The 49,290-nt window shown below is 69.9% G+C and carries 46 protein-coding genes, 1 tRNA gene and 1 pseudogene (1 of these 48 only partly in view); 28 read left to right on the top strand and 20 right to left on the bottom strand.

Annotation, left to right across the window (positions count from 1 at the left end):
• Positions 1-55: 55 nt before the first annotated feature.
• Complete coding sequence (locus tag ACFVYE_RS11160) at positions 56-568, bottom strand: MarR family winged helix-turn-helix transcriptional regulator (RefSeq protein WP_189278370.1); 513 nt, start codon at positions 566-568, stop codon at positions 56-58.
• Positions 569-705: 137 nt separating this feature from the next.
• On the opposite strand from ACFVYE_RS11160, the gene ACFVYE_RS11155 reads away from it, so the two are divergent.
• On the top strand, positions 706-1,488 hold the full coding sequence (locus ACFVYE_RS11155; RefSeq protein ID WP_389605110.1) for a dioxygenase: 783 nt from the start codon (positions 706-708) through the stop codon (positions 1,486-1,488).
• Positions 1,489-1,506: 18 nt separating this feature from the next.
• On the opposite strand, the gene ACFVYE_RS11150 is transcribed toward ACFVYE_RS11155, so the two are convergent.
• Both ACFVYE_RS11150 and ACFVYE_RS11145 read right to left on the bottom strand, forming a co-directional pair.
• A complete protein-coding gene (locus tag ACFVYE_RS11150) occupies positions 1,507-2,589 on the bottom strand; it encodes a questin oxidase family protein (RefSeq protein WP_389605108.1) in 1,083 nt (360 codons plus the stop codon).
• Positions 2,590-2,661: 72 nt separating this feature from the next.
• Complete coding sequence (locus ACFVYE_RS11145) at positions 2,662-3,201, bottom strand: GNAT family N-acetyltransferase (protein WP_383978252.1); 540 nt, start codon at positions 3,199-3,201, stop codon at positions 2,662-2,664.
• Between the two features lie 148 nt (positions 3,202-3,349).
• Between ACFVYE_RS11145 and ACFVYE_RS11140 the strand changes: the two genes are divergently transcribed.
• Positions 3,350-4,348, top strand: coding sequence for an RNA polymerase sigma factor RpoD/SigA (locus tag ACFVYE_RS11140; protein WP_383978249.1), 999 nt, complete (start codon positions 3,350-3,352; stop codon positions 4,346-4,348).
• A 171-nt stretch (positions 4,349-4,519) separates the two neighbouring features.
• Here ACFVYE_RS11140 and ACFVYE_RS11135 read toward each other — a convergent pair whose 3' ends face one another.
• Positions 4,520-5,482, bottom strand: a complete 963-nt coding sequence (locus ACFVYE_RS11135; RefSeq protein WP_389605105.1) for a helix-turn-helix transcriptional regulator — start codon at positions 5,480-5,482, stop codon at positions 4,520-4,522.
• Between the two features lie 92 nt (positions 5,483-5,574).
• Between ACFVYE_RS11135 and ACFVYE_RS11130 the strand changes: the two genes are divergently transcribed.
• Positions 5,575-7,128 carry an MFS transporter gene (locus ACFVYE_RS11130; protein ID WP_389605103.1) on the top strand — a complete coding sequence of 518 codons (1,554 nt, stop codon included), beginning with the start codon at positions 5,575-5,577 and terminating at the stop codon, positions 7,126-7,128.
• Positions 7,129-7,217: 89 nt separating this feature from the next.
• Here ACFVYE_RS11130 and ACFVYE_RS11125 read toward each other — a convergent pair whose 3' ends face one another.
• From ACFVYE_RS11125 to ACFVYE_RS11115, 3 genes are all read right to left on the bottom strand, one after another.
• Positions 7,218-7,988, bottom strand: coding sequence for a DUF6227 family protein (locus ACFVYE_RS11125; RefSeq protein WP_383961547.1), 771 nt, complete (start codon positions 7,986-7,988; stop codon positions 7,218-7,220).
• Between the two features lie 134 nt (positions 7,989-8,122).
• Positions 8,123-9,226 (bottom strand): P1 family peptidase, encoded by a 1,104-nt coding sequence (locus ACFVYE_RS11120; protein WP_383961702.1) that lies wholly within the window; start codon positions 9,224-9,226, stop codon positions 8,123-8,125.
• 126 nt (positions 9,227-9,352) lie between these two features.
• Positions 9,353-10,501, bottom strand: a complete 1,149-nt coding sequence (locus ACFVYE_RS11115) for a low temperature requirement protein A (protein ID WP_383961550.1) — start codon at positions 10,499-10,501, stop codon at positions 9,353-9,355.
• A gap of 285 nt (positions 10,502-10,786) precedes the next feature.
• On the opposite strand from ACFVYE_RS11115, the pseudogene pflB reads away from it, so the two are divergent.
• The 8 genes and pseudogenes from pflB to ACFVYE_RS11075 all read left to right on the top strand — a co-directional run bounded on the left by pflB (position 10,787) and on the right by ACFVYE_RS11075 (position 19,467).
• A pseudogene (pflB, locus tag ACFVYE_RS11110) lies at positions 10,787-13,044 on the top strand (formate C-acetyltransferase).
• A gap of 133 nt (positions 13,045-13,177) precedes the next feature.
• Entirely contained in the window at positions 13,178-14,008 is an 831-nt protein-coding gene (gene pflA / locus ACFVYE_RS11105; RefSeq protein WP_389605100.1) for a pyruvate formate-lyase-activating protein, read from the top strand.
• Between the two features lie 106 nt (positions 14,009-14,114).
• Entirely contained in the window at positions 14,115-15,257 is a 1,143-nt protein-coding gene (locus ACFVYE_RS11100; protein ID WP_383961553.1) for an MFS transporter, read from the top strand.
• On the top strand, positions 15,254-17,578 hold the full coding sequence (locus ACFVYE_RS11095) for a molybdopterin oxidoreductase family protein (protein ID WP_383961556.1): 2,325 nt from the start codon (positions 15,254-15,256) through the stop codon (positions 17,576-17,578). The genes ACFVYE_RS11100 and ACFVYE_RS11095 overlap by 4 nt, the downstream gene beginning before the upstream one ends.
• Positions 17,579-17,585: 7 nt before the next feature.
• A complete protein-coding gene (locus tag ACFVYE_RS11090; RefSeq protein WP_383961559.1) occupies positions 17,586-18,188 on the top strand; it encodes a 4Fe-4S dicluster domain-containing protein in 603 nt (200 codons plus the stop codon).
• Complete coding sequence (locus ACFVYE_RS11085; RefSeq protein ID WP_383961562.1) at positions 18,185-18,853, top strand: Rieske (2Fe-2S) protein; 669 nt, start codon at positions 18,185-18,187, stop codon at positions 18,851-18,853. Before ACFVYE_RS11090 ends, ACFVYE_RS11085 begins: the two co-directional genes overlap by 4 nt.
• Positions 18,850-19,236 carry a hypothetical protein gene (locus tag ACFVYE_RS11080; RefSeq protein ID WP_383961564.1) on the top strand — a complete coding sequence of 129 codons (387 nt, stop codon included), beginning with the start codon at positions 18,850-18,852 and terminating at the stop codon, positions 19,234-19,236. Before ACFVYE_RS11085 ends, ACFVYE_RS11080 begins: the two co-directional genes overlap by 4 nt.
• Positions 19,237-19,257: 21 nt before the next feature.
• The gene (locus ACFVYE_RS11075) at positions 19,258-19,467 is read left to right on the top strand and encodes a hypothetical protein (RefSeq protein WP_383961567.1); all 210 of its coding nucleotides are present in this window, start codon (positions 19,258-19,260) and stop codon (positions 19,465-19,467) included.
• Positions 19,468-19,525: 58 nt separating this feature from the next.
• Here the strand turns inward: ACFVYE_RS11075 and ACFVYE_RS11070 are convergent, their stop codons facing one another.
• The 6 genes from ACFVYE_RS11070 to ACFVYE_RS11045 all read right to left on the bottom strand — a co-directional run bounded on the left by ACFVYE_RS11070 (position 19,526) and on the right by ACFVYE_RS11045 (position 25,440).
• Positions 19,526-20,038, bottom strand: a complete 513-nt coding sequence (locus ACFVYE_RS11070) for an MscL family protein (RefSeq protein WP_383961570.1) — start codon at positions 20,036-20,038, stop codon at positions 19,526-19,528.
• A 123-nt stretch (positions 20,039-20,161) separates the two neighbouring features.
• Entirely contained in the window at positions 20,162-20,695 is a 534-nt protein-coding gene (locus ACFVYE_RS11065) for a hypothetical protein (protein ID WP_383961573.1), read from the bottom strand.
• 250 nt (positions 20,696-20,945) lie between these two features.
• On the bottom strand, positions 20,946-21,779 hold the full coding sequence (locus tag ACFVYE_RS11060; RefSeq protein ID WP_383961576.1) for an S-methyl-5'-thioadenosine phosphorylase: 834 nt from the start codon (positions 21,777-21,779) through the stop codon (positions 20,946-20,948).
• A gap of 81 nt (positions 21,780-21,860) precedes the next feature.
• Positions 21,861-22,211 (bottom strand): FmdB family zinc ribbon protein, encoded by a 351-nt coding sequence (locus tag ACFVYE_RS11055; RefSeq protein ID WP_383961579.1) that lies wholly within the window; start codon positions 22,209-22,211, stop codon positions 21,861-21,863.
• A gap of 66 nt (positions 22,212-22,277) precedes the next feature.
• Positions 22,278-23,561 (bottom strand): MFS transporter, encoded by a 1,284-nt coding sequence (locus tag ACFVYE_RS11050; protein WP_383961582.1) that lies wholly within the window; start codon positions 23,559-23,561, stop codon positions 22,278-22,280.
• Between the two features lie 346 nt (positions 23,562-23,907).
• Positions 23,908-25,440 (bottom strand): potassium/proton antiporter, encoded by a 1,533-nt coding sequence (locus tag ACFVYE_RS11045; protein ID WP_389605095.1) that lies wholly within the window; start codon positions 25,438-25,440, stop codon positions 23,908-23,910.
• A 289-nt stretch (positions 25,441-25,729) separates the two neighbouring features.
• On the opposite strand from ACFVYE_RS11045, the gene ACFVYE_RS11040 reads away from it, so the two are divergent.
• Positions 25,730-28,477: a penicillin acylase family protein gene (locus ACFVYE_RS11040; RefSeq protein ID WP_383961588.1), complete on the top strand. Its 2,748-nt coding sequence runs from the start codon at positions 25,730-25,732 to the stop codon at positions 28,475-28,477.
• Here ACFVYE_RS11040 and ACFVYE_RS11035 read toward each other — a convergent pair.
• The gene (locus ACFVYE_RS11035; RefSeq protein WP_383961591.1) at positions 28,467-29,054 is read right to left on the bottom strand and encodes a 5-formyltetrahydrofolate cyclo-ligase; all 588 of its coding nucleotides are present in this window, start codon (positions 29,052-29,054) and stop codon (positions 28,467-28,469) included. The genes ACFVYE_RS11040 and ACFVYE_RS11035 overlap by 11 nt on opposite strands.
• Before the next feature lie 105 nt (positions 29,055-29,159).
• Here ACFVYE_RS11035 and galU point away from each other — a divergent pair, with 105 nt between their 5' ends.
• The 7 genes from galU (at position 29,160) to ACFVYE_RS11000 (ending at position 34,647) form a co-directional block, all read left to right on the top strand.
• Complete coding sequence (gene galU, locus ACFVYE_RS11030; RefSeq protein WP_383961593.1) at positions 29,160-30,062, top strand: UTP--glucose-1-phosphate uridylyltransferase GalU; 903 nt, start codon at positions 29,160-29,162, stop codon at positions 30,060-30,062.
• 4 nt (positions 30,063-30,066) lie between these two features.
• Positions 30,067-31,377, top strand: coding sequence for a gephyrin-like molybdotransferase Glp (gene glp / locus ACFVYE_RS11025; protein ID WP_383961596.1), 1,311 nt, complete (start codon positions 30,067-30,069; stop codon positions 31,375-31,377).
• 123 nt (positions 31,378-31,500) lie between these two features.
• Complete coding sequence (gene moaC, locus ACFVYE_RS11020; protein ID WP_383961599.1) at positions 31,501-32,001, top strand: cyclic pyranopterin monophosphate synthase MoaC; 501 nt, start codon at positions 31,501-31,503, stop codon at positions 31,999-32,001.
• A complete protein-coding gene (locus tag ACFVYE_RS11015) occupies positions 31,998-32,564 on the top strand; it encodes a molybdenum cofactor biosynthesis protein B (RefSeq protein WP_383961602.1) in 567 nt (188 codons plus the stop codon). The genes moaC and ACFVYE_RS11015 overlap by 4 nt, the downstream gene beginning before the upstream one ends.
• 17 nt (positions 32,565-32,581) lie before the next feature.
• Positions 32,582-33,193, top strand: coding sequence for a GNAT family N-acetyltransferase (locus ACFVYE_RS11010; protein ID WP_383961604.1), 612 nt, complete (start codon positions 32,582-32,584; stop codon positions 33,191-33,193).
• 158 nt (positions 33,194-33,351) lie between these two features.
• Complete coding sequence (gene glpR, locus ACFVYE_RS11005; protein WP_383961607.1) at positions 33,352-34,476, top strand: gephyrin-like molybdotransferase receptor GlpR; 1,125 nt, start codon at positions 33,352-33,354, stop codon at positions 34,474-34,476.
• Between the two features lie 97 nt (positions 34,477-34,573).
• Positions 34,574-34,647: transfer RNA gene (locus tag ACFVYE_RS11000), tRNA-Ala, on the top strand.
• A 104-nt stretch (positions 34,648-34,751) separates the two neighbouring features.
• Here ACFVYE_RS11000 and ACFVYE_RS10995 read toward each other — a convergent pair.
• The gene (locus ACFVYE_RS10995) at positions 34,752-35,024 is read right to left on the bottom strand and encodes a hypothetical protein (RefSeq protein WP_383961610.1); all 273 of its coding nucleotides are present in this window, start codon (positions 35,022-35,024) and stop codon (positions 34,752-34,754) included.
• 209 nt (positions 35,025-35,233) lie between these two features.
• Here ACFVYE_RS10995 and ACFVYE_RS10990 point away from each other — a divergent pair, with 209 nt between their 5' ends.
• The 3 genes from ACFVYE_RS10990 (at position 35,234) to ACFVYE_RS10980 (ending at position 38,040) form a co-directional block, all read left to right on the top strand.
• Positions 35,234-35,830 carry a helix-turn-helix domain-containing protein gene (locus ACFVYE_RS10990; protein WP_383961613.1) on the top strand — a complete coding sequence of 199 codons (597 nt, stop codon included), beginning with the start codon at positions 35,234-35,236 and terminating at the stop codon, positions 35,828-35,830.
• Positions 35,831-36,017: 187 nt separating this feature from the next.
• Complete coding sequence (locus tag ACFVYE_RS10985; protein WP_383961616.1) at positions 36,018-36,833, top strand: SAM-dependent methyltransferase; 816 nt, start codon at positions 36,018-36,020, stop codon at positions 36,831-36,833.
• A 55-nt stretch (positions 36,834-36,888) separates the two neighbouring features.
• Positions 36,889-38,040: a serine hydrolase domain-containing protein gene (locus ACFVYE_RS10980; protein ID WP_389605090.1), complete on the top strand. Its 1,152-nt coding sequence runs from the start codon at positions 36,889-36,891 to the stop codon at positions 38,038-38,040.
• Between the two features lie 21 nt (positions 38,041-38,061).
• Here ACFVYE_RS10980 and ACFVYE_RS10975 read toward each other — a convergent pair whose 3' ends face one another.
• Positions 38,062-38,541, bottom strand: coding sequence for a GNAT family N-acetyltransferase (locus tag ACFVYE_RS10975; protein ID WP_383961622.1), 480 nt, complete (start codon positions 38,539-38,541; stop codon positions 38,062-38,064).
• 49 nt (positions 38,542-38,590) lie between these two features.
• Between ACFVYE_RS10975 and ACFVYE_RS10970 the strand changes: the two genes are divergently transcribed.
• Positions 38,591-39,406: an exodeoxyribonuclease III gene (locus ACFVYE_RS10970; protein ID WP_383961624.1), complete on the top strand. Its 816-nt coding sequence runs from the start codon at positions 38,591-38,593 to the stop codon at positions 39,404-39,406.
• A gap of 86 nt (positions 39,407-39,492) precedes the next feature.
• Here ACFVYE_RS10970 and ACFVYE_RS10965 read toward each other — a convergent pair whose 3' ends face one another.
• Positions 39,493-40,143, bottom strand: a complete 651-nt coding sequence (locus ACFVYE_RS10965; RefSeq protein WP_383961708.1) for a MerR family transcriptional regulator — start codon at positions 40,141-40,143, stop codon at positions 39,493-39,495.
• 168 nt (positions 40,144-40,311) lie between these two features.
• Here ACFVYE_RS10965 and ACFVYE_RS10960 point away from each other — a divergent pair, with 168 nt between their 5' ends.
• From ACFVYE_RS10960 to ACFVYE_RS10945, 4 genes are all read left to right on the top strand, one after another.
• A complete protein-coding gene (locus ACFVYE_RS10960; RefSeq protein WP_383961627.1) occupies positions 40,312-41,835 on the top strand; it encodes a flavin-containing monooxygenase in 1,524 nt (507 codons plus the stop codon).
• On the top strand, positions 41,832-42,782 hold the full coding sequence (locus ACFVYE_RS10955; RefSeq protein WP_383961630.1) for an alpha/beta fold hydrolase: 951 nt from the start codon (positions 41,832-41,834) through the stop codon (positions 42,780-42,782). The genes ACFVYE_RS10960 and ACFVYE_RS10955 overlap by 4 nt, the downstream gene beginning before the upstream one ends.
• Entirely contained in the window at positions 42,779-43,672 is an 894-nt protein-coding gene (locus ACFVYE_RS10950) for an SDR family oxidoreductase (protein ID WP_383961633.1), read from the top strand. Before ACFVYE_RS10955 ends, ACFVYE_RS10950 begins: the two co-directional genes overlap by 4 nt.
• Before the next feature lie 84 nt (positions 43,673-43,756).
• On the top strand, positions 43,757-44,008 hold the full coding sequence (locus ACFVYE_RS10945) for a hypothetical protein (RefSeq protein WP_389605086.1): 252 nt from the start codon (positions 43,757-43,759) through the stop codon (positions 44,006-44,008).
• A gap of 380 nt (positions 44,009-44,388) precedes the next feature.
• On the opposite strand, the gene ACFVYE_RS10940 is transcribed toward ACFVYE_RS10945, so the two are convergent.
• Positions 44,389-45,420 carry a threonine/serine dehydratase gene (locus ACFVYE_RS10940; RefSeq protein WP_389605084.1) on the bottom strand — a complete coding sequence of 344 codons (1,032 nt, stop codon included), beginning with the start codon at positions 45,418-45,420 and terminating at the stop codon, positions 44,389-44,391.
• Between the two features lie 267 nt (positions 45,421-45,687).
• Positions 45,688-46,155 carry a MarR family winged helix-turn-helix transcriptional regulator gene (locus ACFVYE_RS10935; protein WP_389605082.1) on the bottom strand — a complete coding sequence of 156 codons (468 nt, stop codon included), beginning with the start codon at positions 46,153-46,155 and terminating at the stop codon, positions 45,688-45,690.
• A 57-nt stretch (positions 46,156-46,212) separates the two neighbouring features.
• Here ACFVYE_RS10935 and ACFVYE_RS10930 point away from each other — a divergent pair, with 57 nt between their 5' ends.
• Positions 46,213-46,989 carry an alpha/beta fold hydrolase gene (locus ACFVYE_RS10930; RefSeq protein WP_383961642.1) on the top strand — a complete coding sequence of 259 codons (777 nt, stop codon included), beginning with the start codon at positions 46,213-46,215 and terminating at the stop codon, positions 46,987-46,989.
• A gap of 385 nt (positions 46,990-47,374) precedes the next feature.
• On the opposite strand, the gene ACFVYE_RS10925 is transcribed toward ACFVYE_RS10930, so the two are convergent.
• On the bottom strand, positions 47,375-49,290 hold the 3' portion of the coding sequence (locus ACFVYE_RS10925) for a S41 family peptidase (protein WP_389605080.1). Its footprint extends 1,375 nt past the window's final position; only the last 1,916 of its 3,291 coding nucleotides appear in the window; its start codon lies beyond the right edge, outside the window — the gene reads right to left on this strand; its stop codon occupies positions 47,375-47,377.

Genomic DNA, 49,290 nt, shown 5'->3' with positions numbered 1-49,290 from the left:
GCTCTGCCCCGGTTCCGCTCGGCGGAACCGGGGCAGAGCCGCGTTCGGTGACTGCTCAGCGCAGCCAGGGCAGGTCTGCGTCCGTGCCTTCCGGCTGCAGTCCGGTGGCGACGACCTGCATGATCTCGCCGAGCGAGCGCATCTGCTCGGGTGTGAGCCGGTCGAACATCGCCTGGCGTACGGCGCTGACATGGCCCGGCGCGGACCGGCGGAGCATCTCGTAGCCCTCGTCGGTGAGGACCGCGTTCTGGCCGCGCTTGTCGGACGGGCAGTCCTCGCGGCGCACCCAGCCGCTCTTCTCCAGCCGCGCGACGGCATGCGAGAGCCGGGAGCGGGTGATCTTGGCGTCCTTGGCGAGCTCGGTCATCCGCTTTTGGCGGCGGGGTGCCTGGGAGAGCTGGACGAGCAGTCCGTAATAGATGTGCGGCATGCCGGCATCGCGCTGCAGCTGGCGGTCGAGGTGGTCCTCCATGAGCGTGGTGGCGTGGAGATACGCACGCCAGACGCTCTGCTCTTCGTCGGAGAGCCAGCGGGGCTCGCCGGGGGATGCCGTGGTCATGTACTCCACTGTACGACCTTTTCTTGAAAGTTTAACTAGATAGAGCTAAGGTCTCGGGAGGTGGGAGCTTGAAGATTAAAGAACCCTTCCTTCTCAAAGAGACCCAGTTAAAGACTTACCTCGATCAGCAGCGGATGGGGAGTGCCATGACTGTCACCGCGGAGCGCATGCCCGCCCTCTATCTCTCCCACGGCGCACCGCCGCTGGCCGACGACCCGGTCTGGCCCGGCCAACTGGCCGCCTGGTCCGCGCAGTTGCCCCGGCCCCGCGCGATCCTGATGGTCTCCGCGCACTGGGAGGAGGCCCCGCTCGCCCTGGGCGCGACGGAGACCGTCCCGCTCGTCTACGACTTCTGGGGCTTCCCCGAGCACTACTACCAGGTGCAGTACGCCGCCCCGGGCGCCCCGGCGCTGGCGGAGAACGTACGCAAACTGCTGCGCGGAGCCGGTATGCCGGTCCAGGACATCCCGGACCGCGGGCTCGACCACGGGGCGTACGTCCCGCTGGTCGAGATGTTCCCCGGTGCCGACATCCCCGTACTCCAGATCTCCATGCCGACGCTGGACCCGCAGAAGCTGATGGACATCGGGCGCAAGCTCGCGCCGCTGCGCGACGAGGGTGTCCTGATCGTCGGCAGCGGCTTCTTCACCCACAACCTGGCCGCCCTGCGGCATGCGGGCGGCGGCACCCCCGGCTGGTCGGCGGAGTTCGACGACTGGGGGAACCGGGCGCTCCAGGCGCAGGACATCGACGCGCTTGTGGACTTCGAGCACAAGTCCCCGGCCGGCCGGCTGGCCCACCCGCGCACCGAGCACTTCGCGCCGCTCTTCGTGACGCTCGGCGCCTCGGAGGGCGAAATGGACCGGGGCCGCAGCGTCATCGAGGGATTCTGGATGGGACTCGCGAAGCGGTCGGTGCAGTTCGGCTGAGCTCCGTCCAAGGTCCGGTCACAGGGCCGGCGGGTTCAGCTCGATCGAGCGGAGTGCGGCGGCGAGGGCCGTCGCATCGCCGATGTCCAGTGCGGTGTCCGTGAACTTGATGGTGTGATCGTCGCCGTGCGCCGCCGCCCGTGCGAAGAGCTCCTCGGCGGACGCTGTCGTCGGTGTGTACGGGGCCGGCTCGGCCGGGCCGTACGCGGCGGTGACCGCGGCGCTCGCCGCCCAGGCGGCCTCCAGGCTCGGCACCCACAGCGCGCGGGGGAGCGCGGGCAGCGTGCGCAGCACGGCATTGGGTGCGGTCGCGGCATGCACCAGCATGATCGGTTCGCCGTGCCCGTGCGTGGCATAGCGGTGGGTCGCGGCCCGCACCAGTTCCTCCAGCCGGGCCCGCGCCTCGTCCGGGGCGTCGGTGAACCGCTGCGGCCACACCGGGAGCGCGGTGAGCTGCGCCAGCCGGTCCCGGATGCCGCCGCTCTGCTCGGGCACCGGCGGTACGGCGTCCAGCGCGGCCGCGGCGCTCGGGGCGGGCGCCAGCGGTGTCGGCGTGGCAAGCGGCTGGTGGCGGGCGGCCCAGTAACCGAGGCCGTGGGCGAGCTCGGCGATCCGGGGCGCGCTCGCCTCGCCGGCGAGCAGCGTGCGTACGGAGTGGCCGACGCGGATCACGGGGTGGGTGGCGCCCGCCGCGATGCCGGGCAGCAGCCGCGGCCACCACTCGGTCAGGACGTCCCGCCAGGGGCGCTCGGCCGTCTCCTGCTCGAAGTACACAGTCCAGTCCGCGATCCGGCGCGGGTCGCCCAGGGCCTCGCGCCAGTTCTCCGCGGTCACCCGGGACGCGGTGTCCGGCATGTCCTCCAGCTTGTGGCTGTAGTGGTCGAGCCATCGGTGGACGGCCGGTGCCTGACCGTGCCGGACCAGCGCCTCGACGGCCATCGGGCCGTGATTGCTCAGCCAGCCGTTCCGTTCGGGGCCCGCGGTGTGGAGACGTTCCAGCGCCTCGTCGAGCGTGCCCGTGGTGTCGTCGGTGGCACCGGTGGTCGTGTCGGGTGCGCCGTTCCCGCCGGGAGTGCCGTGCCTGCTCGTCGTGTCATTCATACGGCAGCACGCTAGGCGCGGCGCCCGCGGTGCGTAACGGGCCGTGGACCTAGGCCGCGACCGGGCCGGGCCCTAGGACTGCGGCCCCAGCCGCTTCTCGTACCAGGCCACGTCCCAGTACGTGCCGAACTTCCGGCCCACCTCGGCGTACGTACCGACATGGCGGAAACCGAAGCGCTCGTGCAGCCGGGCCGAGGCGTCGTTGGGCTGGGTGATGCCCGCGTACGCGCGGTGCAGGTCCTCGTCGGCGAGCGCCTCGAAAAGGGATGAGTAGAGGAGCGTGCCGATGCCGCGGCCGGTGGCCCACGGGGCGCAGTACACGCTCACCTCGACCGAGGTCGCGTACGCCGCCTTGGGGCGGAAAGCGCTGCTGGTGGCGTACCCCAGGACCGAGGCGGGGCCGACAATGCGGACATCCTGAGCAACCAGAAGACGGTGCGGGCCGTCTTCAGGGTGGGAACGAAGCCACGGCAGCCGCTGTTCGGGCGTAAAGGGGGTCGTATCGAATGTGAGCGCGGTCTCACGTACGTAATGGTTGTAGATGTCCGTGAGCGCCACCAAATCGCCTTCGGTGCCTGGCCTGACCTGCACTTCTGTCTGGATGCTCGGCATGCGCACTCCCTTCGCGGCGGCACAGGGTACTGCATGATCGCGAAAATGAATGCCAGGCCTGGGAATTCTGTCCGGATTCCAGTCGTTGTTTCCATCGGATGCAGGGCACCCGAGAGGGTGTCGCGACCTACTCAGCAAGGGAGCACGCATGGCAACCCGTGCCGTCGCCCGTCGTTCGTCCGCCACCGGCGGGACCAGCCGGGCAAGCAGTGTTCGCGCCTCTGGCGGAGAGATCGCCGATCGCGACCTGGTCGGCATGTACCTGGACGAGATCGCGCGTACGCCGCTGCTCGATGCCGCAAAGGAGGTCGAGCTGTCGCAAACCGTCGAGGCGGGTGTCTACGCACGGCAGATTCTCGACGGTGCGGTGGAGGGTGAAGCCGGTGGAGCCACGCGTGAGGAGCTGGAGGCGCTGGTCGCCGAGGGCGAGCGTGCCAAGGACATATTCATCCGTTCCAACCTCCGGCTGGTCGTTGCCGTCGCCCGCCGCTATCCGCGGGCCGGGCTGCCCCTGCTCGACCTGATCCAGGAGGGCAACGCGGGCCTGGTGCGCGCGGTCGAGAAGTTCGACTACGCCAAGGGCTTCAAGTTCTCCACGTATGCGACGTGGTGGATCCGTCAGGCCATCACCCGTTCCATAGCCGACCAGTCCCGTACGATCCGGCTCCCCGTCCACCTGGTGGAGGAGCTCGGCCGGATCCGGCGGGTGCAGCGCGAGTTCAACCGTGAGCATGGGCGCGAGCCGGAGCACGCGGAGATAGCCGCCGAGCTGGACTCCACGCCGGAGCGCGTGGGTGACGTCCTGGACTGGGCCCGTGACCCGGTCAGCCTCAACATGTCCGTGGACGACGAGGGCGAGACGCAGTTCGGTGACCTGCTGGAGGACACCTCCGCGGTGTCGCCCGAGCAGTCGGTGATGACGCTGCTGCGCAGCGAGGAGCTGGAGGACCTGATCGGCAAGCTCGACAACCGCACCGCATCGATCATCCGTATGCGGTACGGCATCGAGGACGGCCGTGAGCGGACCCTCACCGAGGTGGGCAAGCAGCACGGGCTGACGCGGGAGCGGATCCGCCAGATCGAGAAGCACGCGCTGCTCGAACTGAAGCGAATGGCTCACGACACGGGTTTTGACGCTGCAGCTTGAGCCATCGTCCAGTAACCTCCGAAATAGGTCGCTTCGTGTGACCCCCTGAACTGAGTCCCGGCGCCCACCCCCCCTGGCGCCGGGGCTCATCCTTTTTTGCGCGCTTGGTGGAGGTCGGCCTTCCGTCTGTTCGGTGGCGGCCGGGGCGGTCGTCATTGGGGCGGCGGCGCGTCAGTGCGCTGTCGCGCGGGTCAGCCGGGCGCCCAGATGACTCAGGTACTCCACCAGCTGCGGTGGCTCGTGGGCGGTGAACTCGCAGTCCACCAGCGCCAGTCGGAGCGCCACCCACTCCAGCGAGTCCGACAGGACCGCCCGCAGCCGGCAACTGTTCTCGCCGGTCCGCTCCAACGGGCCGATCGAGGCCGGCAGCCGCGCGGACACGAAGCCCGCCGGGGCCGCGAAGCTCACATCGACCGCCAGCTCCGGCTGCCGCCGGGCGATGGAGCTGCTGAGGAAAGCCGCCGCATCACCCGTCGGCAGCTCGCGCGGTGTGAACCGGGCCCCGGTCGCGAACGGCTCGCTGACCCGGTCGACCCGGAACGTACGCCAGTCCTCGCGCCCCAGGTCGTACGCGACGAGATACCAGCGCCACCCCGTGCTCACCAGCCGGTACGGCTCGGCCTGCCGCTTCGTCTCGGCGCCGTCGCCCGCCCGGTAGGCGAACCGCAGCCGCTCCCGCCCGGTGACCGCCGCCGCCATCACCGTCAGCGTGTGCGGATCGATCGTCGAGCCGTCGCCGCGGGTCAGCGGCATCGTCGCGTTCTGCAGGGTCGAAACCCGGTGCCGCAACCGCGACGGCAGCACCTGCTCCAGTTTCGCCAGAGCCCGTACGGACGCCTCGTCGACCCCCTCGATGGCATGGCCGGCCCCTGCCCGCAGGCCCACCGCGATGGCCACCGCCTCCTCGTCGTCGAGGAGCAGCGGTGGCATGGCGGTGCCCGCGACGAGGCGGTAGCCGCCGACCGATCCGCGCGAGGCCTCGACCGGATAGCCGAGCTCGCGGAGCCGGTCGATGTCGCGGCGGATGGTGCGCGGGCTGACGTCGAGCCGCTCGGCGAGCTCGCTGCCCGGCCACTCACGGGGCGTCTGGAGGAGCGACAGCAGATTCAGCAGTCGTGCCGGGGTGTCGGTCATGGGCTCAGCCTCGTGCCGGTGTGTGGGTCATCTCATCAGGGTGCCCATTCATTGGGTCATGACCTGACCTAATGGCCGTTTAGCTTCTTCATATGCCTTCTTCCGCATCTCTGCCGTCCACGGCATCCGGGCCCACGGTGTCCTCGGACCCGTCGGACCGGCGACGCTGGTTCGCGCTCGCCATCGTGATGACCGCGGCCTTCATGGACCTGGTCGACGTCACGATCGTCAACATCGCCATCCCGAGCATCCAGCGCGACACCGGCGCCTCGTTCAGCTCGATCCAGTGGATCACCGCCGGATACGCCCTGGCCTTCGCGGCCGGGCTGATCACCGGCGGCCGGCTGGGCGACATCTACGGCCGTAAGCGGCTGTTCCTCATCGGTATCGGCGGCTTCACACTGGCCTCCGCGCTCTGCGGCTTCGCCGCGAACCCGGAGATGCTGGTCGCCTCCCGCATCCTCCAGGGTGGCACCGCCGCGCTGATGGTTCCGCAGGTGCTGTCGATCGTGCATGCCACCTTCCCGGCGCACGAGCGCGGAAAGGTCTTCGGCCTCTTCGGCGCGATAGTCGGTCTCGGCGCCGTCTCGGGACCGCTGCTGGGCGCGCTGCTCACCGAGTGGAACATCGCCGGTCTCGAGTGGCGTCCGATCTTCCTGATCAACCTGCCGGTCGGCATCGCGGGCCTGATCCTGGGACGGAAGTTCATCACCGAGTCCAAGGCCCCCAAGGCGCTCCGGCTCGACCTTGTCGGTGTCGCCCTGGTGACGCTGGGGCTGCTGATGCTGATCTACCCGCTCACCCGCGGGCGCGAGCTGGGCTGGCCTGTCTGGGGCTACGTGTCGATGGCCGGCAGCCTCCTGGTGTTCCTGGCCCTGGTGGTGTTCGAGCGGACGAAGGCGCGCAAGGACGGTTCGCCGCTGGTCGAGCTGTCGCTGTTCCGGGTAAAGAGCTTCGCGGCGGGCATCGCCGTGCAGCTGACCTTCGGCATCGGCCTCGGCATCTTCTTCCTGGTCTGGACGCTCTACATGCAGATGGGCCTCGGCTGGAGCGCGCTGCGGGCCGGCACCACCGGTGTCCCGTTCTCGATCGCCGTCTCGTTCGCCGCCGGGATCTCCGTACAGAAGCTGGTGCCCCGCTTCGGCCGCAAGGTCCTCCAGGCGGGCGCACTGCTGATGGTCGTCGGCCTGCTGCTCTACATCTGGGAGTCCGACCGGTACGGCATGGGCATCACGTCCTGGCAGATGGCCCTGCCGCTGGTGGTCATGGGCATCGGCATGGGTCTGATCGTGGCCCCGCTGACGGACGTGGTGCTGTCCGAGGTGCCGAAGGAGCACTCGGGTTCGGCCTCCGGGCTGATCAACACCGTGCAGCAGATGGGCAATGCGCTCGGGCTCGGACTGGTCTCGGTCGTCTTCTTCGGCTCGATCAGTGACCGGCCGGCGCCGCAGCAGGTGGGCCCGGCGTTCGCGGAGGCGTTCCAGCACTCACTGTGGTGGGTGGCCGGGGTGCTCGCAGTGATCTTCCTGGTGATGTTCGCGCTGCCCGCGCGGCCGCGGCAGCACGTGGAGGGTGGCGACGAGGGCATGGACACCATTGCCGAGCCCGGGGTCGAGCTCGGCAAGGAGCCCGCGCTGACGTCGTGATGCTCTGAAGCGCGCAGGTGCCCGCACCCCTCGGGGGTGCGGGCACCAGCGTGTGCGGGCGCGGGCGTGGGCCCCCGCCCTCCCCATGGTCAGCAGATGCGTGTGCGGCTCTCCATGGCTCCGCGCGCGGCGTCCTCGTCGCCGTACACCTCGCACATGTGGCGGCCGTCCGGCGTGGCCGTGTGCTCGACCTCCCACAGGCTCGTCTCGCTGCCGTCGAGGAGCAGGAAGGCGTGCTCGTAGAGCGTGAATCCGGCGTCCCGCCCGTCCACCTGGCACTGCCGGCCGAAGACCTGGGTGATGTGGTGGGCGAAGGCGGCGCGCAGCAGCCGGGCGGTCTCCTCGCCGGGGCCGTCGCTGTTCTCCGCGCGGCGCAGGACGCGGCGGGCGTGGTCGGCGGAATTGTCCGGGGCGTACATCCGGGGCAGCGGGACCGGGGGAGCCGCCATCAGAACCGTGAGTATCTCCAGGTCGGCATGGGGACCGTCGTCCCCGAACACCGGGACTTCACCGAAGCCGCCGGTCAGCCGGGCAGCGGCGATATGGATATCGGCCTCGTCGTCGTACAGCTCGTGGTGGCGGAGGTCGGGCTCCGTCCCCGGCCGCGGGTCCCTCGTGCTCCGCGGACCTCCGTGCACCAGCTCCCACAGGGTGAAAGGGGTGCCGTCGGACAGCAGATACGTATGCCGGTAGGTCTCGCGGTGAAGTACGGAACTGTGGTGCGAGGAGTGCAGGGAACTGCTGTGGGCGAGTGCGGTACCGAGTCTCTCGACCGTACTGTCGGGCAGGTCGAAAGAGTTGAGTGCCCGTCGCAGGAGTCGCTCGAGGTGCTGCTCGGTTGTCTCGTACGGATCGCTCAAGGTGCTGTCTCCAGGCCGTCGCCGCGTGTTACTTGGTGCGTGCTTAACGTAGTCCCTGGGTCCGACATCGCGACCGGGGTTCAGGAAAACGTATGACACACGCAGATGGTTCCTGGTGGTTCGTCCGAACTTCCTTACCCGGGAGGCGAGTCGGGGGCCGGGTGGCTGTGCGGCGACGGCCGTGAGGGGTGCCCGCGTGTGCCGTAGAGATCGCTGTACGCGGGATAGCTGCCACCGCCGGGGCGGCCGTTGACGCTCTGAGCTGCCCGGACGGCCTTCACGATGGCACGGGCCAGGGTGTCCGCACCGGCCGCCAGCAGGTCGTTGAGCGCGATCGGGTTCTGCGGATCCAGCGGCCGGGCGCCGGTGGCCAGCGCGAAAACGGTGTCCCCGTCGGTCAGCAGATGTACGGGGCGTACGGCGCGCGCCAGTCCGTCGTGCGCCGTACCCGCGAGCTTCTGCGCCTGGGCCCGGGTGAGATCGGCGTCCGTGGCGACGACGGCGAGCGTGGTGTTGAGCGGGGGGCGCGCGTTCACCTCCCGCGCCTCGGCCATGCGCTGCTGCGCCGCCCGGTGGACCTCGGGCGCGGGGTACACCGGCGGTTCCGCGGCGCCGTACTCCCCGTACAGCACTCCGGTATGCGGATCGACGACCGAGCCTGCCGCGTTCACCACTACGAGCGCGCCCACCGTGATTCCGGACGCCAGCCGCACGCTTGCCGTGCCCACCCCGCCCTTGAGCTGCCCGGCGACCGCGCCCGTACCGGCGCCGACACCTCCCTCGACGACCGGCGCGCCCGGCTCCGTACCCGCCGCGTCCTTCACCGCCGCGCAGCCGGTCGAGGCGTCCGGGCGGGCCCGCCAGTCACCACCCCGCCCCAGGTCGAAGATGCATGCGGCGGGGACCACCGGCACCACTTGCGCCGGATCGGGGCCGACCCGCACCCCGCGCCCCTGTTCCTCCAGCCAGGCCATCACGCCGGACGCCGCATCCAGGCCGTACGCGCTGCCGCCTGTCAGAACGACGGCATCCACGCGCTGCACCAGATTGCGCGGATCGAGCGCGTCCGTTTCCCGGGTGCCGGGGCCGCCGCCGCGTACGTCGACGGCCGCGATCGCACCGCCCTCGGGGGCGAGGACCACGGTGGTGCCGCTCAGCGCGCCCGCGCCCGCCACCTGCGCATGGCCCACGCGCAGCCCGGTGACATCGGTCAGCGCGTCGAGCGGCCTGGACGACATGGGCGATGTGCGCTGCGCTACGGAGTGGTCTGCCGGCTTCCGTGGGTCTTCCGTCATTGCGTGCTCCTCACTGGATTCACCACTTACGACCTGCCACTCGCGACTCGTCGTTCACCGCCCGTGTGCTCATCGCGTCACGGCGGGCCGTCGGGACAGCATCACCCCCACGGTCGCGGTCGCCGCCGCCACCAGGCCGGCCGCGAGCACCGCCCACCCCCCGGCGAACGTACAGGCCAGGATCGCCAGCACGGCCACAGGGAGCGGCAGTTGCTCCGCGAGATCGCGCTTGAAGTGGCGGGCGTGCAGCGCCCACACCATCAGCAGGAAGAGCGCGGAGGGCACGGTCACCGCGGCGGCGGCCACCGTGTCCGAGACATGGGCCTTGCCCACGGCCTCCTCCACCGCGACCTCGATGCCCGAGCCGATCGCGGCCGCGGAACCGAAGATCAGGTAGTGCCCGTATCCCCAGATGAACGCTTCCCTGCTGCCGCGGAGGTAGTCATGGATCGGCACGGCGAAATAGATCCACCAGGCGGAGAAGACGATCAGCAGCCCGCCCGCGGCGATCGGCAGCAGCTCGCCGAACGCCTGGTGCTCGGCCACCGCCCCCTGGACCGCGACCGTGGCCGCCGCGATCGTCTCGCCCAGCACGATGATCGTGAACAGGCCGTACCGCTCACCGATATGGTGCGGATGCCAGCTCGTCGGGCGGTCGCGCTCGGCGATCGCCGGAACGGACATCTCGGCGAGCGCGAGAACGACGAAGACGGTGGCACGCGCTCCGCCCGTGTTGTCGGTCAGCAGCAGCATGCCGATCCAGCCCAGCTGCACCACGGTGATCCCGACGGCGTACCGCAGCGCGACGCGCCGCTCGGTGCCCCGGGTGCAGTACGCGGCGCGCAGCCACTGGCTGGTGAGGGCGAGCCGCATCACGACGTAGCCGACGACGCCGACTGTCCAGTCGCCCGCGTCGAAGGCACGCGGCACCCCGGCGGCGAAGATGAGCACGCCGGTGATCTGGACGAACGTGACCACGCGGTACAGCGGGTCATCGGTGTCGTAGGCCGAGGCGAACCAGGTGAAGTTGACCCAGGCCCACCAGATCGCGAAGAAGACAGCCGCGTAGCTGACGATTCCGGTGGCGGCGTGGCCCTCGGCGACGGCATGCAGCAGCCGCCCGCCCGCCTGCGCCACGGCCACGACGAAGCAGAGGTCGAAGAAGAGTTCCAGCGGGGTCGAAGCGCGATGTCTCTCGGCGCGGCTGCGGGCAGTCATTCCATGCATGGGAACCAGCACACCAGACGAGGATCGGCGGCGCCCGGGGGGGGGACGCGCCCCGGACGCGGGACGAAAATCTTGTGAACGAATTCACAAGCGAACGAGGGTCCAAAGTCCTCGGAGAAACCACAGGTCGGCGCGGCGATGCCGGACCGGGTCCGGTATCCGACGGGACCTTGGGCCCTTCGGCAGGGACCATTGCGGGCCCGGGACTGCGGAAATCGGGAGTGCAATGGACGCAGCGGCAATGAGGCGCACGGACGATCTCGGAAGGTGCGGGCCATGACGGCGACTGCGGCAGAGGCGACGACGGACAGTGGGGCCTGGGACGGCTTCAGGGGCGGGCTGTGGCGCGACGCGATCGACATCCGTGACTTCGTCCAGCGGAACTACACCCCGTACGAGGGCGACAGTTCCTTCCTCGCCGGCCCCACCGAACGGACCACCGCCGTCTGGGGAAAGCTCCTTTCGATGTTCCCGGACGAGATCGCCCGCGGCATCCACGACGTGGACGTGAAGACCCCGTCCCGGATCGATGCCTTCGAACCGGGTTGCATCGACGCCGACCGCGATCTGATCGTCGGGCTCCAGACCGATGCCCCGCTCAAGCGCGCCATCATGCCGAACGGCGGCTGGCGGATGGTCGAGGGCGCTCTGAACGCGTACGGCTACGAGGCGGACCCCGAGGTCAGGGAGATCTACACCCGTCTCCGCAAGACCCACAACGAAGGTGTCTTCGATGCGTACACACCCGAAATCCGGGCCTGCCGCTCCTCCGGCATCATCACCGGACTGCCGGACGCCTACGGCCGAGGCCGCATCATCGGCGACTACCGCCGCGTCGCCCTCTACGGTGTCGACCGGCTGATCGCAGCCAAGGAGGCCGACAGGGCCGCCCTCGGCGAGCAGTGGCCGACCGAGCACGTCATCAGGGACCGTGAGGAGACCGCCGAGCAGATCAAGGCTCTGAACGAGCTCAAGGCGATGGCGATGTCGTACGGCCACGACATCTCCGGGCCCGCCCGCACCGGTCGTGAGGCCGTGCAGTGGCTGTACTTCGGCTACCTCGGTGCCGTGAAGGAGCAGAACGGCGCGGCCATGTCGATCGGCCGCATCGACAACTTCCTCGACATCTACCTCCAGCGCGACATCGAGCGCGGACTCATCACGGAGGAGCGGGCGCAGGAGTTGATCGACGACTTCGTCATCAAGCTCCGTATCGTCCGCTTCCTGCGCACCCCGGAGTACAACGAGCTGTACTCCGGCGACCCGACCTGGGTCACCTGGTCGATGGCCGGCATCGGTGAGGACGGCCGCCCGCTCGTCTCCCGTACGACCTTCCGGGCCCTGCAGACCCTCTACAACCTGGGCCCGGCCCCCGAGCCGAACCTCACGGTCTTCTGGTCGCAGCGACTTCCCGCAGGATTCAAGGAGTTCGCCTCGAAGGTCGCCATCGACACCTCGGCGCTCCAGTTCGAGTCGGACGAGCTGATGCGCCCGAAGTACGGCGACGACACGGCGATCGCCTGTTGCGTCTCCGCGATGGCGGTGGGCAAGCAGATGCAGTTCTTCGGCGCCCGTGTGAACGTCGCCAAGGCGCTGCTGTACGCGATCAACGGCGGCCGTGACGAGAGGACGGGCAAGCTCGTGGTGAGCGGCTTCGAGCCGGTCACCGACGAGTACCTCGACCATGCGACCGTCGCCGGGCGGTACGACGCGATGCTCGACTGGCTGGCCAGGACGTATGTGCACGCGCTCAATGTCATCCACTACATGCATGACAAGTACGCGTACGAGCGCCTGGAGATGGCCCTCCACGACCAGGAGATCCTGCGCACCATGGCCTGCGGCATCGCAGGTCTGTCGGTCGCCGCCGACTCGCTCTCCGCCATCAAGCACGCCCGGGTCAGGGTGATCCGGGACGAGACGGGTCTCGCGACGGACTACGAGATCGAGGGCGACTACCCTGCGTACGGCAACAACGACGACCGGGCCGACGCCATCGCCCGCGGCATCGTCCACGACTTCATGGAGAAGGTCCGCAAGCACCCGACGTACCGGGGCGCGGTGCACACCCAGTCGGTGCTGACCATCACCTCCAACGTCGTCTACGGCAGGAAGACCGGCAACACCCCGGACGCCGCCGCTCCGGCGCCCCGTTCGCCCCGGGCGCCAACCCGATGAACGGGCGCGACGAGCACGGCTACATCGCCTCCGCGCTGTCGGTCGCCAAGCTGCCGTACGACGATGCCGAGGACGGCATCTCGCTGACCAACACCATCACGCCGGACGCACTCGGCCGTACCCCCGAGGAGCGGATCCGGAACCTCGCCGGCGTGCTGGACGGATTCATGGCGAGCGACGGCTTCCACATGAACGTCAACGTGCTCGACAAGGCGACTCTCGAAGATGCCATGGAGCACCCGGAGCGCTACCCGCAGCTGACCATCCGGGTCTCCGGATACGCGGTCAACTTCGTGCGGCTGACCCGTGAGCAGCAGTACGACGTCATCAACCGCACCTTCCACGGCTCGCTCTGATCCTCCTCGATCGTTCCGAGTCCCCTGAACCGCGCGGCGTCGGGAGCCCATCCCCCGTAGGCCCCCGGCGCCGCGCGCTCCGCACCCGTCGCGCCCGGCCACCGAACGCTCCGCCCGCACAGGAGGCCCTGCCATGGCCACACTCCTCGACACCATCGACACCATCGACAACATCGACAACATCGGCGACAGCGGCACCTCCGTCACTGCGGCGGGTGCGGCCACCCGTCGGCCGGTCTCCGGAGCAGTCCATTCCTGGGACCTGTCGACGGGCGTCGACGGCCCCGGCACCCGCTTCGTCACCTTCCTGGCCGGCTGTCCACTGACCTGCCTCTACTGCCACAACGTCGACACCCTGCGGATGCGCAGCGGCACCCGGATGTCGGCGGACGACCTCGTCGCCGAAGCGGGCAAGTACACGACGTTCATCCGGGCTGCGGGCGGCGGCGCCACCATCAGCGGCGGCGAACCACTGCTGCAGCCGGTCTTCGCCGGTGAGCTCTTCCACCGCTTCAAGCACGGGCTGGGGCTGCACACCGCCCTGGACACCTCCGGCTTCCTGGGCGCCCGCGCCACCGACGCCCTGCTGCGCGACGTCGATCTGGTCCTGCTCGACATCAAGTCCTGGGACCGGGCCACGTACCGCAAGGTCACCGGCCGACCGCTGGAGCCGACCCTGGACTTCGCCCGCCGCCTCGTCGGCCTCGGCAAAGAGGTGCACGTCCGCTTCGTACTGGTGCCGGGACTGACCGATGACCCGGCCAACGTCGACGGTGTCGCCTCCTTCGCCGCCTCCCTCGGCAATGTCTCCCGTGTCGATGTCCTCCCCTTCCACAAGCTCGGCGAGGCGAAGTGGCAGGCGCTGGGCAAGCCCTTCACCCTGCACGACACCCCGTCACCCACCCCCGAGCAGGCCGCCTCGGCCCGCGAGATCTTCTCGTCCCACGGACTGCGGGCCGTCTGACGCACTGCGAGCCGTCCGACGGGCTTCGAGCCGGTCGGACGAACGGGCTCACCCCGCCGAGCCGCAAAACAGGACCAACCACCCCATACAACCCTACGGTGACGGGGTGACCGAGCCACCAGACGCCTCCGCCGCGCAGCCCGCCCCCGGTGCACGCACTGTCTCCGCCGGAGTGTCCGCCGTCCCGCCGCCCCCCGGGGCCACCGGGCCCCGGGCTGCCGCGCTCCGGTCCGCCACTGCCCGCGCGACCGCGGCCGGCGCCATCGTCTCCGCCCTGCTGATCCTCGCGATCGTGTTCGGCAGCCGGCTTCTGGAGAACTTCGACTCCGCCCTTATTCCGTACGCCGTCGCCACCGTCTTCCTCGCCTTCGGCGTCGCCTACCGCTACACGGTCTGGGTCTCCGCGCCCGGTGCCCGGCGCCTGTTCAAGCAGGGGTGGCGGAGCTTCTTCTCCGTGGCCAACTTCCGCCAGGCCCCCACCGCACTGCCCAGGATGATCGCCACCTATCTGGGCTTCCAGAAATTCCTCGGCGCCCGCTCCTACGCACGCTGGGCCGCCCATCAGCTGATCTTCTGGGGCTGCATCCTCGCCTCCCTGATCACCTTCCCGCTGACCTGGGGCTGGTTCACCTTCACCTCCGGTTCCGGCTCGGGCCCCGGCTACGAGATGCGCATCTGGGGCTTCAAGATCATCGGCTTCGATTCCCTGGACATCCTGGGCTGGCTGATGTTCCACGGCCTGGACATCGCCGCCGTGCTCGTCATCCCCGGCGCCTCGTACTTCCTCTGGCGGCGGATGAAGGACCGCGGCGCCATCACCGGCCAGCGCTTCGCCTACGACCTGGTGCCGCTGATCGCCCTGATCGTCATCTCCGTGACCGGTCTGCTGCTCACCTTCTCGTCGATCTTCCTGCACGGCGGCGGGTACGAATTCCTGGCGATCCTCCACATGGTGTCGGTGGTCTTCACCCTCATCTACATCCCGTTCGGGAAGTTCTTCCACATCGTCCAGCGCCCGGCCGCGGTCGGCATGCAGCTGTTCAAATACACCGCCCGCCAGGACCAGGAGGTCTTCGGCTGCCGCCGCTGCGAGGAGCCCATCGACACCGGGCCGTACGTCGAGAACCTCCGCGGCACCATGCGCGACCTCAGCCTCGGCTTCGACGAGTGGGCCGAATACTGCCCGCGCTGCAAGCGGGTGCTGCGCGGCAGCGCCTATCTCTCCCAGGTGAAGAAGGGCTTCAAGTGACCTCGGATCCGCGAGCAGCCGACCCCCGTACGGCCGTCCCTCTCGACCCCTCCCTCGCTCCGCCCGGCACGCGGGCCTTCCGGGACGCGGGAGGCATCCCCGCCGACCGGTGGCACGCCGACCAGGAGGGCGAGACGCTCGTCCCCACCCACTGCTGCTTCTGCGGGGTCCAGTGCGGGATGTATCTGCGCGTCGACCGCGGAGGCAAGGTCTTCGGCGTCGAACCCCGCAACCACGACATCAACCGGATGCGGCTGTGCCCCAAGGGCATCAACGCGTATCAGCAGGTCAACCACCCCGACCGGCTCACCGCCCCGCTCCTGCGCCGCTCCCGCGACGAGGACTTCCGCGAGGTCTCCTGGGACGAGGCACTCGACTTCACCGTCTCCGAGATCAAGCGCATCCAGCAGAGTTACGGGAACGATGCCTTCGGCCTCCTCGGCGGCGCCAGCCTCTTCTCCGAAAAGACCTATCTGGTCGGCAAATTCGCCCGGGTCGCCCTCAAGTCCCGGCATGTCGACTACAACGGCCGGCTCTGCATGGTCAGCGCCGCGGGCGCCAACAAACTCGCCTTCGGTATCGACCGGGCCGGCAACCCCTTCTCCGACATGCTGCTCACCGACTGCCTGCTGATCGCGGGCTCCAACGTCGGCGAGTGCTTCCCCGTGATGACCCAGTACGTGTGGGGAGCCCGGGACCGCGGCGCGAGCCTGATCGTCATCGACCCGCGCCAGACCGCGATCGCCCGCACCGCCGACATCCATGTCGCGCTCAAGCCCGGCACCGACTCGGCGTTCTTCAACTCCGTACTGAACGTGGTCATCGAGGAGGGCCTGACCGACGAGGCCTATCTCGCCGCCCACGCCACCGGCTGGAAGGAGGTGAAGGCCAAGGCCGGCGAGTACCCGCCGTCCCGGGCCGCCGAGATCTGCGGCATCCCCGCCCAGCAGATCGTCCAGGTCGCCCGCGCCGTCGCGCGCGCCCCCAAGGCCATGGCCTGGCACGCCCGTGGCATCGAGCACCATTCGCAGGGCGTCGAGAACTGCCTCAGCGTGATCAACCTCTGCACCGCCACCGGCCACATCGGCAAGCCCGGCGCCGGTTACGGCACCCTCACCGGCCAGGGCAACGGGCAGGGCGGCCGCGAGCACGGCCAGAAAGCCGACCTCCTTCCCGGCGGCCGCTCGATCATGAACGAGGAGCACCGCAGACAGATCTGCGAGATCTGGGGCATCGAGGAGTCCGAGCTCCCTCCCGCCGGCACCTCGATGATGGAAATGGTCTGGCAGATGCAGCGCCGCGAGATCCGCGGACTGATCGGCATCTGCAACAACCCCTTCGTCTCCCTTCCCAACTACAAGGTGGTCAAGGAGGGGTACGACGCCACAGAGTTCCATGCCCAATTCGACTTCTTCCTTTCCGAGACCGCTGCCAACGCACATGTCGTCTTCCCCGTGACCACCTGGGCCGAGGACGAAGGGGTGATGGCCAACGCCGAGGCCCGGGTGGTCAAGCACAACAAGGCCCAGGACCCGCCCCCCGGTGTGCGGACCGACACCTGGGTGATGTGCGAACTCGCCAAGCGTCTGGGGGAGGGCGACAAATTCGCCTTCGCCGACTCCCGCGAGGTCTTCGACGAACTGCGGACCGCCTCCGCCGGCACCGTCAACGACTACTACGGCATCACCTACGAACGGCTGGAGGAGACCGGCGGGATCGTCTGGCCCTGCCCCTCCACCGACCACCCCGGCACCCCCCGGCTCTTCGAGGACGGGAAGACCTACCACCCCGACGGCAAGATCCATCTGCAGGTCGTCGAGTGGCACCCGCCGATGGACCCGTACGACGACGAGCACCCCATGTCGCTGACCACCGGACGCACCGTCGCCCACTTCCTCTCCGGCAACCAGACCCGTCGGCTGGGCGGCCTCGTCGAACAGACCCCCCGGCCCTGGGCGGAGCTCCACCCCTCCCACGGCTTCCGCAACGGCGAACCGGTCCGCGTCGTCACCCGGCGCGGCAGCGAGGTCTTCCCCGCCCTGGTCACCGAGGCGATCCGCCCCGACACCGTCTTCATCCCGTACCACTGGCCCGTACCCGCCGCGGCCAACGCCCTGACCATCGACGCCCTCGACCCCCGCTCCAAGATCCCCGAGTACAAGGTGTGCGCCTGCCGTATCGAGCACGCCGAAACGATCGACGAGGTTCCCGCACCTCCTGTCGCGCCCGGCCATGTCGCCTACCCGGAGGCCCAGGTCTCCCGTACCGACCCGCTGCCGCCCACGTCCCCCCAGGGCCGTGGCACCTCGGAGAGGGGCTGATCGCCGCATGATGGGCAGAACGATCTTCATCGACCCGGGGCGCTGCATCGGCTGCCAGGCCTGTGTCTCCGCCTGCCGGGAATGCGACTCGCACCGCGGCAAGTCGATGATCCACCTCGACTACACCGACGAGGGCCGGTCCGTGGCCTCCCTTCCCACGGTCTGCATGCACTGTGAGGACCCGGTCGCTCCGTGCGCCGAGGTCTGCCCTGCCGACGCGATCCTGGTGACCGCCGACGGTGTGGTGCAGCAGGCCGACACCACCCGCTGCATCGGCTGCGCCAACTGCGTCAACGCCTGCCCTTTCGGCGTTCCGAAGATCGATCTGCAGGCGAAGCTGCAGATGAAATGCAACCTCTGCTACGACCGCACCGCCTACGGCCTCGCCCCCATGTGCGCGACCGTCTGCCCGACGGGAGCGCTGTTCTACGGGACGGTCGAGGAGCTCCAGGCCGAGCGCCCCGGCGTCCAGGTCGCCGACACCTTCGTCTTCGGCCGGAGCGAGGTCCGCACCGGCGTCGCCATGGTCGTACCCGCCGACAAGGTCCAGTGGCCGGTGCCCGGCGGCCTTCCTGTCGTCGAGATCAACGGGAAGGACGTCCGCCGATGAGCGTCACCGACCAGCCGCCCTCCGGCGATCCGCGCGAAGCCCTGCACGACCGGATCGCCGCCGACTCCCTCACCACCCGGCGGGACTACCTCCGGATCGTCGCGACCGTCTCGGGCGGACTCGCCGTCGGCGGCCTCGGCGTGGCCGGCGGAATCCTTCCGCGTCACGGCGACCTCGACGACGCCAAGGCACCCGCGCCGAAGAAGATCACCGCTCAGCTTCTGCCCGGTGAGTCCATCGCCTTCCGCTACCCGGACGAAGAGGACCGGGCGGTCGCCGTCCGGCTCGACGACGGCACCCTCGTCGGCTACTCCGCGATCTGTACCCATCTCGCCTGTGCCGTGCTCTGGCGCAAGGACAACGGCTCCGAGGGCGAGCTGTACTGCCCCTGCCACGAGGGCATCTTCGACGCCCGCACCGGCGAGGTCACCGCCGGGCCACCGCCCCGCGCACTGCCCAAGGTGGTGCTCACCGAGCAGACCGACGGCAGCGTCTGGGCGGTCGGCACGACCCGCTCGGGCGAGAGCATCGAGCACGGCCTGTGCCGCCAGCTCAGCACCGACCGTCCGGACCTCGCGTCCCGCATCGGCTGCCCCGCGGTCAGAGGCGCAGGCGCGGAGGCACCCCGGGCCGCCGCGGCCGAGACCCCCGGCAGACGGACATGACCGACGCCCGGCAGCCCCGTGACCAGGAGCCCCCCGACCATCCGGAGTACCGCCCGGGCAGCGCCCGCCCCGAACTGAACCGCCCCGTCCGCGAACGCTATCCGCAGATCCGTGCCACCAGCGGCTACGGCGACCCCCGGGTCCGCCACACCGGTCCCGGCCCGGGTGCCGGCACCGACCAGGAACCCGAACGAACCTCGAAACTGACGGCCCGGCTGGCCCTGGCGATGACCGTCGTCATCGGACAGCTCTGGGGCCTGACCGTCATCGTCGACGAGTGGATGGAGGGCAACACCGGCACGGCCTGGTGGGGTGCCGGCTTCCTCTGTCTGTCGTTCGTCGTCGTCCTCGGGTTGTGGGCGCTCGACCCGAAGGATCGCTGACCGCGGCCGTACCCTTGACATATGAGCACCGCCCCCGCCCCCGGCCCGCGCGATTCGAAGCCGACCCAGCCGGAAGAGACGAAACCCAAACCGGCTCTGATCTTCGACGATCCGCTGGACCAGCAGTCTGCGGACGATACGGACCGAGGGTGGGGCGAGCGGGCCCCGGCCGGCGGCAGCGCCGCCGATCTGGCGCGCTTTCTCGACGAGAAGCCGCCCCACCACATCTGAGACCCCGCTCCGTGGTGGTCCGACTGCGCTGCTGCCGGTCTTCCTGCCGCGCGTCCCGCTACTGGTCGTGACCTCGGCCGGGGTCCTGCCCGAGGGGCCCGCCTCCCGGGCCGCCGCGCTGTGAGACGAGGGCGTCGCGGATCTCCTTCAGCACCTCCAGCTCGCTGACCTCCAGCGTCTCCTGCACGCCCTCCTTCGCGGCCTGCATGGCCGCCCGCCTGGCAAGGTACTTGGCCATGGGCAGCACCATGAGGAAGTAGACGACGGCCGCTGTGATCACAAAGCCGAGAGTGGCGCTGAGCACCGAGCCCCACAGGATCCGGATGCCCTCGGTCGCCTCGCCCGTCTTCGGGTCCGTGACGCAGGGCCCCTTGAGACAGGAGCTGTAGCTCTCCAGGTCCTTGGTGCCGAACGCACCGACCAGTGGGTTGATGACGCCCTTGACGACAGCGTTCACGATCTGTGTGAACGCGGCGCCGATGACGACGGCGATCGCCAGGTCGATCACATTGCCGCGCAGCAGGAAGGCTTTGAACCCTTCCAGCAGACTGACCTTCTTCTTCTCGCTCACGGGTGAGCCTTCCTTCGCATGTGCCGTAGGCGGAGCAAACTCCTCCGCAACTTACGGCAGTAAGCGATGGAACCACCCGATCTGCGCCTTTGGGCAGGTGACTTGACGGGTCATCAGCACGAATCAGCACAGGGTCACCGCCAGCCTGGCCGAGATACCCGCACCGGCCAGCGATGCGGCCGTGCCCCGGGGGACTGACAGCACGATCAGCGCACCGTCCTCCGCGGGGCCTTCGGCCGTGGCCTGCGGTACATCTGCCACCCGCGCGCCCTTCGCCAGCACCCGGGCATCGGCTCCGGCCCCCTCGGCGGCGATCACGTCGACGCGGTCCCCCGGCCGTAACAGCCGCACCGTCCCCGCATCCGCGATCCTGACCGGCGCGGACACCAAGGGGACCGGCCGCCGCGCCCGCTCCGGCGCCGACCCGGCCGTACCCCCCGCCCCTGCTCCATGCGCCGCATCGCCGCCCGCGCCGCTCCCGCCCAGCCCCGTCGCGGCCAGTGCGGCAGCCGTCAGGGCCAGCCCGGCGGCCAGCGCGTGGCGCTGCCGCCACAGAGCTCGCCGCAGCCGGTGCCCACCACCTCCGCGCACCCGCAACGGCTCGAACGCGGGCACACCACAGGGCGGGGGAGCCGACGCCGGACGCCCCGGAGCCATGGCCGGAACGGATCGTTCAGAGGGCACACGCGGGGACGACGGGAACGACCGGGACGACGGGAACGACTGGGACGACGGGAATGACTGGGACGACGGGAACATGGCCAACACCACCTGCCGTGAGGAGTTTCGGACGAACACCCCTCACGATCCACCGTCCACGGGTTTCCCGCCGAAGCCTGTGGACCGCCCCGGCGTTGTGGACAACCCCGTCACCCACCCGCGCCGCGGCCGTCACCCACCCACCCGGCTAGGGAAGCGCGATCCCCGTCTCGAGCCCGTCCAGCGCATGCGAGCACGGGCAGTCGCGGTCCGCCTCCGCAGGCAGCGCGGCCACCACGTCGAAGAGCACCGCGCGCAGCCGGTCCACGTTGGCCGCGAACACCTTCAGCACCTCCCCGTGCGAGACGCCCTCCCCGGCCTCCGCGCCTGCGTCGAGGTCCGTCACGAGCGTCATCGTCGTGTAGCAGAGGCCCAGTTCACGGGCGAGGACCGCCTCCGGGTGCCCGGTCATCCCGACCACCGACCAGCCCATCGCCGCATGCCAGCGCGATTCGGCCCGGGTCGAGAAGCGCGGCCCCTCGACCACCACCAGCGTCCCGCCGTCCACCGGCTCCCAGCTCTTCGCGCGAGCCGCCGCCAGGGCGGCCCTGCGCCCATCGGGGCAGTACGGATCGGCGAAGCCCAGATGCAGGACGTTCGGCTCTGCGCCATCGGCCCGGATCTCTCCGTCGTAGTACGTCTGCGTCCGGGCCTTGGTGCGGTCCACCAGCTGGTCGGGCACGAGCAGGGTGCCCGGCCCGTACTCCGGACGCAGGCCTCCCACCGCGCACGGGCCGAGTACCTGACGTACGCCGACGGAACGCAGCGCCCACAGGTTGGCCCGGTAGTTGATGCGGTGCGGCGGCAGATGGTGGCCGCGTCCGTGGCGGGGCAGGAAGGCGACCCGGCGGCCGCCGACCTCGCCGAGGAACAGGGAGTCGCTCGGCTGTCCGTACGGGGTGTCCACACGCACCTCCGTGACGTCCTCCAGGAAGGAGTACAAGCCCGAGCCGCCGATGACACCGATCTCTGCGTTCGCCATGCGATCACACTAGCGGCGCGGGAAAACGCCGAGGACCCCGCCGAACAGATCGGTGGGGTCCTCGGGGAAGTGCGGTTCGGCTCAGGCGGCCGACGTGCCACTCGTCGAGGACGACGAGGAGGACGAAGAAGAAGACGCGGCGGACGAGGAGGAAGCGGACGACTTCGTGTCCGACCCCGTCGACGACGACGAATCGGACGAAGCGGAACCGGACGCCTTCGCCGAGGCCGACGCCGGCGTGCTGCTCGACGAGGAGCCACGGCTGTCGTTCCGGTAGAAACCGGAACCCTTGAAGACAATGCCGACCGCCGAGAACACCTTCTTCAGGCGTCCTTCACAGCTCGGGCACACGGTCAGGGCATCATCGGTGAACTTCTGCACCGCCTCGAGGCCCTCGCCACATTCGGTGCACTGGTACTGATAGGTCGGCACTTGCTCCTCCTGGCACTCTCACTCAATGAGTGCTAACGACGCTCCATACTGACGTATTCCGCTGGATCAGTCCACCGTGACCGGCTCCCGGTGACCGACACCACGTGCCACGGTCCGTCCCGAAGCGGCGGGTGCGAGCCTGGAGCGCAGCGACACCAGGGTGACCAGCGCCAGTACGGTCCCCACCAGCGGCACCACAAAACCGGTGCTCGCGCCGTGGGCGTCGGCGAGCCGCCCGGCGACCGTCACCGCGGCCGCCTGGCCGAGGGCGACCGAGCCCGTCAGCCAGGTGAACGCCTCGGTCCGGGCGGACCCCGGCACCAGCGCCTCGACCAGCGTGTAGCCGCTGATCAGGGCCGGGGCGATGGAGAGTCCGACCAGCAGTCCGAGCCCGGCCAGCAGGGGCACGGAGTGCACGGCCCACAGTCCGGACGCGGTCAGGGTCAGGGCCGCGTATCCGACGATCAGACGCCGCCGCGGCCCGCTCTTCCAGGCGATGGCGCCGCAGGCGATCCCGGCCAGCATGTTGCCGGCCGCGAAGACCCCGTACAGCAGACCGTTCGCCCCGGGCCGGCCGATCTCCTCGGCGAAGGCGGTCAGCGAGACCTGCATGCCGCCGAAGACCGCGCCGATGCCCAGGAAGGCCACCGCGAGCACCCGTACACCCGGTACGGACAGGGCGGACGCATGCCGCTGGGAGGCGCCGGACTCGGTGCTGCGCACTGCGGGCTGTGTGCGGCGCTGCGCGGCGAAGAGCAGTCCGCCGACCAGGGTCAGCCCGGCCTCCGTGATCAGACCGGCCGCCGGGTGCACTCCCGTGCACAGTGCGGTGGCGAGCACCGGGCCGATGACGAAGGTGAACTCGTCCGTCACCGATTCGAAGGCGGCCGCGGTGGACATCAGCGGTGAGGCATTGCGGCCCGGTGCCGCGCCCAGTACGGCCGCCCAGCGGGCCCGTACCATCGGACCGATCTGCGGAACGGACGCACCGGTCGGCACGGCCGCCGCGAACAGGGCCCACAGGGGCGCGTCCGCCAACGCCAGCGCCGTCAGCGCCGATACGGACGCCGTGTGCACCAGGACGCCGGGCAGCAGCACCGCGCGCTGGCCGAAACGGTCGGCGAGTTTGCCGGTCTGCGGTGCGAACAGGGCCATGGAGACACCGGTCACGGCGGCGACGGAACCCGCGCTGCCGTAGGAGCCGGTGGTGTGCTGAACCAGTAGCACGATGCCGATCGTCAGCATCGCGAAGGGCTGCCGTGCGGCGAAGCCCGGAAGGAGAAACGTCCACGCACCGGGGGTGCGCAGCAACTGCCCGTAACCGGGGCGGTCGGAGACCGTGGACGCCACGGTCCATGCCTTTCTGCCGCCTGGTGGCCGAGCTCCCGCAGGTCCGGGCCGGGCACAGGTGTGCGGGCTCGTGCGGGTGCTGCCGAGAGCTGTCCTCTTCGCGCGGAACTGCGGTAGATGCCGGGCGCTCAGCAGAGGCGGAGGACGCCACGACCGCCATACGGTCGCGCCAGCTCTGCATCAGGCAGAGTTGGTCGTTCAGGTTGGTCGATCGGGTTGGCCGACCCCACTGCGGAGGCCGATCAGGTTTCCTTCATGATACAGGTGGACGTCCTTGCACACCTCTGATTGTGTGCAAGGCCCCCGCCCCCGCCTCGGATCGACAGCGCGCGCCCCTGCGGCCCTCTCAGCGATGCGCTTTCGGCCCGTCGGTCTTCCCCAGCTTTTTCACGGCTTTCAGCGCGTGCGCCACATCATGTGCCGCATGAGGCCCGGCGAGGCTCTTGCCACCGCTCGTCCCCAGCCAGCCCGCGAGCTTGCCGCCCTCGCCGACCGCGCGCAGCCGTTCCTCCGCCGCGTCGCGCACCGGGTCGGTGGTGACCACCAGCAGTTCGTCGCCGCGGCGCAGTACGGTCGACGGCGCCGGCACGAAGCTCTTCTGGTCGCGTACGACCAGGGTGACCGCGGCCCCGGCGGGCAGCCGCAGCTCCCCGACCTCCACACCGTGCATCTTCGACTTCCCGGGGATCGCCACCGACAGCAGATGGCCGCGCAGCCGCTCCAGCGGCGCCGACTCGATGCCCAGGTCGGCGGCCTCGGCCGGATCGTCGGTGATCTTCAGGGCCTTCGCCATCCAGGGCAGGGTCGGTCCCTGGATGAGGGTGTACACGACGACGAGCACGAAGACGATGTTGAAGATCCGGGTGGAGCCTTCGACTCCGGACACCATCGGAATGGTCGCCAGGATGATGGGTACGGCGCCGCGCAGCCCCGCCCAGGACATGAACGCCTTCTCCTGCCAGGGCAGCCGGAACGGCGCCAGCGAGATGAAGACCTCCAGCGGACGCGCCACCACGGTCAGTACCAGTCCCACGATGACCGCGGGCCAGAAGTCGTCGTACAGATCGTGCGGGGTGACCAGGAGTCCGAGCAGCACGAACATGCCGATCTGGGCCAGCCAGCCGAGCCCGTCGGCGAAGCCGCGGGTGGCGGGCCAGTGCGGCAGTTTGGCGTTGCCGAGGATCATCGCGGCCAGATAGACGGCGAGGAAGCCACTGCCGTGGGCCAGGGCGCCCGCCGCGTACGCGGACACCGCGATCGCCATCACGGCGATCGGATACAGGCCGGACGCGGGCAGTGCCACATGACGCAGTCCGAACGAGCCGAGCCAGCCGACGGCGAGACCGACGGCCGCACCGATCGCGAGCTCCAGGGCTATCTCGCCGACCAGTACGTACCAGCTGTCCACCGGTCCCCTGGTCGAGAAGGCCACCACGAGGATCACGACGGGCGCGTCGTTGAAGCCGGACTCGGCCTCCAGTACCCCGGTGACCCTGGCGGGGAGCGGCACCTTGCGCAGCACGGAGAAGACCGCGGCGGCGTCCGTCGACGAGACGACCGCGCCGATGATCAGCGACTGCCGCCAGTCCAGGCCGACCAGGTAGTGCGCCCCGGCCGCGGTGACGCCGACGCTCACCGCGACGCCGACGATCGAGAGCATCGCGGCAGCCGGCAGTGCGGGTCTGATCTCTTTCCACTTCGTACCCAGGCCACCCTCGGCGAGGATCACGACAAGTGCGGCATAGCCGATCACCTGGGTCAGTTCCGCATTGCTGAACTTGACGTCGAAGATGCCGTCCTGCCCTATGGCGATCCCGATGCCGAGGTACAGGAGCAGGCTGGGGAGCCCGCTGCGGGACGAGATGCGTACCGCCGCCACGGCGACGAGCAGGACGAGTGAGCAGACGAGCAGGAGTTCGTTGAGCGTGTGGACAGTCAGTGGCCGTTCCTTCCCTGCGTACGCCTGCCGAATTCGATCCTCGGCATCGGCCGTTGACGGCCGGTACTTCGTTACCTTACCTAATCTTTAACGTTTTCTTGACGCGTTCGATCGTTCGTACGACCGCTGCGCAATTCGAACCATGCCGATGCCGCGTCAGAGCCGCCCGGGCGCTGCGCCTATGGTTGCTCCTGCACTCCCAGGACCACCTGCCCCTCGAAGGACAGCGATGCCCGCCAACACAACCGCCTCTTCCGGCACCACCGGTTCCGCCGGTGGGAAGACCGGCAGGAAGAAGGGGCGACGTGCCCGCCTGATCGTGATCGTTCTGGTGCTGGCGCTTGTCGCGGGTATCGGTTACGGCGCGTTCTGGTCCGTATCGACCGTGCGGGCCTCGTACCCGCAGACGACCGGTTCCATCAAGCTCGACGGCCTCGACGGCAACGTCGACGTCAAGCGCGACAGCTACGGAATCCCGCAGCTGTACGCGGACTCCGATGCCGACCTCTTCCGCGCCCAGGGCTTCGTGCAGGCGCAGGACCGCTTCTGGGAGATGGACGTCCGCCGCCATATGACGGCGGGCAGACTCTCCGAGATGTTCGGCTCCGGGCAGGTCGAGACGGACTCCTTCCTGCGCACGCTCGGCTGGCGCAAGGTCGCACAGGAGGAGTACGACAACGTCCTGTCCGCGGACACCAAGAAGAACCTCCAGGCGTACGCGGACGGCGTGAACGCCTATCTCAAGGGGCGCGACGGCAAGGACATCTCCGTCGAGTACGCCGCCCTCGGCCTCACCAACGACTACAAGCCGGCCGAGTGGACCCCGGTCGACTCGGTTGCCTGGCTCAAGGCGATGGCCTGGGACCTGCGCGGCAACATGCAGGACGAGATCGACCGCTCGCTGATGACCAGCAGGCTCGACGCGAAGCAGATCGAGGATCTCTACCCGGAGTACCCGTACAAAGAGCGCGATCCGATCGTCAGCCAGGGCGCGATCTCCCCGGTGACCGGAAAGTTCGACCCGGACGCGACACCGTCCGACAGCATCGGCTCGAACACCATGGCGGGCGCCACCGAGGGCCTGAACACCCAGCTCTCCTCGCTCTCCGACACCCTCGACCAGATCCCGGCGCTGCTCGGCCCGAACGGCAGCGGCATCGGGTCCAACTCCTGGGTGGTCTCCGGTGAATACACGACGACCGGCCAGCCGCTGCTCGCCAACGACCCGCACCTGGCACCGCAGCTGCCCTCGCTCTGGTACCAGATGGGGCTGCACTGCCGTGAGATCACGGCGAAGTGCCAGTACGACACCGCCGGCTACACCTTCTCCGGCATGCCCGGCGTGATAATCGGCCACAACCAGGACATCGCCTGGGGCTTCACCAACCTCGGCGCGGACGTCACCGACCTCTTCCTGGAGAAGGTCTCCGGCGACGGCTACCTGTACGACGGCAAGGTCAAGCCCTTCACCGTCCGCAAGGAGACCATCAAGGTCGCGGGCGGCAAGAGCCGGGAGATCACCGTCCGCGAGACCAACAACGGTCCGCTGGTCTCCGACCGCAGCAGCGAGCTGGAGAAGGTCGGCCAGAAGGCCCCCGTCACCAACGCGGCTCCGGACCGGGCCGACGGTTACGCGGTCGCCCTGAAGTGGACCGCGCTGGACCCCGGCCACTCCATGGACGCGGTCTTCGAGCTCAACCGCGCAAAGGACTTCCCGTCCTTCCGCAAGGCGGCCGAGCATTTCGAGGTTCCCTCGCAGAACCTCATCTACGCCGACAACAAGGGCCACATCGGCTACCAGGCACCCGGGAAGATCCCGGTCCGTCTCCAGGGCGACGGCACCCTGCCCAGCCCCGGCTGGTCCTCGGCGTACGGCTGGAAGGACAAGCCGGTCCCGTTCGACGAGCTGCCCTACGAGTACGACCCGAAGCGCGGCTACATCGTCACCGCCAACCAGGCCGTCATCGACGAGAAGTACCCCCACCTGCTGACCAAGGACTGGGGCTACGGCGCCCGCAGCCAGCGGATCAACGACCTCATCGAGTCGAAGATCAAGGATGGCGGGAAGATCTCGACCGAAGACATGCAGAAGATGCAGATGGACAACGCCAGCGCGATCGCCCCGAAGCTGGTGCCCGAGCTGCTGAAGATCAATGTCTCGGACAAGAGCGTCCGCGAGGCACAGAAGCTCCTTGAGGGCTGGGACTACACCCAGGAGTCCGACTCGGCCGCGGCCGCGTACTTCAACGCGGTCTGGCGCAACATCCTCAAGCTGGCCTTCGGCAACAAGCTGCCCAAGGAGCTGCGGGTCGAGGGCGAGTGCCTCAATGTGCCACGGGCCGACACCTCCGGCCCGGTCGACGAGCAGGACAAGCTGGTGCGCGAATGCGGCCGGCGCGACGCGGACACGGCACAGCCGGACGGCGGTGACCGCTGGTACCAGGTGGTCGCCAACCTGATGGACGACCAGAACAGCGACTGGTGGAAGTCGCCGAAGAGCGGCCGGGACGAGGCGACCGGGAACCGGGACGAACTCTTCGCCCGTGCCATGGAGGACGCCCGCTGGGAGCTGACCGCCAAGCTCGGCAAGGACATCACCACCTGGAGCTGGGGCCGGCTGCACCAGCTGACCCTGAAGAACCAGACCCTCGGCACCGAGGGCCCCGGTCTGCTCCAGCGGGTCCTCAACCGCGGCCCGTGGAACCTCGGCGGCGGCGAGGCCGCGGTGAACGCCACCGGCTGGAACGCGGCGGGCGGCTACGACGTCGTCTGGGTTCCGTCGATGCGGATGGTCGTCAACGTGGGGGACTGGGACAAGTCCCGCTGGATCAACCTCACCGGCGCCTCCGGGCACGCGTTCAGCGCGCACTACACCGATCAGACCGACAAATGGGTCAACGGTGAACTGCTCGACTGGTCCTTCGGGACGAATGCCGTCGCCCACTCGACGACCGACACCCTGACCCTCAAACCGTAGGGCCCATCCGGCGGATCACGGCCGGTGTCACCACCACGTCGACGGGGTGGTCGTGCGGTTCCTCAGGGACCTGCGCGACCACCTCGTTGTCGTACAGCAGGACGACCAGCGCCGGATGCGCCCCCGCCGCGGCGAGCCGGGCCAGCACCCGGTCGTAACTGCCGCCGCCACGACCGAGCCGCATGCCGCGCGCGTCCACCGCCAGGCCCGGCAGCAGGACCGCGTCGGCGTCCAGGACCGCGTCGGGACCGAGGCGCTCCCCGTCCGGCTCCAGCAGCCCGCGGCCGGCCCGGACCAGACGACCGGCCCCTTCGTACGGCGCCCAGTCCAGATCGTTGTCCGCGAGGAGTACCGGCAGCAGCACCCGTACGCCCCGCTCACGCAGCGCGTCCAGCAGGGCGCGGGTGCCCGGCTCGCTCCCCACCGAGACGTATGCGGCGACGGTGCGCGCCCCGGCGAGCTCCGGAAGACTCAATGCGCCCCGCGACAGAACCATTGCGGCGTTCTCCACGTCTTCCCTGGTCAGAAGGCGCCGCGCGGCCAGCAGTTCACGCCTGAGAAGTGACTTTTGAGACATGTTGGTGTTCAACGGGCACCCTGGATCTCTTGTATGTGTATATAGGCGTACAAAATTAACCGGAGCCTCATCTTCCGCCCATACGCACCGGTTATGGTTCTGCGCATGACTCAGTCGCACACCAGGATCAGCAAGGCTGTCATCCCGGCCGCAGGCCTCGGTACCCGCTTCCTGCCGGCCACCAAAGCCACTCCCAAGGAGATGCTGCCTGTCGTCGACAAGCCTGCGATCCAGTACGTCGTCGAGGAAGCGGTGGCCGCCGGTCTCTCCGACGTCCTGATGATCACCGGCCGCAACAAGCGCCCCCTTGAGGACCACTTCGACCGCAATTACGAACTGGAGTCCGCGCTCACCCGCAAGGGAGATGCCGAACGGCTCCAGAAGGTCCAGGAGTCGAGCGACCTGGCCACCATGCACTACGTCCGGCAGGGCGACCCGCGCGGCCTCGGCCACGCCGTGCTGTGCGCCGCACCGCACGTCGGCGACCAGCCGTTCGCGGTCCTCCTCGGCGACGACCTGATCGACCCGCGCGACCCGTTGCTGGCCCGCATGGTCGAGATCCAGGAGCGTGAGGGCGGCAGTGTCATCGCGCTGATGGAGGTCGCGCCGGAGCAGATCCACATGTACGGCTGCGCGGCCGTCGAGCCCACCGCCCAGGGCGATGTGGTGCGCATCACCGGCCTGGTCGAGAAGCCCGACACGGCCGAGGCGCCCAGCAACCTCGCCGTCATCGGCCGCTATGTCCTGGACCCGGCCGTTTTCGACATACTGCGTAAGACCGAGCCGGGCCGCGGCGGCGAGATCCAGCTCACCGACGCCCTTCAACTCCTTGCCGAGGACGAGAAGATCGGCGGCCCCGTGCACGGCGTCGTCTTCAAGGGGCGCCGCTATGACACCGGTGACCGGGGCGATTACCTCCGTGCCATTGTCAGACTCGCGTGCGAACGTGAAGACCTGGGCCCGGACTTCCGGACCTGGCTCCGCAGTTACGTCACCGAGGAGATGTAGCACTTTGAGCAGCACGATCTGGTCGGTGGACGAGCACCTGGAAGACATTCTCGGCGCAGTGCGACCGCTCGAACCCATCGAGCTGCAACTGCACGACGCACAGGGCTGCGTCCTCGTCGAGGACGTCATCGTGCAGATCGCTCTGCCGCCCTTCGACAACAGCTCGATGGACGGGTACGCGGTCCGGGTGGCCGATGTCGAGGGCGCCGACGAGGAGTTCCCCGCGGTGCTCACCGTCATCGGTGACATCGCGGCGGGCAGCGACGGGCTGCCCGGCGACCGGAGAGTCGGCCCGGGCGAGGCCGCCCGCATCATGACCGGCGCCCCGCTGCCGGCCGGCGCAGAGGCCGTGATCCCGGTCGAGTGGACCGACGGCGGTACGGGCGGCGGCCCCGTCGACGCGATGCGCGCCCACCGCGCCGCCCCCGAGGGCGCGGGCGGCGAGGTCCGTGTGCACCGCCCCGTCGAGGCCCGCGCCCATGTCAGGGCCCGCGGCAGCGACGTCAAGCCGGGCGATCTGGCCCTGCGCGCCGGATCGGTGATCGGTCCGCCGCAGATCGGGCTGCTCGCCGCGATCGGCCGCTCGACGGTGAAGGTACGGCCCCGGCCGCGCGTCGTCGTCATCTCGACCGGCAGCGAACTGGTGCAGCCCGGCGAGGAGCTGACCGGCGGCCGGATCTACGACTCGAACAGCTTCGCGCTCACGGCCGCCGCCCGGGACGCCGGAGCGATCGCCTACCGGGTCGGCGCCGTCACCGACGACGCCGACACGCTCCGCGCCACGATCGAGGACCAGCTGATCCGCGCCGACATCGTCGTCACCACCGGGGGCGTCAGCGTCGGCGCGTACGACGTCGTCAAGGAAGCCCTTTCGTCGGTGGGTGACGAGGACGAGCCCGGCAGCGGCATCGACTTCCGCAAGGTCGCCATGCAGCCGGGCAAGCCGCAGGGCTTCGGCTCGATCGGACCGGAACACACGCCGCTGCTGGCGCTCCCGGGCAACCCCGTCTCGTCGTACGTCTCCTTCGAGCTGTTCGTACGCCCGGCGATTCGCGCCCTGATGGGGCTCCAGGACGTGAACCGCCCCACCGTCAGGGCCGAGCTCAACACCGACAAGGCGCTCACCTCGCCGTCCGGCAGGCGCCAGTTCCTGCGCGGTACGTACGACGCGGAGGCAGGCACCGTCACCCCCGTCGGCGGCTCCGGATCGCATCTGATCGCCGCTCTCGCCCAGGCGGATGCGCTGATCGTGCTGCCCGAGGACGTCACCTCCGCCGAGCCCGGCACGGACACCGAGGTGATCCTGCTCCGCTGATCCCCGGGCGGTGGCGGTACGGTATCTGCCGCTGTGCCTTCCCGGGGACACCCCCGGGCCCCCGGCCCGCACTCCGGTGCGGGCCGAGCGGGCAACCGGCGCCCTACCGCGAGGCGGAGTTAGTTGAGTACGCAGAACAGGCTGACGCACATCGACGAGGCGGGCGCGGCCCGTATGGTCGACGTCTCGGAGAAGGACGTCACCGCGCGGGTGGCCCGCGCGAGCGGCCGGGTCCTCGTCTCGCCGCGCGTCGTCGAGCTGCTCCGCGGCGAAGGAGTCCCCAAGGGCGACGCCCTCGCCACCGCCCGTGTCGCCGGGATCATGGGTGCCAAACGCACCCCCGACCTGATCCCGCTCTGCCACCCGCTCGCCGTCTCCGGCGTCGAGGTCGGCCTGCGCGTCGCCGACGACGCGGTGGAGATCACCGCCACGGTGAAGACCACCGACCGCACCGGCGTCGAGATGGAGGCCCTGACCGCCGTCTCGGTCGCCGCGCTCACCGTGATCGACATGATCAAGGCGGTCGACAAGGCGGCAGTCATCACGGACGTACGGGTCGAGTCGAAGTCGGGCGGCAAGTCCGGCGAGTACCGGCGCACCGCACCGGACGGAGCGGCCACATGACCGCGCCCGGAACCGGGCAGTCCGGCGAGGACCGGCCACCCGAGGCTCCGCTCGGCGGCGCGCCGACCGCCACGTACTCCGCTCTCGTCGTCACCGCCTCCAACCGTGCCTCGGCCGGTGTCTACGCCGACAAGGGCGGACCGCTCATCGCAGAGGCGCTCACCGGCCTGGGCTTCGCCACCGACGGGCCGCAGGTCGTGCCCGACGGCGACCCGGTCGAACAGGCGCTGCGCGACGGGGTGACCGCCGGGTACGACGTCATCATCACAACCGGCGGGACGGGCATCTCGCCCACCGACCGCACCCCCGACGCCACCCGCCGCGTCCTCGACCACGAGATCCCCGGCATCGCCGAGGCGATCCGCGCCGAGGGCCGCGACAAGGTGCCCACCGCGGCGCTCTCCCGTGGCCTCGCGGGCATCGCCGGCCGCACACTCATCGTGAACCTGCCGGGCTCCACCGGCGGGGTGCGCGACGGCCTCGCCGTCCTCGCACGTCTCCTGTTGCACGCCGTCGACCAGCTTCGCGGCGGCGATCACCCCCGACCCGGGAGCCCGAGCTGAACGTCCCGACCTGGCCGGTGGTCCTCAACGACGGCGAGATCACCCTCCGTCCGGTAAAGATGCGCGACCAGCGCATGTGGCGCGAGGTCAACCGGCGCAACCGTGACTGGCTGCGTCCCTGGGAGGCGACCGTGCCGCCGCCCGCCCCGGGCGGCCCGGTGGCCCAGCGCCCCACCTACCGCCAGATGGTCCGTCATCTGCGCTCCGAGGCCGCCGCGGGCCGGATGCTGCCCTTCGCCATCGAGTACGAGGGCCGTCTGGTCGGTCAGCTGACGGTCGCCGGGATCACCTGGGGCTCGATGTGCTCGGGTCACATCGGCTACTGGGTCGACCAGGACGTGGCGGGCCGCGGTGTGATGCCGACCGCGGTGGCCCTCGCTGTCGATCACTGCTTCCGCAGGGTCGGACTGCACCGCATCGAGGTGTGCATTCGGCCGGAGAACGGGCCCAGCAGAAGGGTCGTCGAGAAACTGGGATTCCGTGAGGAAGGTCTGCGTCCGCGCTATCTCCACATCGACGGCGCCTGGCGGGACCATCTCATCTATGCGCTCACCGCGGAGGAAGTACCCGACGGGCTGCTCCGGCGCTGGCACCAGGCACGACCCGGAACGCCACGGGAAATAAAATAAGTGTTCGATATTGATCGGCATGTGACCGCAATCGAGCGCGCAAACACCCACTGGTGATCTGAACAATCACAAAAAAAGTCCTTGATATCAGCCGGATCGTGCGACACACCGGGCCAATTGGCGGATGCCTCCGCGCAAACCCCTCTACGGTGTGAGACGTGAGCAGCAGCGGCCTCATCTATGCAGTCATCGTCGGGGCCTGGGCCGCCTACTTGGTGCCGATGTGGCTCCGCAGGCAGGACGAGCTCAATGAAGCCCGTCCGACGGAACGCTTCAGCACTGCCATCCGGCTGCTGTCCGGACGGGCGGCCATGGAGCGCCGGTATGCCAAGGAGCTGCGGGAGCGCACCACCGAGGAGGCGGGGCCCGACGCCGACCCGGACGTCGTCACGGACCGAATGGATTCCGTGGATGTCCGGGCCTTCGCCGCGCCTCCGGCGCATACCGAAGCCCGGGTGTACGACCCGGCGCGCACGCCCGGGCGCCCGGACCGGGAACGCCCCGGACCCGGTCCCGCGCGGCGTGTGCGTCCGCGCACCGGCGGGACGGACGCCGAGCGCGTCCGGCGTGCCCAGCGACTCCAGGTCCTCGCGCGCCGCCGGCGTACCACCGTCGTCCTCTTCCTCGCCTTCACCCTCGGCGCGGTCGTCGCGGCGGTCGGCGGCCTCGGCTTCCTCTGGGCACCCGCGGTTCCGGCGGTGCTGCTGAGCACGTACATCGTGCATCTGCGCGCCCAGGAGCGACGCCGGTTCGCCTTCACCATGGACCGGCGCCGGGCCGAAGTGGCGGCGCAGCATCTGCGCGAAAGCCGTCCCCGCAGGCACCAGCCGGCCTCGGCGGCCCCCGCCGAGGCCGACGAGGAGCCCGAAGCGCGCCGCCCCGAGCCCGAGCCCGCACCGGCGGTCTCCCCGCAGGAGGCCGGCCGCCGCGCCCTGGTCGAGCAGACGGACCACGCGGAATGGGTCGACCAGCAGCGCGAACGCGGCCGGGTCCAGGGCGACAGCTGGGAGCCGGTCCCGGTCCCCCTGCCGACGTACGTCACCGCGCCGGTCGCCCCGCGCGCCACGGGCGGCGTCGAGGTCGGCAACCCGGAGACCTGGAGCGCGGCCCGCTCCAGTACTGCCGAGCCCACCCAGACGGGCACCTCGCACCCCGTGGCACCCCCCGTCGACCCGGCGCCGCGCCAGCGCACCAACCAGTCCCGCCGCACCCGCGACCGCGGCCGGACCCCGCTCTTCGACCAGTACGAGGACGGGGAACGCCCCCGTGCCGCCAACGAGTGAGCCTCTCCGGGCCCCGCTGCGACACCGACTCGGCTGACCAGCACGGACCGGATTTCCGAGCACCCCCGCAGGGGTGCTAAAGTTTCACTCGTTGCAAGGGCCTGTGGCGCAGTCTGGTAGCGCACCTCGTTCGCATCGAGGGGGTCTGGGGTTCAAATCCCCACAGGTCCACCGCACACACAAGATCCCGTCCGATCGAAAGATCGGGCGGGATCTTGTCGTTCCGGGCCTGCCTTCCGCGACAGGCCCATGTGGGGAAGAGGCATCACGGACCGTCAACGACGGCGAGCGGCCCACAGCCAGGCGACATCGATCACCGCGATCGCGCCCCAGATCCAGCAGATGGCGGCAACGCCGGGTGGTGCGAGCGCCGTTGCGAGGGCGCCGAGTGCGACCGTGCCCAGCACCACCCGGGCGCCGCGACCCGCGGCCAGGGAGTCGCGCAGCGGTCCTGGTTCCGTCAGCCGGTCGGACAGGTAGGCATCGAACGCCTCCGCGACCTGGTCGTCGATCTCGTCCCGCAGCCGGGCGTCCAGTGAGTCAGACATGGGTGCCCGCCAGGGGTGCTCCCGCTGTCGCCCGGAAGGGTGTCGTCCCGGCTGTCGGCGACAGTCTTCCCGTCAGGTCTCTGCGCATCTCCGCCCCCGCGATTCCCGGCGCCCGGTGGCGCCTTCCGGACCAAAATAGCGATTGCAGAGATGTTCTGCAAACATTCTCTGCAATGATTGCAGAGAACCTCTGCACTAAGCTGGTGGCCATGGTCGAGCGTCCCGAGACGAGAGTGCTCACCGGTCCGGACCTCAAGGCCTTCTACAAGGCGCTGTCCAACCCGGTGCGCCGCGACATCCTGAGTTATCTCGGCGAACACGGCGAAGCGAACTCCACCAGCGTCGCCAAGGCCCTCGGCGAGTCCACCGGTACCACCAGCTATCACCTGCGCAAGCTCGCCGACCTCAAGCTGATCGCGGAGATCGAGGAGCGTTCCACCGGGCGGGAGCGCTGGTGGAAGTCGCTCATGACGAACATCTTCACGCCGCCCGGCCTGGAGATGACGGCGGACGAACGCGAGGCCGCCGTGAAGATCGGCGCGCTCAAGATGACTCATGACCTGAGCCTGGTCGTGCGGGCGTACGCCGGGTACGACGCCTCGGAGGGCTGGAACCAGATCTACCGCGCCGGGCTGCGGATGACGAAGGAACAGGTCGCCGCGTTCACCGAGGAGTACCAGGCGCTGCTGCACAAGTACGCGAGCGAGCCCGGTGAACACCCGCCGGGCGCACGCCAGATGGCCGTACGCCTGGTGGTGCTGCCCGACGACGGCCGCGGCGCCGCGTCACTGGCCGACGATTTGTGAGGGCGCGGACCGCCGCGCGAGGCCGCGGAGCGGTCGTCGGCAGTTCCCCGGCGCCCGGGACAGGACGGTGCAGGCGGGGCCAACTACGCTGGCACTGCTTGCCCGTTCCGTGGGTCCTGCCGGGGGTGCTCCCATGTCGGGCCGGGTTCTCAGCTGCTCGTGATTTCCCCGTACGGAGGAGTGTCCTGTGCCGGCCGGAATACCCAAGTCCCAGATCGACACCAGCAAGCCCCACCCCGCGCGCGTCTACGACTGGCTGCTGGGCGGCAAGGACAACTATCCGGTCGACCAACAGGTGGGGGAGAAGCTGCCCGAGGAGGCGCGGGGCAACGCGGCGCGGAACCGGGCCTTCATGCACCGGGCCTCCGCCTGGCTGGCGCTGGGCGGGATCGACCAGTTCCTCGACATCGGCACCGGAATCCCCACGGCGCCCAATCTGCACCAGGTCGTCCAGGCCATCGCACCGACCGCCCGGATCGTCTACGCGGACAACGACCCGATAGTCCTGAGCCACGCGGAAGCATTGCTGATAAGCAGCCCACAGGGTGTCACCGACTACATCCACGCGGATGTACGGCAGCCGAGGGCGATCCTCGAACACGCCCGTGAGCTGCTGGACTTCAGCAGGCCCATCGCGCTGTCCCTGATCGCCCTGATGCACTTCCTGCCCGACGACCAGGACCCGTACGGCATCACCCGCACCCTGGTCGACGCCCTGCCCCCGGGCAGCTTCCTGGTGCTCTCGCACGGCACGGCCGACCAGCATCCCGAGCTCCGGCAGGAGACCGAGACCGCGTACAGGAAGGGGGCGATCCCGCTGCGGATGCGTACCCGAAGCGAGGTCGAGCCCTTCTTCGACGGCCTTGACCTCATCGAGCCCGGGCTGGTGTTCGCCACGGAGTGGTACCAGGAGGAGCCCGCACCGGTGCGGGAACGCAGCGGCTTCTACGTGGGTGTCGGGCGGGTGCGCCGAGCCGGGGGGAGTGACGTCCGGGACCGATGAGTCCGGGGCGGTGCGGCAGTCCTGCTTCTGAGCGCACCAGCGAGAGGGTGGACCGATGAGCAATCTGCGCGATCTCCTGGAGAAGCATGTCGGCGGCGGGGCGGCGCCGGGAGCCGTGGGCCTGGTCGCCCATGGTGACCGGGTCGAGGTGACGGCGGTCGGCTGTGCCGATGCGGACGGCACGGCCCCGATGGCCAGGGACTCGATCTTCCGCATCGCATCCATCACCAAGCCCGTCATCGCCGCGGCCGTCATGATGCTGGTCGAGGACGGCCGGATCGCGCTGGACGACCCGGTCGGGCAGTGGCTGCCGGAACTGGCGGCACCGAAGGTGGTCCGCACCCCGGCCTCCCCGGTCGACGACGTGGTACCGGCTGTCAGGGCGATCACGGTGGCCGATCTGCTCACCTTCCGGGCCGGGTGCGGATTCCCGTCCGACTTCTCGCTGCCGGTGGTCGGACTGCTGTTCAGCGAGCTGAAGCAAGGACCGCCGCAGCCCCGGCTCATCGAGGCGCCGGACGTGTGGATGGCCACCTTGTCCCGCATTCCGCTGCTGCACCAGCCGGGCGAGGCCTGGCTGTACAACACCTGCTCCGACATCCTGGGCGTGCTGATCGCCAGGGTCTCGGGCCGGCCGTTGCCCGAGTTCCTGGCCGAGCGACTGTTCGCGCCGCTGGGCATGGCCGACACCGGTTTCGCGGTACCGGCCGACAAGATCGACCGATTCACCAGCTACTACCGGACCGACCCGGAGGGCGGCGGTCTCCAACTGGTCGACGCGCCCGACGGGCAGTGGAGCAGCGTGCCGGCGTTTCCGTCCGGTGCCGGCGGACTGGTCTCGACCGTGGACGACTGGTACTCCTTCGCCCGGATGCTGCTCGCCGAGGGCAGTGCCGACGGACGCGGGCTGCTGTCGGCCGAGTCGGTGCGGCAGATGACCACCGACCATCTGACGCAGGCGCAGCGCGACGACAGCACGCTGTTCCTGGAGGGGCAGGGCTGGGGCTTCGGCGGCTCGGTCGATGTCGAGGCCATCGATCCCTGGAACGTACCGGGACGCTACGGCTGGGTGGGCGGCACCGGAACGACGGCGCACCTCATTCCGTCCACCGGCACCGTCGCCGTCCTGCTCACGCAGCTGGAAATGGCCGGACCGACCCCGCCCGCGGTCATGCGGGAGTTCTGGCGGTACGCGGCCGAGGCCTGAGGCCCGGGGCGGTGAGATCTGCTACTGCAGCGGCTTCGCGAAGCAGATGCTGTTCTCGTACGTGCGGTAGTGGCCGAATTTCTCGCATGAGGTGTAACCGCTGGTCGTGTACAGCGCGATCGCCTCGGGCTGCTTGTCCCCGGTCTCCAGCACCATGCGACTACGGCCCGCCGCCCGCGCGTCGGCCTCCAGGGCGGCCAGGATGCGGCGCGCCAGCCCGTTGCCGCGGCCCTCGGGTATCACGAACATCCGCTTGATCTCGGCGTCTCCGTCGGAGTAGCCCTCGTCGTTCTGCTCCTGCGAGCGCCAGCCGCCGGTGGCGACCGGGCGGTCCTGCGCATCGTAGGCGAGGAGATACAGACCGTTCGGTGGCTCGAACATCGACGCGTCGAGCGGTGTGACATCGCCCTCGTCGCCGTATCGCTCGGCGTATTCGAGCTGCACCTGGTCGTTGAGTTTGACGGCATCGGCGTGATCGAAGGGCCGAGGGTGGATATTCATGCGGAATATAGTACATGTATGCGTAACTGGTTGTCGGTATCGTGCCGTAATGCTCACTGTGACCAGCGTCAATGTGAATGGGCTCCGTGCCGCCGCCAAGAAGGGCTTCGTCGAGTGGCTGGCCCGGACCGAAGCCGATGTGATCTGCCTGCAGGAGGTGCGGGCCGAGCCGCACCAACTGCCCGACGAGGTGCGCGACCCCGAGGGCTGGCACACCGTGCATGCGCCGGCCGCCGCCAAGGGGCGGGCCGGTGTCTCCCTCTACTCGCGGCGGGCGCCCGAGCGCGTGCAGATCGGGTTCGGCGGCTTCGGGGGCGCCGGGAGCGAGGAGTTCGACGCGAGCGGTCGCTACATCGAGGTCGACCTGCCCGGTGTCACGGTCGCGAGCCTGTATCTGCCCTCCGGCGAGGTCGGCACGGAGAAGCAGGACGAGAAGGAACGGTTCATGGCCGCGTTCCTCCCGTATCTGAAGGGTCTCAGGAAGCGGGCGGCGGCCGACGGCCGTGAGGTCGTGGTGTGCGGTGACTGGAACATCGCCCACCAGGAGGCCGACCTGAAGAACTGGAAGGGCAACAAGAAGAACTCCGGCTTCCTCCCCGAGGAGCGGGAGTGGCTGACCCGGGTCTTCGACGAGGCCGAGTACGTCGATGTCGTACGGGCGCTGCACCCGGAGGAGGAGGGGCCGTACTCGTGGTGGTCCTACCGCGGGCGGGCCTTCGACAACGACACGGGATGGCGGATCGACTATCAGGTGGCGACGCCGGGGCTGGCCGGGCGTGCGGTGAAGGGCTGGGTCGAGCGGGCCGCGACGCACGGCGAGCGGTGGAGCGATCATGCGCCGGTGACGGTGGTCTTCGACCTGTAGGGCGTGCGGGGGCGCGCTGATCGGGGCCCCTTCGCCGGGCGTGTTCAGGGGGGCGGGGCGGGTGGCAGGGTCCTTGGCCCGTCCTGTCAGGAGGCGGGTCCCCGCGGCGGGCGGCCGGTGTTCTCGCGGCGCAGGCGGCGGTCCAGGGCCATGGAGAGCTCGGCGTCCACCACCGCACGGGCCAGTGGGCGCAGTTGGGGCGGTTCCATTACGTCGCTGTGGGCTTCGAGGGCGCCCGCGAAGAGTTCGGCGAGCGCGTCCGCGTGCTCGCGGACCCGGCGGCCGGCCGAGAGCACCGTGGCGAGCGGCACCCCTTCCCGCACCAGCTCCGCCGACACCTCCAGGAGGCGTCGGCTGATGTGGACGATCTCGTCGCCGTCGGTGGCCAGATAACCCAGGTCGAGGGCAGCGGCCAGATTCTCCGGGGTGACCTCGCCCTCGAAGTAGTCCGCGAGTTGTTCGGGGGTGAGGCGGATCGGGGTTTCCTCGGTCGGTTCGCCCAGGCCCAGCACCTCGGCGACATCGCGGCCGCTCTCGAAGGTGCGGGCGAGATCGGCGATGCCGGTGAGGGTGTGGCCGCGCTCCAGCAGGCCCGCGATGGTGCGCAGGCGGGCCAGGTGGTGGTCGTCGTACCAGGCGATGCGCCCCTCGCGGCGGGGTGGCGAGATCAGGCCGCGCTCCCGGTAGAAGCGCACGGTCCGCACGGGGATGCCGGCCTCCCTGGCCAGCTCTTCCATCCGGTATTCACGGTGCTCGCGTCCTTCAGCCACACCCGCACCCTATGTTGTACCGCCGGTAACTTTCCCTTGTCGCACCCCTACCCATCGGTACGGAGCTGTTCTACCCTCCCAACAATGCCAGTGATTGCTGGCAGAGTCGTGTGACGTACCGCGGGAGGCGGCAGCATGGCCCAGCACGAGCACGTACGAGTGGCGGTGATCGGATCCGGATTCGGGGGCCTCGGGGCCGCGGTCCGGCTGCGCCGCGAAGGCATCACGGACTTCGTCGTCCTGGAACGGGCCGACTCCGTCGGCGGCACCTGGCGTGACAACAGCTATCCGGGCTGCGCCTGCGACGTACCGTCCCACCTCTACTCGTTCTCGTTCGCCCCCAACCCCGAGTGGCCGCGCACCTTTTCCGGGCAGGAGCACATCCGTGCCTACCTGGAGCATGTCGCGGACACCTTCGGGCTGCGCCCGCACATCAGGCTGGGCCATGAAGTGACGATGATGCGTTGGGAGCGCGACGAGCTCCACTGGGTCATCGAGACCGCGGGCGGGGCCATGTTCACCGCCGATGTCGTCGTCTCCGCGACCGGTCCGCTCTCCGACCCGAAGATGCCGGACATACCCGGGCTCGACGGCTTCCCCGGCAAGGTCTTCCACTCGGCCCGCTGGGACCACGACTACGACCTGACCGGCAAGCGCGTCGCGATGATCGGCACCGGAGCCTCCGCCATCCAGATCGTGCCCTCGATCCAGCCGAAGGCCGCCAGGCTGACGCTCTTCCAGCGGACCCCGCCGTGGGTCATGCCGCGCATGGACCGCAGGATCAGCGGCGCCGAGCGCTGGCTGCACCGCACGCTCCCCTTCACCGGCACCGCGCGCCGCGGACTGCTCTGGGGCATACGGGAGTTGCAGGTCAGCGCCTTCACCAAGCGCCCGAACGAGCTGGGCCTGGTCGAGACGATAGCCAAGTCCAACATGGCGCGGTCCATCAAGGACCCGGCGCTGCGGGCCAAGCTGACCCCCTCGTACCGCATCGGCTGCAAGCGCATCCTGCTCTCCAGCGCCTACTACCCGGCGCTCGCCCGGCCCAATGTGGAGGTGGTCGCCTCCGGTCTGGCCGAGGTGCGCGGCTCCACGGTCGTCGCCTCCGACGGCACGGAGACCGAGGTCGACGCGATCATCTTCGGCACCGGCTTCCATGTGACCGACATGCCGATCGCCGACAGGGTGGTGGGCGCGGAAGGCATCACGCTCGCAGAATCCTGGAAGGACGGCATGCAGGCGCTGCGCGGTGCGAGCGTGACCGGCTTTCCCAACTGGATGACGATCATCGGCCCCAACACGGGGCTCGGGAACTCCTCGATGATCCTCGTGATCGAGTCCCAGCTGAACTACATGGCCGACTATCTGCGCCAGCTGAACGTACTGGGCGGCCGTGTCGCACTCGACGCGCGGCCCTCGGCGGTCGGGGCCTGGAACCGCCGCGTGCAGGAGCGGATGAAGCGCACCGTGTGGAACACCGGTGGCTGCACCAGTTGGTACCTGGACGCCAACGGTCGCAACACGACGGCCTGGCCGGGCACCACTTCCGAGCTCCGCAAGGTGACGCGGTCGGTCGACCTCGCGGAGTACGAGGTCGTCCGGGTACCGAAGCAGGCCGCTGCCCCCGAGCGGTCCGTCGTCGAGGAGATCGTGGGATGAGCCGGCTGCTGCGGCGCGACGACGCCCCGCCGGTCCCCGCGCGCGAGCTGACCGCGATCTCCGCCGACGGCGCCCGGATCCATGTCGAGGTGCACGGGCAGGACGGCGCCCCCGCGGTGGTCCTGTCGCACGGCTGGACCTGCAACACCCACTTCTGGGCCGCGCAGATCCGGGACCTTGCGGTGGACCACCAGGTCGTCGTCTACGACCAGCGGGGCCACGGCCGTTCGCCCGCGGTCGGCCGCGACGGGTACAGCGCGAACGCCCTCGCCGACGACCTCGAAGCGGTGCTGGCCGTCGCCCTCGAACCGGGCGAGCGGGCCGTGCTCGCCGGGCACTCCATGGGCGGGATGACGATGATGGCCGCCTCGCGGCGGCCCGGGCTGCGTGAGCACGCGGCCGCCGTACTGCTGTGCAGCACAGGCAGTTCGCGGCTGATCGCCGAGTCGCTGGTGGTGCCGTTGCGGGCCGGGGCCGTCCGTACCCGGATGACCCGCGCGATTCTCGGGGCGCGTGCCCCGCTCGGGCCGGTCACGCCGGTCTCCAGGCGGATGCTCAAGTACGCCACGATGGGAGCGGGTTCGGCACCCGAAAGGGTCGAGATCTGCGCCAGGATCGTGCACGCGTGCCCGCGGGCGGCCAGAGTCGCCTGGGGGCATGTCCTCGCGGAGCTCGATCTCGACGCGGGGGTACGGGAGTTGCGGGTGCCCACGGCGGTGATCGCGGGTACGGAGGACCGGCTGACGCCGCTCGTGCACGCCCGTGCCATCGCGGCGGCGCTGCCTGACTGCCTGGGGCTCACCGAGCTGGCGGGCATGGGCCACATGACACCGGTGGAGGCGCCGGAGGCGGTCACCGAGAAGATCCGGGAGCTCGTCACCGCGTACGTCCCGGCAGGCGGCGCGGACAGCGTGGACGGTACGGCCGAGAAGGAGGATGTCGCATGAGCGACAGGCGGAGTCTCGAAGGACAGGTCGTCGTCGTCACGGGCGCGGCGCGTGGCGTGGGCGAACTGCTGGCGCGCAAGCTCTCGGCGCGCGGCGCCAAGCTGGCGCTGGTCGGCCTGGAACCGGACGAGCTGAAGAAGGTCTCCGAGCGGCTGCATTCGGAGAGCGACCACTGGTTCGCGGATGTCACCGACCACGAGGCGATGGCGCGCGTCGCCGGGCAGGTCAAGGAGCGGTTCGGGAAGGTCGACGTCGTCGTCGCCAACGCCGGAGTCGCGTCGGGCGGTCCGTTCGTCGACTCGGACCCGGAGGCGTGGCGTCGGGTCATCGAGGTCAATCTGATCGGCGGCGCGGTGACGGGGCGGGCGTTCCTGCCGGTGCTCATGGAGAGCCGCGGGTACTTCCTGCAGATCGCCTCGCTCGCCGCGATGACGCCGGCGCCGATGATGACCGCGTACTGCGCGTCCAAGTCGGGGGTCGAGGCGTTCGCGCACAGCCTGCGGGCCGAGGTCGGCTACCGCGGCGTGAAGGTCGGGGTCGGCTATCTGTCCTGGACCGACACGGACATGGTGCGGGGCGCCGACCAGGACGACGTGATGCGGGAACTGCGGCAGCGGCTGCCCTGGCCGTCGAACCGTACGTACCCGCTGGGCCCGGCGGTCGACCGGATCGTGGCCGGTATCGAGCGGCGGTCGGCACATGTGTACGCGCAGTGGTGGCTGCGTGGGATGCAGTCCGTGCGGGGCTACCTCCCTGCGGTGATCGGTGTCGTCGGACAGCGCGAGATGCGGCGGTTCGGGGCGCGGCTGGAGGGCGTGAGCAAGGGACTCGTGGGCGCCGGAGGCGCGGCTGACCAGGACGCGCGGGCGGTGCGTACGCAGAGTAAGTGATCGAAATGCGATGAATGTCCGGGCGTGTCACTCTGGTTGAGGCCGCTACAGGCCGTTCCCCACGCACCACTAGGAGTGAACAGCATGGGTATTGCAGACCAGTTCAAGGACAAGGCGCAGGAGCTCGCCGACCAGGCGAAGCGCAACCAGAGCGAGGGCCGCGAGGGCCGCGAGGGCCACGAGGGCCGCGAGGGCCGCGAGGGCCGCGGCGAGGCTCGGAACCAGGGTCGGGAGCGGGCGCAGGGCGCGTCCGGGCGGGCCTCGACGACGTCGCAGCAGGGCCGTAACAAGGCCCAGTCGACGACGCGCGACGTCCGCGAGAAGTTCGACCGCTGACGCGTTTCGCGACTCTGCGCGTTGTCTGTGAGGGGCGTGCCCGGGTCTCCGGGCGCGCCCCTTTCGCGTGGCGCGGATCAGGCCTTCCGGACTCGGGGTGCCCGCCGCGAATCGCGGGGCGGGCGCGTCGGATTGCTGGACGGTCTGCCCGTGGGCGCCCGCGACATGGTCTGCCGCTGGGCGCCGGAACCGAAGACCGGATGTTCGGTGCCACCGCTTCTCGCCCCGGTACTTCCGGCACCACGCGCGGACACCGGCCCGTGCGGGCCTGTTGCGGAACGTGCGACATCCCCGGGACCTGACGTAGCACTGTGCCGTACGACAGGTTGCGTGACGCGGTGCGGGGCACGGGCAGGCCGGTCCATGCAGACGACCGGGTGTCAGCTTCCGGTCGTCTGCACCAGGTCGCTCGGGTCGGTGTTCGCCCCGCACAGCACGACGGCGACTCGCTCGCCGCTGCCCGGCCGGTAGCCGAGGCTCGGTGCGCTCGGCCCGGTCGGGAGGTTTGGAACGGTGAGCGCGGCCAGTGCGGTGGCGGCAGCGTGCTCGACGGCCACGCGGTGGTGGTCCCACAACTCCTGTCGGGCACGGACGATTTCGCCGTCCGGTACGAGGACGGAGCGGACGTCGTCCCCGCGGGCGGCCTCCAGGGCCAGTGCGGTGGCGCGGCGGGCGCCGAGGGAGTCGATGGCGACCGAGTCGACGGGGACGTCGACCGGGCGACCGGCCTCGATGGCGGCGTTCAGCGCCCGGCAGTTCTCCGGCTCGACGGCGACCGTGCGGATTCCGTGGTGTCCGGCGGCGGTGGCGACGCCGGCGAACAGGCCGCCGCCGCCGGCCGAGACCACCACGGTGTCCAGGCCGGGGATTTGGGAGTGGATCTCCTCCAGCAGGGTGCCGGCCCCGGCGGCGATCAGCGGGTGGTCGTAGGCGTGGGCGGCGAGCGCGCCGGACGAGGCGGCGAACTCCGCACACGCTTCAAGGGCTGCGGCGTACTCCGCGCCGACGACCCGCACGTCCGCCCCGAGGTCGCGGAGCCGGGCCACCTTCACCGCCGGGGCGACGGTCGGCAGGAACACCGTGGCTCGCACGCCCTGCTGCTGGGCGGCCCACGCACAGGCCAGGCCGGCGTTGCCGCCGGAGGCGATGGTCACGCCGGCGCTCGGCAGGGTGCCTGCCTCGCGGTGGGCCTGGATGAAGTTCTGTGCGCCGCGCGCTTTGAAGGAGCCGGTGTGCTGCATGAACTCCAGCGCGAACCAGACCTCGCAGGGCTCCTCGGACCGGGCGTCGAGGAGGCCGCCCTGAGCTGCGCGGATCGTTCCCGGGTCGACGGGGGCGACGGTGACCGGGCGGATGTGTCCGGTGATCCGGTCAGTGGCGGCCTTGATGTCGTCGTACGTGAGCTGGTGCACGTCGTTGCTCCTGCCGAGAGAGGATCGCGGCCGGGTGACGAGCCGGCCGACGGAACGGTTCGGGCCTCCAAACCCGGCCAGTACACCATGGCCGCCGTCCCGTCGTCCCGGTCCCACGGACCCGCCGAACCTTCACGGCGGGCCGCGTCCCCCCAGGTCAGTCGGCTCGGGTGAAGAAGGACGGGGGTCTGCTGCGCACGGGCCGCCGGGTGCGGGTGTCGCAGGTCGTCCGGAAGCGGAGCGGCCACCGCTGGGCGGCCCGGCTCGTCAGTCGTCGTCGCCCATGAGGTCGAGGAGACGGGAGAGGACCTGGAGGCAGGCATCGACCTCGGCGCCGGTGAGGTCGCCCTCCGCCTGGCTCAGAATCGCGCGTTCACGGTCGATCACGGCCGTGATGGCCGACCGGCCCTGCTTGGTCAGCCGGTTGAGGGACGACCGCTTGTGGGCCGGATTGGGTGTGGACTCGACGAACCCCAGAGCCGTCGCGTCGTTGACCATGCGCTGCACGAACTGGCGGCTCAACGCCTGGGCCCGGCCCATCTCGGGAACGGTCATGGGCCCGTGCTCGCGCAGCAGACTCAGCACGGCCCGCACCCCCACCGACAACCCCTGGACGGACACGTCCTGCTCCACCTTGCGCTGGGTACGCCGGTACAGCGGCCCCACCAGGTCGAACACCTCGGTCAGCCGGTCGATCTGCTCTTCGGACGCGCGGTCCCGGTCTGTCTCGCTCACTCCACCATGATGACACCGCGGTTGTCATTCTGTCGCGAGGATGACACCTTGGTTGTCATGAATGATCTGTTCTGGCTCGACACCGGCACCGGCCGTCCCCTCGTCCTGCTGCACGGCGGCTTCCTGGATCACACGATGTGGGACGACCAGATCCCGTTCTTCGCTCCGCGGTACCGCGTCATCGCGCCGGACGCCCGCGGCCACGGACGGTCCGCCAATGCTGCCGCGCCGTTCCGGCACACCGATGATCTCGCTGCGCTGCTGCGCCACCTGGACACCGGTCCGGCGGTCCTGGCGGGCGTCTCCATGGGCGCCGCCGTCGCGGTCGACACCGCGCTGGAGCACCCGGACCTGGTCAGCGCCGTGGTCGTCTGCGGCGCCGGGACCAGTGAGCCCTACTTCACCGATCCCTGGACCACCGGCACCTGGGCCGCGTGGCAGGCCGCGATGGCCGCCGGTGACCTGGACGCCTCGGTCGAGGCGTTCACGCTCTTCGCCGCGGGCCCGCACCGCAGTCTCGACGACCTCGACCCCGAGGCCGTCGGCCGCCTGCGCGGGATGACGCGGGGCACGCTGTCCAAGCACACCCCTGACGAGCCCAACCGACTCGTTCCGATTCACGACACCTGGGAACGTGCCGTCGGGATCGATGTCCCCGTGCTGGCCGTCAACGGCGCCCTCGATTCACCGGATCACATCGGTATGGCCGAACGCCTCACCCGCACCGTCGTCGACGGCCGCGCGATGTCGATCGAGGGGACCGCCCACTACCCCAACGTGGAACGCCCGGACGTCTTCAACACGACCCTTGAGGACTTCCTCCGCACGGTGTGATCGCGCCGAGCCGGCGGCAATGGACGGGAAGGAGCAGGAGTCGCTTCAGAAGGGTATGACGGCCGGTCGTCCGGCCTCTGGTCGAGGGGCCGGGGCCGGGCAAAGGCTTGCGGCCCGCCATGTTTCCGGAACCGCCTGGACCGCCCGCGCGAAGAAGGGCGGGGGTCTGCTTCGCGCGGGCGGCCGGACGGCGGGTGCGCGGTGGACGGTACGCGCTCAGGACGGAGAAGACGCCAGAACCTGCACCCGGCACCTCCTTCACGATCGCAAGGCACCGCGTGATGAACCGCTGTGACAGTGCGTGAGACAGATCGCTCGTGCAGGTGTGGGGCTCGGAACAGGGAGCCCGTCCCGTCGTCCCCGACCGTTCGGCACGGGGGGCCGGTTACCGTGGCGGCAGGGGCGGACGCCGCCGGTCCGGGACCGACTCGTAGGTCGGAGGGACCGCCGCCGGATGCGCGTCCAGGAGGTCCAGCGCCACCCGCACCGCGTCGTCCAGCACCGCGTACCGGCCCTCGGCCCAGTCGAGCGGGGTGCGCAGGGCCTCCAGGTCCGGTTCGACGCCGTAGTTCTCGACCGACCAGCCGTACGTGTCGAACCAGGCCGCGTTCATCGGCACCGTGATCACCGTGCCGTCACCCAACCGGTGCCGGCCGGTCATGCCGACGACGCCGCCCCACGTCCGCTGGCCCACCACCGGGCCCAGTTTCAGCAGGCGGAACACGGCGGTGATCATGTCGCCGTCGGAGGACGTCGCCTCGTCGGCCAGGGCGACCACCGGGCCCCGGGGGGCGTTGGAGGCGTAACTGACCGGCTGGGCGTTGCGCGTCAGGTCCCAGCCGAGGATCGTGCGGGTGAGCTTCTCGACCACCAACTCGCTGATGTGGCCGCCCGCGTTGCCGCGTACGTCGACGATCAGGGCCGGGCGGGAGACCTCCATGCGCAGGTCCCGGTTGAACTGGGCCCAGCCCGAGCCGCCCATGTCGGGGATGTGCAGATACCCGCACTTGCCGCCGCTCAACTTCCTTACGACATCGCGGCGTTTGGCCACCCAGTCCTGGTAGCGCAGAGGCCGTTCGTCGACCAGAGGGACGATCGCGACCCGGCGGGAGTGGCCCCCGTTGCCGGGTGTCCGGAAAGTGAGTTCGACCGTGGTGCCGCCCGCTGCGGAGAGGAGGGGGTACGGGCCCGTCACCGGGTCGACCGGGCGGCCGTCGATATGGGTGAGGACCGCGCCCTCCCGGATGCCCGTACCGGCCAGCGGCGAACGGGCCTTGGAGTCGGAGGAGTCACCGGGCAGGATGCGCCGGATCGTCCAGTCGCCGTCCCGGCACAGCAGGTTCGCGCCGAGCAGCCCGATCGCCCGCTGGTAGTGCGGCGGGCCCTCGTTGCGGCGGGCCGGTGCCACATACGCGTGCGAGGTGCCCAGTTCGCCCAGGACCTCGCGCATCAGATCGGCGAACTCGTCGGGGGAGGCGACCCGTTCGACCAGCGGGCGGTACTGGTCGAGCACGCCGTCCCAGTCGATGCCGCACATGTCCGGTTCCCAGAAGTACGAGCGGATGATGCGGCCTCCCTCCCCGTACGCCTGCCGCCACTCCGCCCCCGGGTCGACCTCGTGCAGGATGCGGCGCAGGTCGATATAGACCGTCGAGTCGCTGTCGCCGATCTCGGTGGCGGGGACGGCGCGCAGCTCGCCCTCGTCCATGACGACCAGCCGCGTCGCGTCGCCGCTGACCGCGAACCAGTCCAGATGTCCGACGAGTTCGGTCTTCCTGGCCTTGGAGATGTTGAAGTGTTCGAGCGTGGGGCGGCCCGACATGTCCGCCGGGTTGGCGAACGTCTCGCCGAGCGCGCCCGAGATCGGCCAGCGCAGCCAGACGAGCCCGCCGCCGCTCACCGGATGAAGGGCCGAGTACTTCGACGCGGAGACCGGGAAGGGCGTCACCCGGTTCTCCAGTCCTTCGAACTCGACCGTGACCGTCGACGGCCCCTCGCCCGTACCGGTGTCGGGAACGTCGTCCGCCGGATCGAGACCGCCCGCCGCCGGGCGTCCCTCCGGAGACAGCGCGAACGGGGAGGGCGTGGCCGAGGAGAGCGGCACCAGATACGGGCGGCAGCCCAGCGGAAAGGAGAGGTCCCCGGTGTGCACGTCGTACACCGGGTCGAAACCGCGCCAGGAGAGGAAGGCGAGATAGCGCCCGTCGCCCGTGAAGACGGGATTCTCGTCCTCGAAGCGGCCGTTGGTGACATCGACGATCACCGGAGCGCCGGACCCCAGGATGCGCGCCAGTTTGATCT

This window comes from Streptomyces sp. NPDC058239 (genome assembly GCF_042882185.1).
Taxonomy (GTDB): domain Bacteria; phylum Actinomycetota; class Actinomycetes; order Streptomycetales; family Streptomycetaceae; genus Streptomyces.
Note: the sequence above shows the minus strand (reverse complement) of the source record. Positions and strands in the feature narration are given on the sequence as shown.

Bases quoted from the DNA above. Each gene is read 5' to 3' on its own strand.
- ACFVYE_RS11135 (WP_389605105.1), bottom strand. From the start codon at position 5,482: ATGACCGACACCCCGGCACGACTGCTGAATCTGCTGTCGCTCCTCCAG.
- ACFVYE_RS11040 (WP_383961588.1), top strand. From the start codon at position 25,730: ATGCCCGCCAACACAACCGCCTCTTCCGGCACCACCGGTTCCGCCGGT.
- ACFVYE_RS10950 (WP_383961633.1), top strand. From the start codon at position 42,779: ATGAGCGACAGGCGGAGTCTCGAAGGACAGGTCGTCGTCGTCACGGGC.
- ACFVYE_RS11075 (WP_383961567.1), top strand. From the start codon at position 19,258: ATGAGCACCGCCCCCGCCCCCGGCCCGCGCGATTCGAAGCCGACCCAG.
- ACFVYE_RS11130 (WP_389605103.1), top strand. From the start codon at position 5,575: ATGCCTTCTTCCGCATCTCTGCCGTCCACGGCATCCGGGCCCACGGTG.
- ACFVYE_RS10990 (WP_383961613.1), top strand. From the start codon at position 35,234: ATGGTCGAGCGTCCCGAGACGAGAGTGCTCACCGGTCCGGACCTCAAG.
- ACFVYE_RS11090 (WP_383961559.1), top strand. From the start codon at position 17,586: ATGATGGGCAGAACGATCTTCATCGACCCGGGGCGCTGCATCGGCTGC.
- ACFVYE_RS11015 (WP_383961602.1), top strand. From the start codon at position 31,998: ATGACCGCGCCCGGAACCGGGCAGTCCGGCGAGGACCGGCCACCCGAG.
- ACFVYE_RS10930 (WP_383961642.1), top strand. From the start codon at position 46,213: ATGAATGATCTGTTCTGGCTCGACACCGGCACCGGCCGTCCCCTCGTC.
- ACFVYE_RS11060 (WP_383961576.1), bottom strand. From the start codon at position 21,779: ATGGCGAACGCAGAGATCGGTGTCATCGGCGGCTCGGGCTTGTACTCC.
- ACFVYE_RS10965 (WP_383961708.1), bottom strand. From the start codon at position 40,143: ATGGAAGAGCTGGCCAGGGAGGCCGGCATCCCCGTGCGGACCGTGCGC.
- galU (WP_383961593.1), top strand. From the start codon at position 29,160: ATGACTCAGTCGCACACCAGGATCAGCAAGGCTGTCATCCCGGCCGCA.
- ACFVYE_RS10960 (WP_383961627.1), top strand. From the start codon at position 40,312: ATGGCCCAGCACGAGCACGTACGAGTGGCGGTGATCGGATCCGGATTC.
- ACFVYE_RS10945 (WP_389605086.1), top strand. From the start codon at position 43,757: ATGGGTATTGCAGACCAGTTCAAGGACAAGGCGCAGGAGCTCGCCGAC.
- ACFVYE_RS10995 (WP_383961610.1), bottom strand. From the start codon at position 35,024: ATGTCTGACTCACTGGACGCCCGGCTGCGGGACGAGATCGACGACCAG.
- ACFVYE_RS11120 (WP_383961702.1), bottom strand. From the start codon at position 9,226: ATGTCGTCCAGGCCGCTCGACGCGCTGACCGATGTCACCGGGCTGCGC.
- ACFVYE_RS11065 (WP_383961573.1), bottom strand. From the start codon at position 20,695: ATGGCTCCGGGGCGTCCGGCGTCGGCTCCCCCGCCCTGTGGTGTGCCC.
- ACFVYE_RS10955 (WP_383961630.1), top strand. From the start codon at position 41,832: ATGAGCCGGCTGCTGCGGCGCGACGACGCCCCGCCGGTCCCCGCGCGC.
- ACFVYE_RS11145 (WP_383978252.1), bottom strand. From the start codon at position 3,201: ATGCCGAGCATCCAGACAGAAGTGCAGGTCAGGCCAGGCACCGAAGGC.
- ACFVYE_RS11035 (WP_383961591.1), bottom strand. From the start codon at position 29,054: ATGTCTCAAAAGTCACTTCTCAGGCGTGAACTGCTGGCCGCGCGGCGC.
- ACFVYE_RS11155 (WP_389605110.1), top strand. From the start codon at position 706: ATGACTGTCACCGCGGAGCGCATGCCCGCCCTCTATCTCTCCCACGGC.
- ACFVYE_RS10975 (WP_383961622.1), bottom strand. From the start codon at position 38,541: ATGAATATCCACCCTCGGCCCTTCGATCACGCCGATGCCGTCAAACTC.
- ACFVYE_RS10970 (WP_383961624.1), top strand. From the start codon at position 38,591: ATGCTCACTGTGACCAGCGTCAATGTGAATGGGCTCCGTGCCGCCGCC.
- ACFVYE_RS11150 (WP_389605108.1), bottom strand. From the start codon at position 2,589: ATGAATGACACGACGAGCAGGCACGGCACTCCCGGCGGGAACGGCGCA.
- ACFVYE_RS11080 (WP_383961564.1), top strand. From the start codon at position 18,850: ATGACCGACGCCCGGCAGCCCCGTGACCAGGAGCCCCCCGACCATCCG.
- ACFVYE_RS11140 (WP_383978249.1), top strand. From the start codon at position 3,350: ATGGCAACCCGTGCCGTCGCCCGTCGTTCGTCCGCCACCGGCGGGACC.
- ACFVYE_RS11115 (WP_383961550.1), bottom strand. From the start codon at position 10,501: ATGACTGCCCGCAGCCGCGCCGAGAGACATCGCGCTTCGACCCCGCTG.
- ACFVYE_RS11085 (WP_383961562.1), top strand. From the start codon at position 18,185: ATGAGCGTCACCGACCAGCCGCCCTCCGGCGATCCGCGCGAAGCCCTG.
- ACFVYE_RS10980 (WP_389605090.1), top strand. From the start codon at position 36,889: ATGAGCAATCTGCGCGATCTCCTGGAGAAGCATGTCGGCGGCGGGGCG.
- pflA (WP_389605100.1), top strand. From the start codon at position 13,178: ATGGCCACACTCCTCGACACCATCGACACCATCGACAACATCGACAAC.